This window comes from Lentzea sp. NPDC042327 (genome assembly GCF_040647275.1).
Classification (GTDB): Bacteria; Actinomycetota; Actinomycetes; order Mycobacteriales; family Pseudonocardiaceae; genus Lentzea.
Genome location: NZ_JBEZBX010000015.1, coordinates 56,379 through 111,509 on the forward strand (window position 1 = coordinate 56,379; position 55,131 = coordinate 111,509).

The following is a 55,131-nucleotide window of genomic DNA, read 5'->3' on the forward strand; positions in this document are numbered from 1 at the left end:
GCGCGGGCCGGGCAGCCCGCGGATCGCCCGGACCGTCCGGACGCAGGGGTCGCACAAGGTGTCGTTGTGGTGGGCGCGCAGCCGGGCATCGCACCGTCTGCACTGTGACTGACCCTGCACGGACCCGACCCTCATCAGCCTTCGCGCCACGCGGTCGACGGCGCGTACGGAAGCGTAGCGAGCAATCCCCGCACGTGTGAGTTAGTTCACCTTTCCGGGTGTATTGCCGGTGATCGGCAATGGGTTCCCGCCCAGGGATACGTGTGAATCCGAATCCTTTTCGCGCTTTATTCGGAAGTGCATATCGGCGTGGATGGTGTCGATTGGCCGGCTGGACCACCGTGTCGGGTCATGATCGCCAACGCCGCCGGCACGCCGTGTCCCGGCCGATGTGGCAGTGCGCGCGGTGCCCAGGTCACCGGGCCGAACCGTGTGCACCTCACGCGCGTCGGCGAAGCAGGTCGTCCGGTCCGGAGGCCGCGCGGCGAGCCCGACGGCATCCCTTGCGTGTCACCGGCCCGCACGACGCCGCCCAGGTCGCTGGCGGCTCCCGCCCATCCCACCCGGCCGCGGTGGGCGTCGTCCACCGCGGCCGGCTGCACCCCGGAGGACCCTCTGGTGACCGATTTCCCGGCCGCCGTGCAGCGGCTGGCCAGCCAGCACGACCTGATCCCCGGTGAGCAGCTGAGCGTGGGGGTGACCGCGGCGCTGCTCGGCGGCCCGGACGCGCTCACCCAGGCCGAGGCCGCACTGGCCGCCCAGGTCGCGGCCGGGCTGCTCGTCCCGGCCGCGACCGGTGCGGACGATCCGGCGTTGCCCGGCGCGCCGGCACCCCGGTTCCACCGAGTCCGCCCGGTGCTGCTCGACGCCGGGCACCCGCGCGACGAACCCCAGCAGGAGGCAGTGGACCGGGTGCTGAAGCACCTGCTGCTGCACGCCACCGGCGCGGCGGAGGTCCTGGGGCCGGGCAAGCACAGGCCGTACGGCGACGAGGTCGGCCCGCTGCCGCGGTTCGACGGCGAGACCGCCGCGCTGAGGTGGTTCGCCCTCGAAGGCGACACCGTGCTCGCCGCGCAACGCCGCGCGTGGCAGCTGGGCATGATGGCCCAGGTGGCGCAGGTCGGACCCGCCTGCTGGCCCTGGCTGCGGATCGCGCGGCGCTACGAGGACCAGCTCGCCGCGCAGCGCCTGGCGGCCGAGGCCGCGGACTCGCTCGACCACGTCGCCGCCAGTGCCGCACACTCCCGGGTGGCGTGGTCGCTCAACGCGCTGGACCGGCCCGAGGACGCTCTCGGTGTCCTGGCGCGGGCGCTGGAGGTGGCCGACCGGCACGACGACGACTGGTCCCGCGCCACCGCGCTGGCCACCCGCGGCCGCAGCCACCGCGCCCTGGACCGCGTCGACGAGGCGCTGGCCGACCTCTACACCGCGCTGGACATCGACAAGCAGCGACTGGTCCTCACCCCCAGCGGCACCGAGTCCGTCCCGTACACCGCGATCGGGCTGCGGTGGACGGAGATCGCCGAGACCCACCTCCACCCCCGCGTCGGCGACGGGATCGAGGCGCTGCGCGCCGCCGACCACGCGCTCGCGGCGCTGACCCGCGACCCGCACCGGCGGCGGGAGACGCTGCGCGCGCACCTGGTGCGGGGCCGCGCGCTCACGGCCGCCGGCAGGCCCGGCGACGCGGTCGAGGCGCTGCGCGCCGCCGAGGAGCTGGTCGACCCGGCCACGGACATCTACTACCTGGCCGCGATCACGCACCACCGGGGCGACGCCCTCGCGCTGACGGGCGAGGCCGAACAGGCCGCGGCCGACCACCGGGCCGCGGTGGAGCTGTACCGCGACGCCGGCCGGCACGACCTCGCCGAGCAACTGCAACAAGGCCTGCACTGATCCGCCCCTGCGCACCAGGAGATCTCGATGAACACCGCAGTGCCCGACCGCCCCGGCCCAGTCCGGCTGGACCCCGCTCGCACCGGTCGTCGCCCGGACCGCGCGACCGCACGCCGCGCGATGGCACGCCACGCGTGGGCGGGCGTGGCGCTCGGGACGACGTCCCTGGTCGGCGTCGCCGCTCTGGCGATGCTGTGCTGGAGCGTCGAGGCGGCGGCGGCGCTGCCCGCCCGGCTGCTCGGCGGTGCACCGTGGCCGGTGCCCGGGTCGCTGGCGGCGCTGATGGGGGTGCTGGCCGTGGTGCACCTGCGCGGGCTGAGCGGCGGAAGGTGGGTGTGGTGGTCACGGCTGTCGTGGACGGTGATCGTGACGGCCGCGGCTGTCGAGCTCGTCCTGCGCGGATGGCACCTCCTGGGCGCCCTCGCCGCGGCGGGGATCGCGGTCGCGGCGATCCCCGCCGCCGCTCTGGCCGTCCACCCCAAGCTGCTGGGCCACCACCTCGCGCGGCTGCGCGCCAGGGCGATCGGCTCGTCGCCGCCGCGCGACGCGACCTCCCAGGCAGTGCCGTAGCGCCGTTCCTGCAAGGTCCACCTGCCCACACCGATTCCAGCGAGGAAAAACCGTTGCGCACCAACCCCCGCCGCGTGCTGGCAGCGCTGGCCGAGGACCCGGCCCGGGAGCTGTACGGGCTGGAGATCACCGAGGCCACCGGCGGCTTCGACACCGGCGGCCTGCTGCCCGGGACGACGTACCCCATCCTGATCCGCTTCCGCCGCAAGGGATGGATCACCGGCCGCGCTGTCGCCGGGCCCGATCCGGCCGCACCGCGCCGCTACTACTGGCGCATCACCGCGGACGGGCTGACCAAGGCGTCCCGGGTCCTGCAGGCCGACGCCGCACGCCGCCGGGTGCCGCGCCTGCTGCCGGTCCCCGCCCGCGCGGTCTCGGCCGTGCGGGCCGGCAGGGCGGGAGCGTCGCGGTGAGCGCCGGTGCCGCCCGGTTGTGTGAAAGGTGATCAGCACGCAGTGACGTCGTCCAACGTTCCCGCTCTGCGCCGCGGCCTGGCGATACTCATCGCCCTCGCCCGCAGACCTGAGCCGGTATCCGCGATGTGCCTCGCGACGGCGACCGGCCTTCCCCGCTCAACCACCTACCACTCGCTCAACGAACTGCTGGGAGCCGGGTTCGTCATGCCCTGCACGGAGAATCGCTACGGATTGGGACCGGCGGCACTGGAGGTCGGTGTGCAGCACCTGCGGCACACCGGGCACAGCGTTCAGGTCCTCGTGACCTCCGGCAGCGACGGCGCCTATGACGTCCTGTGCGCAACGGCGGAGAAGAACCACCTGGCACGGAAGGACGCTGCTGACCTGCTCACCGCCGAACTCGGGCGGCACTGGCGGGCGAAAACGAACCCCGCTGGTGCCACCGTCCTCGACCTGGTCCGAGCGTGGCGACATGAACCTCGAAACAAGTGGCTGTGCGACGTCCTCGGCCACATTCCGAACGACGCGGAAGCGGAGCTGGTCGACGGCCACGCCTACGCGCTCGGCCAGCTGCTCGGCTACCTGCGCACGGGGGAGCTGCGGCTGGTGCGTGCCGAGCTGGCGGGCTCCGCCACCGGGCGGCGACCGAGCCCGTACGCGCTGCGCGGTGTGCGCCCAAGAGACTGCAAGGTGCACGTCGCCGCCGACAAGACCGCGTTCGTGCGGTTCGAGCCGGGTTCCAACCGTTACACGACGCAGCGGTTGTGGTCGGTGGAGCCTGAGCAACCACGTGCGTTGACGACTCCGTCGATGATTCCGCTGGCATGTGGGCCGATCAGCCCGATGACGACGCTTGAGCACATCTGGACGCAGACGGCTGTGGCCCGCTGGGTCGAAGGCTCTGCGGAGCTGGTGGTCCCAGTGACGCATCCGCCGGGCGCGATCCTGCAGCAGCAGCACGCGACACAGCTGATCGAGCTGCTACAGCCCGCTTCTGGGGTGCTGTGAGCACGGGAGGCGAGGCGGTGCAGCCGCCGGCACTGCCGGGGGTGGACACGTCGATCCCCAGCGCTGCCAGGGTCTACGACTACCTGCTCGGCGGAGGCCACAACTTCGCCGTCGACCGCCTATTGGCGGAAACGATCAAGAAAGTGCAGCCGGACGTGGCCGAGATCGCCAAGGAGAACCGGGCGTTCATGCGACGGGCGGTGCTGTTCATGATCGAGGCCGGGGTCCGGCAGTTCCTCGACCTGGGCTCGGGCATCCCGACCGTGGGCAACGTCCACGAGATCGCCCAGACCGCGGCTCCGGACGCACGAGTGGTCTACGTCGACTACGAGCCCGTCGCCGTCGCGCACAGCCGGCTGCTGCTGGCCGGCAACCCCCACGCCGACATCGTGGCCGCCGACGTCACCCGCATCGAGGATGTGCTCGACGCCGAGCCGACCCGCCGGCTGCTCGACTTCGACCAGCCGGTCGGACTGCTGGCCATCACCATCGGCCACTACATCGCCCCCGAAGCCAATCCTCAGGGCGTGTTCGCCCGCTACCGCGAGGCGCTGCCCGCGGGCAGCTTCCTCGCCCTGAGCCACCTCACGTCCGACTTCGACGTCGTCCGCGATGAGGAGATCGTCAGCGTGATGAAGACCAGCCGCGACCACGTGTACCCGCGGACCCGTGACGAAGTGCTGGCCCTGTTCGACGGCTACGAGCTGGTCGAGCCAGGCCTGGTCACCACCTCACGCTGGCGACCCGAGGGTGAACCGCGCAGCGCGCAGGGCACCAGGCCGGACATCGAGCAGGACGCCCTGTACGCCGGTGTCGGGCGGCAACGTCCATGACCGACACTCCACGACCGCTGCGAGGCGCCGAGCGCCACAGGATCGCTGCCCGGCTGGCCACGCGGTTCGCGCAGGACAACCGCTCCATCCGCGAGCTCGCCGCCGAGATCGGCCGCCGGCCGTGCACAGTGCGGAACCTGCTGATCGATGCCGGTGTCGAGGCCTACACCACCACCGCGTGCATCGGACCCTCACAGACCGCGGTCGCCGCCGAACTCGCCCGGCGCTACCAGACCGGCTTCGGCGTCGAGGTGCTGAGCGACGACACCGGCATCGACCCCCGGCGGGTACGGGCCCTGCTGCGGCAGGCAGGTCTGACCCTGCCCCGGCGCCGCACCAGCCCGGTCGACCGCACGCCCGACATCGTCCAGGCCTACAGCGACGGCGCCAGCGTGCGCCAGATCGCCGCCGACCTCGGCGTCAGCTATAGCGCCATCCGCAAGATCCTGCAGCGCGCGAACCGGCTTCGCGCACGGGGTGCACCTCGACGCGAACCTCGCCCCGCCAGCGAGCCGACGTCCATCGGCGCCGTGGCTCAGACGGGAACGGCATGAGGTGGTGCACGGCGGCGGTGGCGCAGGCCAGCGTCAGCAGGCCGGGACGAAGTGCTTGCCCTGTTCACCGGCTACGAGCTTGTCGAGCCAGGCCTGGTCACCATCTCAACCTGGCGGCCGAACGAAGACCCGATCAGCGAACACGACACCAGGCGAGACGGCCTGTACGCCGGTGTCGGACGGAACGGATAGCAGCCGTCGACCATCCCGCGCACCGCCGCCACCACCACCACCACCACCACATCGTTCGAGACAGTCGGAGACATCCCGTGACCAGCACCAACAACATGAGGCTCGCGACACGCACCTCGGTTTCCTGCCCGGCCGCGTCCGGCGCTCCGGAGCGTCACCATGACCACCCCTGAGCGCTCGCAGCTGGCCCGCGAACGGCTTTCGCGTGAACTACGCCGGTTGCGCACCGAGGCGAAGATGACCTGCACGGCCACCGCCCGTGCCACCGGGATGAGCCAGTCCAAGCTGTCGAAGATAGAGAACGGCATGCTGCTCCCGTCCGTCACCGACGTGGAGCGCCTCGCCGCGGAGCTCGCCGCGACGAGGGAGACGCGGGTCGAACTGGTCGAACTCGCCCAGTCGCTGCACGCGGAGGCGGAGACCCGCCGCGTCGTGCTGCACCGGGGTGCGCACCGCCACCAGCAGACGATCAGCCGGGTCGAGGCCCGCGCGGCGACGTCGAGGTTCTTCCAGCTGAACCTCGTGCCGTCGCTGCTGCAGTCCGAGGCCTACCTGCGCACCGTGCTGGCGACGATGCCGCCGTCCGAACAGGAGGCGGCCGTCGCGGCGCTGCGGGTGCGGCGGTCCCGGATGGACGACCTGGCGAAGCAGTTCGTGTTCGTGCTCACCGAGAGCGCGCTGCGCTGGCGGATGGGGTCGTCGGAGCTGATGGCGGAGCAGGTCGAGCACCTGGCCGCGATCCAGCGCCGGCCCAACGTCCGGCTCGGCGTCGTGCCCTGGTCGGCGGACACGAACGTGGTGGCGCTGCACGGTTTCCACATCTACGACGAGCGCGTCGTCACGGTCAGCGTGCTGACCGGCAACGCCACCATCACCGACCCGCTGGACGTGCGCGAGTACCTCGCGCTGTTCGGCCGGCTGGACCGGCTGGCCGTGCGCGGACAGGAACTGGAGGACCTGCTGCAGCGGATCTCCGGCGAACACCGCCAGCTCGACCTGACTCAGTGCGGCTGATCACGCCGAGCGGGTCCTGTGCCCGCGGGCGCATCGCGTGGCGGCATTTCCCCCGGCTGACACCACCACCTCCGCGTATCCCAACCGAAAGGCAGGTTTCGATGGCTGACCTCAAGAGGGGCGCCCGCATCACCGGCGCCAACCGCGACAAGATCGCCGCCGAGCTGAAGACGCAGTACGAGAAGGGAGCCAGCATCCGCGCCCTGGCCGAGTCGACCGGCCGGTCCTACGGCTTCGTGCACCGCATCCTCGGCGAGTCCGGTGTGGTGTTTCGCGACCGCGGCGGGCACAACCGGTGGGCCACGACGACTCCCTGAACAGGACCTCGTCGGCGACCAGGCCGAGGATGCGCACATGAGCGTGGCCGAGTTCCTCGCATCGCTGCGGTACAACCTCACGCCGGCGGCCGACGAGCTCGACGAGCTCCCGGTCTAGGACGAAGACCTGTACGAGCGAGGAAAGCAGCCCACTAACGGGTGATCGGGGACGAGGCGTAGGCGTGCGGCAGGGGACCGGTTGCCTACGCTTCTCGCATGCGTCCCTGGGACCACTTCCGCGTCGGCTTCGGCGCCAACTACGAGACCACCTGCAGCCAGTTCGGCGACGGCCTGCCATCCGCGGTCACCCAGCTCCGGCAGCACAACTCCGGATCCTGACGGGACAGGGGCGATGGCGACATCACGAGGCCAGAAGGGCCGCATCGGTACCTCGATGGGTGGGTCGATCGTGCGGATCCCGCGCACCGGCCCGTTGCAGCGCAACAACAAGTTGTGCCCGGTGTGCTGCTCGGTCGCCGGTCAGCCGTGCTGGCAGGTGCTGTCCAAGCCCGGGGCGGCCGTGCTGAAGCTGGGCAAGCCGATCCCGACGATGCACCGCGCCCGCTCGGGCAAGCTCAAGCCGGACACGGCCCAGCAGCCCCGGCAACACCGGACCCCCGCACGCAGGCGCACCCCGGAACCGGTGCCGATCGAGCGCCTGCATCCCGACCGGGCAGGGTTCGTGCCGAAGAACCAGCGCGACGACCCGCTGGCGACGGGGCGGAGCCGCAACAACTCCGATGCCCTTCCGCGCGCCACGAAGCCCTGACGATCACCGCGCCGAGGCGCGGCAGCGACCAGTCGACATGCTCGCCTCGGGCGTGCGCGCAGGCGTTGGTCGAGTTCAGCGGTCGCCGCCGCGGACCCGGCCGATCATCAGGGCTTAGTCCTCTGCGGTGTAGTCCGGGACGGGAACGCGGGGGCCGGTGACGAAGACCTGGCCGCCGGAATTCAGCTGCGCGGCCGGCCAGCGTTGCCCGGCCAGGACGGCGCGCAGCAGGTCGTTCATCTTGCCTACGTGGTAGTCGGCCAGCGCGGTGCCGACCTGGATGGTGGTCGCGCGGGCCACCGTCCAGGTCAGCACGGCAGACCCATCGGGGTGGACGGTCATGTGCGGGCCGCCGCGTTGGTAGCGGCGCCCACTGCCTGAGCCGTGCGGATCGAGGCTGAACCCGGCGCCGACGATCGCGCCCACCAGCTCGGGCAACCACGCGGGCCGTTCGGTGCCGCAGGGGAGATGGACCCGGCCGAGCTGCTCTGAGGTGCACATCGCGGTCGACGACACGATGTTCCGGTGCGTCCGGACCAGGCTGACCGCGCCGGTGCGGCAGTTGTGGGCGCCGGTGCCCGCCACCAGGTCGCTCGCGACGCCGTCGACGATCACGCTGCTGCTCGGTTCCGTGCCCGCGGCCGCTGTGCTGGACGCCCTGCGCGCGAGCACCGCCGTGGCCCGTTGGCCCGCCGGCCAGCGCACGCTGTCGGTTCTGCTCACCCACCCCGGCGGCCAGAACCTACACGTCATCTACCCGTGAAAGCACCGCCAGGAGCACGAGCGGACAACGGTGTCGACACCGAGCTCAACCACGTCGACCAGGACGACGCCGTCGACAGCGGCTGGTGGCCCTTCACCGACGCGGCCACCCCCTCGCCCCGCGAAATCGAGCCGGGCCGGTGCTCTCTCGCCCCGCCACCGGCAGCGACGACGGTCTCGCCCATCACTTAGGAGGTGGCCGGGCGAGACCGTCGGCGCGTGCGTGGCTACGCGGCCACGTCCCGCTGGCGCCACTCGTCTTCCAGGGCGCTGGCGGTGTGTTCGTCATGTGCGAGGCGGTAGTACTCGACCGCCCGGCGCAGATCCTGGTCGGCGACAGCGCGGTCGTCGGCGCGGCTCGCGTACGCGAGGTGCCGGTAGATGTCGGCGAGGTACCTGGGGCAACCGGCCTCCTGCTGCTCCATGATCTCCAGCGCGCGGCCGAGTACCTCGATGGCCTTCTGCCGCTGACCGGATACGACGTGCAGCGCGCCGGTCGAGGTGAGCACTCGCGCTTGCGCGATCCGGTTCCCGCCCTCGACGGCGTAGATGGCCGCCTCGTGCAGCAGGAGGCCAGCTTGGTCGTAGTCGCCCATGTCGGCCAGGACCTCGCCGCGGCGGCGCAGGCTCAGCGCCATCAGCCTGAGGTCGCCGCGATAGGAGTCGATGACCTGCGCTGCACGCAGTTGCCGTTCCGCTTCGGACAGGTCTCCTGTGGCGTGATGTACCCGGCCTCGACTGCGGCACACGGCTGCCAGCACCCTACTGCTGTCCGCGTCACGGCCGCGACGCTCCGCTTCACCGAGCGCCCTCAGCGCCGCGCCGAAGTCGCGCAGGTTCGTCTGCACCGACGCCATCATCAGCTGGAACCTGGCCACCCGCACGTGGTGCGCGCGCACCGCGGTGTCCTCCTCGTCCCGCTCGTCGACCAGCCCGAACCAGTAGTCCTGCAACGAGTCCAGCGCGCGCAGCGCTTCCTCGACCGCGTACACCTGGTTCCGGTGGTGACCGAGGTGGCCCGCGAGGCCGAAAACCGCTTCGGCCAGCTTGACCACGAGTTCGTGGCAGTGCAGACGGCTCAGGTCGATCAGCAGGTCGGTGTACCACTTGTGGTGAGCCTCGTACCAGCTCAGCGCGTCCGCCGGAGTGCAGAACATCGGCGTGATCGCGTCGTAATCGGGGGAGATCCTCCTCGCGTGTCGATCGCGAGCCTGCTCCGCGGGCAGGAGCCGCTCGTTGATGAACCAGGTGGCCGCGGCTTCGATCGCGTCGGGATCTGGGCGGTCCCTGGGCGTGGGGGCCGTGACGGCGTCGGCGAGTGTGTACGTGCCGTCCGAGCCGGCGTCGACGATGCCGTGCCTGGTCAGCTCGTCGAGCACGTGCGTCGTGGTCTCGTCGTCGGTGTCGAGCACGGCCTGGACCAGCTTCGCGCTGAACGCGGGAGGCGCGATCGGGAGACTCGCCAACGTGTGGGTGACGGTGCGGGCGAGGGGGGACACGGTGTCGGGCATGGTCGTCTCCTAGCTCGGTGAAGGTGCCCTGACTGGAGGAGCAGCTGAGGCTCGGCTTCCGGGGCGAGCAGCATCCGGATGCAGGAAGTTCGCCACTAGGAGGTCCGGCCGGCGGTGATGGCGGCCAGGACCTCCCGCAGCGCGGTGCTCATCGAGTCCGGCACCAGGCCGGTGACGGCGCCGGCGAACCGCTGGAAGTACGGCGCGCGCAATGCCAGTGCCGGGTGGCCGACGAAGAACCGGGCTTCGTCGCCGCTCGCGCGTGCGCGGTCGAGCAGCGCGTGGAACGCGACGATCTTGTCGGCCGTGGAGACATACAGCACGAGCATGTCGCTGGTGTCGATCTCGGGGTCGCCGGCGGTGAGCGTCGCGCGCTCGGCGCGCAGCGCGCGCACGATCCGCGGAACAGGGTGGCCGTAGTTCATGGCCAGGTGCGTGTCGAGGGCGATGGCGTCCGCGAAGATGGAGGAGGCGTGCAGCAGCGCGGCGATGGCGACCCCGACCGACAGGTCGACGAGGTGTTCGTCAAGGCATCGGGCGACGCGAACGGCGTACTCGAACGCCGGTAGCCCGTCGATCACGTGACCCTCGCACCACACGCGAGCCTGCTGCAAGGCGCTGACCAAGCGTGGATCACGCGGATCCGCGAACACAGACATGTCGTGTTTCTCCAGTTCAAAGCCAGGCGAACAGGGGAGGGCAGGCCAGAAGTAGCCGCTCGGCCGGGCGGGGCCGACCACCGTGCGCACGGGCGCTCGTCGGTGGGTCAGCGGCTTGGTGCTCGGCGGACTGGCTTTCTGCCGCACGGCGCGTGATCGAGCAGCGCCACGTCCGTCTTTTCCAGCAGCAGCGTCTGCACGGTCGACGCCCACTCGATAGACAGGCAGAAGTGCAGCGCCAAGACCCGCACCGTCGGGAGCATGACGCGACCTTGCTCCTCACAGGCAGCGAGCAGGGCATCCTCGACCTCGGCGCAGTAGCGAGCCTTGGCGACGGCGTCCATCACCATCACCTCCGCGGGCGTGAGCTTCCGAGGCGGTGCGGGCAGGCGCAGCTCAGGGCGTGACACCAGATCAAGCCGATCCAGCACGTCCATGGCGATCCTGTACTTCTTGATGTGGGGGAGCAGCTCGACGAACCCGGCGGCACGGAGCGTGCTCAGAGCCCCGGAGATCTTCACCAGCTCAAGGTCGAGCCTGGCGGCGATCTGTTTCGGGCTGGCTGGCGCGCCCCCATCCAGCAGCAGCCTCAACACGGCCACGCCCTCCTCCAGGTCGCACTGCGCGCTATCGGCCACGAGACGTTCTCCAGTTCAGGGTTGAGCGAAGGGTGCATATCGCGATCTGGTCCGCTGGCCGGACCCACGGTCACCACTCGACGTCGCCGCGCACGGGAAGCACCTCCCGCCTGAACTGCCACGTCGCCGCCCGGACCACCGAGCTGAGGCTCGATGCGCCGTGACGCGCAACGGCGGATGCAGAAGAGGTCACGGCGCCTCGCCGCCCTCACCCGAGCGGCACTGATCAGTGCGTCGGTGAAGGTCGAGGTGGTCGGTCGACACCACGATGTCCGGGCGTGCCGCGCACATCAGGGCTGCCAGCGCGTCAACCATGACGACGCTGAGCCGCTGCCCGTCTTCGCAGAAGACCGCCACGCGGACCTCGTCCTCGGGTCGCCGCGCGGTGTTGTGCAGCTGCAGCACGATCGCTGCGACCAGCACATCGAGCATTGCTTGCGCGAGGCTCTGATCGAGCACGTACCGCACGACGCGGTCGTCCAGACCGGACAGCGAGCGCAGCTCGTCGACGTCGGCCGGATCGGCCAAGGCCTGCACGTCGAAAGTCACGTTCGCCCTGGGCTGGAGCCGATGCCGCCGACCGAAGCTGGTCAACGCCACCCAGGCCGTCACGAAGTGGTCCCGGCGGGGAGACTCACGCCGTAGCGCTCGTGCAACGCCGCGGACATGAGCGTGGCCTGCTCCATTGTGAACGCCTTGAAGTGCGCGGCGATCGCGGACGGTTCCGGCAGGACCGCGCCGACCTGGTGCTGGCAGGCGCGCGCGAGCGCGTCGTAGACGTCGAGCGCGTAGCGCTGTAGCTGCTGCGCCCGGAGCCAGCCAGACAGCCGCGGCGGCAACCCGGTCGGCGGCGCCGGAGGCAGCACGAGCGTCTTCGGCCTGGTCACGATTGCTCACCACCTGTGTGCTCGGTGTCGTTGCCGGGTTGGGGATGTGCGGTCACGTAGAGGTGATCGAGCTGGTGGAGATGCCCGGTGTCGGCGAGGGCGGTCCGCATCCGCAGTGCGGTGTCCCGGTTGATTCCGAACCGACCGCACAGCCGCTCCAGCGACGGGAAGTCCAGGCCTTCGGGCTGATCGAGGATCGCGGCCGCGATCGACTGCAATACCTGCCGCTGGTACTCCCAGGCAGAGACCGTTGCGAGCGGGCCGCTGGAGGGCAGGATCAACTGACTCATGAGGCCGGCACCTCCGAAGCACGGGGCGTGCCGGTCACATAGAGGTGGCCGATCTTGTGCAGCAGGCCAGCATTCGCCCAGGTCGCCGTCAGCACCAGAGCCCACCGCCGCTCGGCCTGGTAGTGCTCCGCGAGCTCACGTGCCGGCGGAAGCGCGCGGCCGCGGCCCTGTGCGTCGATCGCGAACACCAGTGCGCCCTCGACCTGGGCCAGGTAGGCCAGCCACGGCCCGTCCAGTGTGCGCGGTGGGACCGGTGCCGGCGGGTCAGGCAGTTCGAGCCTCTCCGGCGCGACCAGTCGCTGGAACTGCTCGCCGTCGAGATTCGTGATGTGCCACAGCCCCAGCCCAGGACCGCATCGGTAGAGATGCAGCTGCCCATCCCCGTCGTTGACCAGGCCACCCAGTTGCCGACCGAACTCCGGCACGCGGCCGCCGTTGAGGGTCGCCCTCGCTCCTCGTCCGTCATTCCAGCCGCGGCGCAGGCACACCGGGCAGTCGGGCAAACGGGCGCTCATGCGCACACCCTGAGTTCGACGCCGAGCGCGGGCAATGCCGTATACGCCTTCCTGTTGAAGGCGATGGGTTCGTCCAGAACGTGCTGCATCGCGGCGTTGTTCTCTCGTCAGGTCTGCGCAGGCACGGATGGGATGGTGGTGACGTAGTTGTCGCCGTCCAGGCGTAGAACGCCTTTCACCTGCAGCCAGAGGCGCAGGTTCGTCGCCAGGGACCTTCGGATGCCGTAGCGCGAGGCAACGACGGGATTCCGAGGCCACCGAAGGCCAGGGCCTTGTTGTTGAATGGCTTTGAGCACCACCGCCTGCATCGCCTCGAAGTAGGCGTTCATCGCTGGGGCGTCGGGGGCAGGGACCGGTACCCACGGGCGCGGCGGGAGCCGCAGCTCCGCCGCTACGAGCTCGGGGTCCTGCACGTGGAACAAGCCCTTGCTGTTGCACCGGCGGGCGGCAAGCTCCGAGATCATGCGGCCTAGTTCGGTCGCCCGTTGACGACGGGCCTGGTCGGCCTTGCTCCACTCGTCCCAGCCGAGCCGGCCGCACAGCGCACACGTCATCGCCGGCGCTGGTTGGGATCCGGTCCGGCGCCTGTTGGCCATCACCTCAATACCTCTGGAGCTGACGACGTGCACCGGCGACGGCGGCCGGTGTTCCGATCTCGGACCTCGGCGTCGGTCTTGTCGCAGCCGCGCCGGATGCACCTCGCGACGACCTGGCTGCCCGACCTGTCCCAGACGAACAGGTGGCCAGAGTCGTCGGCGAAGCACACCGGGCAGTCCGGAGTCGAAGCGGACGCCGCTGACTCGTCGGGGCACGCCGCCATGTCGCAGACGGCGAATGCGAACCAGCTGCCGGCGTTGCCGTGCAAGCCCTCAGGGTCATGCAGTTGCCACACCTTGGCCGTCGAGCTGAACCGGTGCCACATGGGCAAGATCCATCCCAAGCCGCGGCGCACGACCGTCTTCTGGTCTCGACCAGACGGGACTGGAAGGAGCCGCGTGGTCTGCTCGTTGGGACTCTCCGTCGGCACGAGCGGTTCGAACACGCCTCGTCCCTGGGCCGGATCGCTCGGATGGTGCCCGGTGTTGTAGGCCACGGCGGTCATGAGGACTTCCCCAGCGCGATCTGCTCGCCCCACGCCGTGCTGCATTTCCCGCACGTCGGGCAGAAGCCGACAGCGAGAACCTCCGACACCGATGCAACCGACTCTCCGCACAACGTCTCGCTGGCTTCGCCAGCCGCCAGGTCACGCTCAATCGCGTGACGCTCGCCCGCGTGCGCATACCAGCGATAGAGCCGAGGAGCGCGCGTGCCGCTCTCGATGGTGTTCACCGCGTACCTCCGACGGGCAGCCAGGCGACGCGATCAAGTTCGGGACGCGCGGCGCGGCCTGCTACCGGCAACGCGTCGTTTGACGGGTGCCGGTTCGGGAGGATCGCCGTGAGCGTCTGCTGTGTCTGCGCCATCCAGCTCGGATCAGGGGCAAGTTGGATGGCGGACGACTTCTGCGGCGAGTCCATGTGCGGCTCCGGCTAGCGGTGGTGACAGCGGCCCCGGCCGGTGTCGGGGATCAAGTCGGGGCCGCTGCGATCTGGTGAGCGCAGCGATCCGGCTGGAGGGCCAGGGGGTGAACCTCCAGCCGAACCGCTGCCCTCGGGAGGGGTGACCGGGACGCGGCAGCGCCGCCCGCCAAGGGGGAGGAGGCGGGCGGTGCCGCATCCCGGTCTTGGCAGCTCCGCCTATCCCAAGGGGGAGGGACCCAGCGGACCTGCTATCTATAAAATAGACCTGCTCTCTATAACATAGACAGCAGGCTGATGTGGTCTTTTCGGGTGAGATGCGAGGATGATCGTCGCTACTGTCAGTGTCAGCGGGTCCCAACAGGAGGACAGCAGCGTGGAAGTGCGCTTCAGTCGTGAGACCGCGCGCCAGATCATCCGCTACCAGCTAATCCACTGCCGCGAGGTCGCGGGCGTTACACAGCAGGAGGCTGCGGATCACCTGGGGATCAAGCAACCCCACTACGCACAGTTCCTCTACCAGCCGACGCACAAGAACTACCAGGCGCCAAAGGAGAACCAGCTCGAAGAGCTGCTCATCTTCTTCGGCGCCCACGACCGCTTCCCGATCCTCAGGCAGGTGCTGGAGATCGCCCGCACCGGCGCGGCCGGGACGATGCACTCGGTCGGAGTCATCAGCGATCTGGACATGTACCTGGCCCTGGAGTTCTTCGCGGAAAGCATCACCAACTACGAGCCGAGGCTCATCCACACGCTGTTGCAGACTCCGCAGTACTCGCGAGCGCTCGCGGAGTTCAACAAGCTCGGAAACCCGGAGCTCGACGTGGTGGCCGAGGTCAACAAGCGCACCGGGCGCCAGGTGCCTCTCACGCGCCGGCCGACGCCGATGCGCTTCACCGCCTTCATCGAAGAGCGTGCTCTTCGCGGCATCGTGCACCCGGACCCGGTGATCAACGCAGAGATCATGACCGAGCAGCGCGAACACATCCGGCACGTCGTCCGGAACTACGACAACGTTGTTGGCCGCGTGCTGCTCGATGACTTCCATCTCCGAGCTTGCGGCAACAGGCAGCTCTCGCTGGTCACCTTCGCCGACAAGTGGCGGTTGGCCTACTCCGAGTCGGCGCTCAGCGCCCACTACTTCGACGCCAAAAACTCTGTCGTCGAAGCTGCGATCATGTTCAAGCGCCTCGATGAGCAGGCGCTACCAGAGGAGGCGTCGAGGCAGTTCCTGGAAACTGTCGCCGCGTGACACAAGTTGGGAGCACGATCCACATGATCAATAACTGGCGCACGAGCAGCTACACCGAGCCGAACGGCTCGTGCGTCCGCATCGGGTTCACCAAGGACGGAGCCGGCATCGGCGACACCAAGGACCCAGACGGCCCGATCATCCGGCCCGGCCTCCACGCGTTCCTCGACTTCGTCGAGAAGGTGAAGGACGGCAGGATCAGCGAGCCCGCGTGAGCTCGGCTCGAACGAAACGGTGCCCCGGCCATGCGAACTGGCCGGGGCACCGCCTGTTCGGAGGGAATCGAGCCCACCCGATGTGGGACCGTACCGCGCGAAAGCGCCTCCATCAGCGCGTACGCAGCGTCCGCTCTTGACGATTCAACGCGGCGGAGCTGACGGCCGGCCAGCGGTCCTGGTCACCACGGCTCATCGAACTCCCCGTCCTTCGCGCCCGCGACGAACGCGTGCCACTCGTCCATGGTGAACACCAGCGCTGGGTCGTTGGGCTTCGTCGACATGCGCATCGCCGCGTACATCTCGCCGTCGGTGTGCCTGACAAACGCCACTTCGACATGCTCCTCGCTCGGATCGCCGCCACCGGACTGCCACTGAGCGCCGGAGAGGTCGAGCATTCCGCGGACGTGAGCCTTGTCGTCGTTAGTGGCCGCACCATCGGTCATGAGCGCGAACCTACGGCAGCTCGCCAGGCTACGCGGGCCTGGGCCGCACCCTCGTGCGGGCGGGCCTGGCGGCCGCCAACACCGACGGCCCCCTCCCCCGAGCTACTGCGGGCCGTGCTGCGTCCCCGCGAGAGTGTCCACGCCGAACTCGACGCCGAACAGCACTTCCTGACCTTCTCGATGGACCCCGCCCCGGTCCGGCAGCTGTGGAGCCCCGTGCCGAGCACGCGCTCCCTCAGCACGCCGTCCACGGTCCCGCTGCTGCTCGGCACCGTCACGCCCGCCGCCGTGCTCGGAGCGCTCCGCGCCGCGACCGCCGTCGCGCGCTGGCCCGCCGGACACCGCATCCTGTCGGTGCTTCTCACCCGTCCGGGAGGCATGGTTCTGACCACTAACTACCCACAGACAGGACGTGAGTGACCGCACTCACATCGACTCAAAGCTGATGCTGTAAAGCGCTCTTTCGGGCCGAGATGGAAACACGATCAAGGTTGCGTTGTGCACAACAACCTCCCCGCAGCCCGGCGAACGCCGTTCGCTGGAGCGGGTCCTGTCGTAGTTGCTACAAGAGCAGACCTGAGGTCCGGTCAACCGGCGACCTGTCGCCCACGTGCCGGGCGCCACAGCAGCACGGCTGGAGCCAAACCCGCAGGTCCTCCGTGTCATGCGGCAACCGGACTGCTCGCCTCTAAAGTCAATCCCGAAATACATTCTGCGCTGCGGCTCGTAAATGCAATTGGTGTAGACATCTCGGCTGGAATTAACTTCGGTTAAGTAAGCCGAGACAACTGACCCTGTCTTGATGTCTGTCCAACAGTATGTGGACCGACATTGACTTGGCGCGACTACGTTACGACAAGAGTTCCGCCTAATCTTGCCAGGTTAGGCCCTACTATGGTTGACCTGCGCAAACTAATTCCGCTGTGTTCCACGGCACTCGCGAGATGCTACTAGTCTCTACTGCTCGCTACTGGTCGCCGCTGCTCGTACCAGCCTGTCGGCCGGTGCCCAGGTTCCATTCCTCCGTTGGGCCCCTCAAACCCCACTATCCGTAGGGGTGGTTTGGTGGCGGAGGTACCCCGGTATAGGCTCCCCGCACAGCGTTCGCTCCGCGTACACGCAATCGGTCTTCTGCTCCACCACGGCGTCACCCCCAGCCCGGTACCGGTTGGGGGCGACGGGGTCCCGCCGGGGCCCACCCCACCGGGGAATGGCAGGACGATCGGCCGTTGGACCGCGAAGACAACACTGAGGGTGCACCTGAATCGTGGTGGTCCCGAGAACGAGCTGCTCAGGCATGTGAGCACCTGGCTGTGGGTCTGGAGACCGCGTCCCTCATGGGACCGGTCCTGACCGGCGGAAGCCCGGTGATCTACATGACCACCGGGCTTCTCGGCCTCGGTCTCCACTTCGCCGCCGGCAAGCTGCGTAAGCGGTAGGTGACCCGTCGCGGCCGGGACGGTCGCCGCACCAGGTGCTGCAACACCTGGACCACGCGGCGGTCTCCCGGCCGTTCTACGTTCCGGACGCACTATGTACATGATGCACCCGTTGCGGAACGACCCGAAGGCTAGCCGATTCAACTCGGAGCGCCATATCCAGGACGACGCTGCGCACCACTTCCCGAACGTGGTCGAGGCAGCCTCGCCGTTCCCGCCACCGCAGTCTAAGCGCCTCTGACCAGCATGAACAGGGCTGATGAGTCGCGTTTGGCTGCAGTGCGATCAACCGCCGATCAGTGTTCGGATCAACGATCGGCGGTTGATCCGAACGTTGATCTCGTCACTGATCGCGCCGGCGGCGTCAAGTCACGACAGCCTCCTCGGCGCGCAGCCTGAGGGCCGCCTGCTGTCCGGGGACTGGCGCCTCGCGAGCTCCCGCTCGATCCCGTCACCACCTGTTCGGCCCGCGATCGGCACGCCGAGTTCGGTCATGATCGAGATCATGAGCATCCCGAGCGCGAGCTACGTGGGCGAGATCGAACGCGCTCTGCCGGATCGGTGAGCCGCCCGCAGTCCGCGTGCACGCTGTACTCGACCGCCAGCATCGCCCGAAGGTTTCATCCACGCCAGTGGTCGCGTATCGGCCCGGCAGGTCCCAAGGCGGTGGCCCGACCGCCGGTGCGCACGGTGTCGAGGCGATCGTGGACGAGTACCTGGAGGAGCTGAACCGGGTTCTCGACCCGGTCGGGGCTGTACATCGAGGACGTCGACGCGGAGCTCGACGACGTGTTCTTCCGCGTCGACCTGACGGCCATCGCCGCGCTGAACTCGTACCCGCCTCACCGTTCCAGTTGGTGTTCCAGTTGACGTTCCGCCTGGCCGGGCATGGTGGTGCCGCGGGTCGCAGGGACACAGAGGCGTTAGTGCAGAAGGAGATGCGGATGGACGTGCTGATGGCGCTGCTGAACTACCGCGACGGAGGCCTGGGCGCGAGCGGTTACGACTTCGAGCCGCTGTGTGCGGCGATGGAGGCGTTGCCCGAGGCTCCCGCGGTGATCGTGATCTGCGAGGGCAACCGGTGGCACTACGACGGCAGCGCCGGTCTGCTGGGGGCGTGTGCGGCGCTGGACGAGCGGCTCGGCCGGCCCTACGTCGGGCGTACCGGCTGGCATCCCAGCGGCCCCTACGGTCCGGCGATCCTCTGGGACCCCCAGGTGCTGAGCCTGCGGTCATGGACAGGTGACCCACACGAGACCAACGCCGTGCACGAGCGCAACACCGCGCGGTTCGTCCGGCGCGGCCGGCCGGACGTCGAGCTGGAGGTGCTGACGAGGCACTATGCGTTCGCGCACGCGCCGGACCGGCAGCGCTGCGCCGACGAGGACGCCGAGTGGGCCGACGGGCCGGTCCCTAGGCTGCTGGCCGGCGACCTGAACGAACAGGCCTCCGGTGCGTGGCTGCCCGCCCGCGACTTCAGCGCGGGGGCGCCAGGGAAGCGACGACACAAGGGCGTCCTGACCGCCACAGGCTGGACCGGGGCGTCCGGGGCGCTGGACACGCTGATCGGCATCGCGACCGAGCAGCACCTGCGGCGCCGCGACGGCGCCGGGTGGCGCGCGCTGTGTGAGGTCGCGGCCGCCGCCGGAGTCCCGGCCGAGCAGGCGTTCCGGCCAACCACCAACCACGCGCGGGACCCGCTGATCATCGACTGGATCCTCGCCAACCCGGCCGCGCTGGAGCTGCTCGATCCCACCGGCTACGGCGTCGTTCTCCCGCCGCCGGACCGCGCCTTCCCCGCAACGTGGCCGCTGGACCACCGCGCCGTGCGCGCCCTGCTCACGCTGTGACCGGCGTCGAGGTTCTGAGCTACGGCCGCAAGTACCGGCCCTGCCCGGCCGGCGTGGCTGCACCACGAGTTCGCACAGCTCACCGTCAACACCATCCACCTCGACCTCCGCAGCGGAGGTTGAAGCCCAGGTCGGTTCGGAAGCCGACATGCTGACCGCGTCCACCAGCTGTCCCCGGCCGCGCAGCCGGGGGCGCCGACCAGCGTCACGCGCACATCTTGGGCTGTCAGCGAGCCGACAGCAATAGTGCTGTACTCTGCTACAGCAGAGCCGCTGTACTCGTCTGAAGCAGCCAGAGGAGGAGCGACCCGTGTCCAGCAACGGCTCGGCCTCGACGCCCACGACCGCCTACCAGCTGTGCACCACGCTACTGGAGAAGCCGGCCTGCGCCGCCGCGGACATCTCCCAGGGCGACCTGTGCGCCAACAACTCCTGCCGCCGCAACGGCGTCACCGGCGGCGCCTGCAACGGCGACTCCGGAGGCCCGATCTACCTGCGGAAGTCCGGTCGCGACCTGCTCGTCGGCGTGGTCAGCCGCGGCGGCAGCGCGGAATGCGGCGCAAGCCCCGACGCGGCCACCAGAACGGCCTCCATCGCGCCGTGGATCACCGCGGTGCGCACGGGCCGGATCGACACCACCGTGCCGCTCACCGCAGCGCAGGGTGGCCCGATCCCGCACCACAGCATCACCTTCACCACCACCCCGCCGCTCACGCGCGCAGGCGTGGCGCTGGCCGGCTGAGATTCCGCCACACGGGTAGGTGAGCTGGTCACCGGGCGCGGCGACCGGCTCGAAACGGCTCGTCGCATCACTCGTCGCTCGACGGGTGATGTGACGAGCTCGTCTTTGCCGGATAGGGCCTGGGCCTGCGCCGGGACAGCAAGTCCAGCGCCTCATTGTCTCAGCGGGAGGTCGAGGTGCGGTCCTGCTGCGCGAGCCCACCACCCTCCTACCCCGCACAGTTCGTTGGATGCGCCGGCGGGAAGCGCGGGACGGTCGCGATCCCCGCGGGCCGCGCCTACGATGCGACCCCACCCGCACACCCACCTCGGGAGGGTCGATGTACGTCGTGCGCGACAACGCCTGCGGCGGGGTCGCCGTGTCCTGGGGGACCGACCGGGAACGCCTCGACCGGATCGCCGCCATCGACCCGGACCTGGAGGTGTGGCCGGACCTCACCGGCCCGGCCTGCTACTGGTGGGTGCAGCGTGAGGGCATGGCGTGGACGCACCCGTACGACCTGGACGCGCAGCACGCGGAGATCGTCTGACCCGCATGTCACCCTCGCATAAACCCTAGGGTTGATAGAATCTCAACCCTAGGGTTTACTTGTTGTGCCGGGAGGCGGCACAGCAGATCACGGAGGACGAGATGACCACCACCACGCAGCTGCTCGGCTGGGGCGGCTACACCCTGCGCGCCTCGGTCGAGGACACCGTGATCGACTTCGTCAACGAGTTCGCCGACGACTACGACCTCGACGGCCTGGCCCACGGCTTCCGCGCCGCGATCAACGAGCGCCTCGGCGGCACCGGCATCAGCCTGCGCGGCAACGAGTTCTCCTCGACCTACCCGGCCCGCGAGGACGCCGGCGAGCTGATCCAGGCCGCGATCGAGGACGTCGACCTGGGCGCCCTGGCCGCCGAGCACGACACCACCGCCCAGTGACCGCGCACGACCCGCTCGGCGCCCTGGGCGAGCCCCTGCCGACGCCGTCGCCGTGGGAGTCCCTCGCCCGGCACGCGCGGTGGCTCGCTGAGTACGCCGAGAAGGCCGCCGCGACCGACCCCATCGTCCTGGCGCCCATCGACGACCGCGACTTCCTTGCCGAGCTGGACGAACGCGCGCTCGCGATCCGCGGCATCGCCGCGGCGTGCCGGCGGCACACCTACCAGACCCTGCGCGAGCAAGGCGTTCCCGTCGCCGGCATCGCGCAGGCGTGGGGCGTGTCGGCCCAAGCCGTCTACAAGGTCCTCAGCGGCCCGAAGAAGTAGCCGGCGATTCGCTGTTCTGATGACGTCCTGCGTCGTGATCTTCCGTGAGGAGTAGTTCCGTGGTGTCCGCCGGTGTTCGCAAGGTCCCACGCCCGTACCAGGCGACCGCGGTCGCGGACACCGCCGCGCACCTGCGCCACGGCGGGCACGCCCAGGCGCACATGGCGTGCGGGGCGGGCAAGACCCTGGTCGCGTTGTGGGTCGGTGAGCGCACCACCCCCGGCGACGCTGTGATCGTGGTGCTGGTGCCCACGATCGCACTGGTGGCCCAGCTGCTCGCCGAGTGGAGAACCAACGCCACGCTCGCGTTCTCGGCGCTCGCGGTCTGCAGCGACGACACCGTTGTCGACGCGCCCGTGCACGTGCAGGACCTGCACGTCGACAGCACCACCGACCCCGAGAGGGTGGCAGCGTGGCTGGGCGCCACGCCCGGCCGCCGGTGCGTGTTCGGCACCTACGCCTCCGCGCACGTCGTGCACGCCGCGCTGACCGAACACCGGATGCGGGCCGACCTGTTGGTCTGCGACGAGGCGCACCACCTCACCGGAGCAGTCGAGGCCTCGACCCGGCGCGTGCTCGACCCCGGATTCCTGCCCGCGGCCCGGCGGCTGTTCGCGACCGCCACACCCCGGTTCGACATGCGGATCACCTCCACCGTGGACAAGATCGGCATGGACGACGAGGCCGTGTTCGGCCCGCGCACCGCCTACTACCCGTTCCACCAGGCCATCGCCGACGGGCACCTCAAGGACTACCGGGTCGCGGTGATCGGGGTGAGCGAGGCGGAGATGCGGACCCTGCTCACCGACAGCTCCACCCGCTACCTGGAGGGCTACGGCGCGGCCGAGCTGCGCACGCTGGCCACCCAGGTCGCGCTGGCCAAGGCCAAGACCATGTTCGGGTTCCGCCGGGTGATCAGCTTCCACCACCGCGTCGCCGAGGCCGCGGAGTTCGCGCGCACGCTGGAGGGCACCCTGCGGCGGTTGCCGGCCGAGCAGCGCCCGGGTGGGGAGCTGTACGCCGGGCACGTGCACGGCGAGCAGACCGTGACGCAGCGCAACCTCGTGCTCAAGCACCTGCACCACCCACCGGATGACGGCTGGACCGTGGTGTCCAACGCCCGCTGCCTGGGCGAGGGCGTGGACGTGCCCGCCGTCGACGCCATCGCGTTCGGCCACCCCAAAAGCTCCCCGGTCGACATCGTGCAGGCCGCCGGCCGCGCGTTGCGCCGTCACGACGACGGCACGGCGGCCCCGCAGGGCACGGCCACCATCGTGGTGCCCATCATCGTTCCCCACGACCAGGGCGAGGTCACCGAGCTCGACCCGCGCGAGTACAGCGTGCTGTGGAACGTCGTGCGTGCCCTGCGCGCCCACGACGACGAGCTGGGCATCGCGCTCGACCGCCACCGTGCCGGGCTGCTCGCGCCCGAGGACGAGCGCCGGCTACGGGACAAGATCACCGTGGTGCTGCCACCGGGAACCGCCGACCACGTTCTCACCCGGCTGTCGGTGCTTCTGGTGCGGCAGACCACCTCCCCGTGGTGGGAGAGCTACGGGGCGGCGGTGCGGTTCCACGCCGCGCACGGACACCTGATGCCGCCTCGGTCCTGGCGTGATCGGCACAGCTCGACCCCGCTGAGCCAGTGGCTCGGACAGCAACGCGTGGCCGAACGCCGCGGGGACCTGCGGCCCGACCGGCGCGCGCTGCTCGACCGGCTCGACATGGTGTGGGACCCAGGCCAGGAACAGTGGGCCGATCCGCTCGCGGCGGCCACGGCGTTCCGCGACGAGCACAACCATCTGCGCGTCCCCAAGGACTACATCACCCCCGCCGATCACCCGGTGCCCGGCTTCCCGCTCGGCCAGCGCCTGCAAGGGTGGATTCACCGTCACCGCTACGGCCTGCTCGGCGAGCACGCCAGCGCCGCGCTGGAGGCGCTGGGGATCGAGTGGAACGACCACATCACCGACCCGTTCGAACACGCCCTGGCCCACGCACACCGCTACCACGCCAAGTACGGGGACCTTCGGGTTCCCCAGGACTACGTCACCAGCGACGGCTTTCGTCTCGGAAGCTGGCTGAGCAGGCAGCGGGGCAAGCGCACGCGAGGGCAGCTGTCCTGCGAGCAGATCGCCGCGCTCGACGAGCTGGGCATCGTGTGGGAGCCGGAGCTGGAGCGCTGGCACCGCGGCCTGACCGCGGCCGGCCTGTACCGGGCCGAACACGGCCACCTGCGCGTCCCCAAGGACTACCTCACCCCCGCCGACCACCCGGTGCCCGGCTTCCCGCTGGGAGCGTGGCTGGGCAGCCGCCGCGTCGAGCACGGCAAAGGCACCCTGGAACCCGACCATGCCGCCGCCCTCGACGCCCTGGGCATGGTCTGGAACATCCGGGACGCGGCGTGGGAGGACAACTTCGCGGTCGCGGAACGCTTCTACCACGACCACGGCCATCTCGATGTTCCCCACCGGTACCGCGATCCGGTCACCGGCGCTCTGCTGGGGTCGTGGCTCTTGCACCAGCGGCAGCTCCGCAACGGTGTCAAGCCCGGAGGCCTCAGCCCCGACAAGATCGACCGGCTCGACAAGATCGGCATGGTCTGGGCCAACAAGAAACGCCGTGCGAGAAGAACGCCGTGATCCATGCCGGTGCGTCGTCCTCGTAGGCGGGGGACGTGATGGGTGCTGGTGAGAGGTGTCAGGTGGTTAGGTCACCCCCGCACCCCGCCCGTCGTGGAGCAGTACCGCGACCGCCGGACGCTGCTCGACCAGGAGGCGCCGCGGGGGCGGGCGGCACCCAGGCGCACCTCGAAGAACTCCTCGCGGGCCTGGCCGCGTCAGGACCACGGGCGGGTCGACGGCGGGGGCCGCGACGAGTGCCGGTCCACCAGCCCGGGACACTTCATGGAAACTAAGTTACCGGGCCGGTTGTGTAGCTCGGTCGTTAGCGGTAACTTAGTTTCCATGACGACCGACGCGCTCACGGTGACCATCCGGAACCTCGACGAGACCAACCCCACCGTCCTCTACCGTCACTACCAGGGCGAGCTGTACGTCCAGTCCTGTCACCTTGAGCTCGACCTCCGCGACGGCGAGCTGTCCGCCGACTACGACGGCGAGATCGGCAACGCGATCCCGATGTCGGTGCACCACGGGATCGTCCGCCGCTGGGGCATCCCCTGCGTCACCGCCAAGTCCGCGAACGAGCTCATGCGCGACATCGCGCCGCTCGCGCAGCGCGTCCTCGACGGGGCGACCATCGAGTGGGACGGCAACAACAACGTCGGCGTGCTCACCGACGACGCGGCCGACGCCGAAGAGGAGATCATCGGCCGCCTCCAGGGCGACCTCGATGGCCTGACGCTGATCGGGGAGATGGACGCGGCCGACTGGTGGGCTGAGGGCGACCTGCCGGAGGACCTCACGGCGGACACGACCGACAAGGAACTCGAAGCCATCGTCGAACGGGAAGAAGAGGACGCCACCGTAGCGGGCAACGACGGCTACACCGTGCTGGTGGACGCCGACGACTACCTCACCGCCCGGCGCGAGGAGATGCGCGACAAGGTTCGCGAGGAGCTCGAAGAAGTCGCCGAGCAGCACGGCGAGCTGGAGAACCGGCGCAACGACTTGATCCGCCGGCTCACGACGTTCGGCGACAGCAGCCGCTACATCGGCGAACTCGCCGGGCTTACCCACCCGGCCGTACTGAAGATCGCGAAGAAGAAGTCGGTTGAGCAGGCCGATTAGGGCCTCAGCACGGCAACGGCCCGGACCACCGCACGTACCCAGCGGGCGGCGCACAGAGCGACCGACCTCGGCATTATCTGCTACAGCGGCACTGCTGTACTGTATTACAGCAGTGCCGCTGTACTTGTCTGTAGCGGCCAGAGGGAGGAGCAGCTCGTGTCCAGCGACTGGCAGCCGGTTGCGAATGGCGTCCGCACCGATCACCCCATTCCGAACCTGCCCTTCATCGACGACAGCCACATCCCCATCGAAGACCCGGCGAAGATCGAGGCTCTGGGCCGGCACAGCGGCACCAACATGTGGGGCCGCTACGACACCGACCAGACCGGACACCAGTGGGCCGCGTACACCACGGACCCGCAGGACCACTGTTTCGCCTGGGTGGTGCGCTTTCACCCCGACCACGGCCGCTCCGTCACCGTCTACCGGAACGAGGACGGAGCGTCCGCGTATCAGGAGTGGTTCCGCGAGCGGGCGTTGCTGACCCGGCTGGGCGGGCACTGGTGGGACGGCACCACCTGGTACCGGCCCCGGCAGGTGATCAGCTACGCCAGCGAGGGCTACATGCGCCGGAAGGTGCGGCAAGCCACGACGATCACCGCCGAGGACCTGCTCGACAACAGCTGCAAGCCCGACCTGGGCGAGGTCGGCAAGATCCTGCACTTCGACCCCGACACCGGCCCGATCCCCATGCAGCAGTGGCGCCACGACCTCGCGGCCTGGTCGGTACGCCGGCGCGAGCGCCCCGACGCCCTGCCGCTGAACCGCTGCGTGGTGACGCTCAACGCCCCGGAGCTCGTCGACGCGGTCCTGCTCGGCGTCGACGAGTTCGCGGCCGAGGTCGGCATCGCCGCCTCCACCCTGCGCGCCTACCTCTCGCGCGACGAGGGCGACCTGCCCGCGCCCCAGTTCGTCGACGGCAACCGCCGACGCTGGTCGCTGCCAGTGGTGCGGGACTGGAACGAACAGCGCCGCCGGGACCCCTCCGCCGTCGCCTCGGTGCTCACCGGCGACGCCGAGAGCAGCCTGTCCCCCGGACTGCTGGGCCTGTGGAAGCGGCTGACGAACAACCTGTTCTCCCAGCTGTGGGACCAGCCCGCCATGCGCCGGCGGTGGTCACGGCCGCATCGCAACGAGGCCGCCGTACGCGACGTCGCGGAGCGTGGAGCCTGGACCGCGGCACTGCACCTGGACCAGGTCGTGCCGTTCGACGACGTGGCGTGGGCGATCGAGAGGGCCGTGCTGCACGACCTCGCCACCGGCAAGGACTTCGCGCTCAAAGTCGGCTACACGAGCTTCAACGTGCCGACCGAGCGGGTGCTGAGCTGGTTCGTCGAGTACAAGCCGTCCCGCGTGCCCGCCCTGTTCGGCCACATCGTGCGCGAGGCCGAGACCAAGCTCGGCATTCCCCCCAAGGCCACCAAGGAATCTCTGCGACGGGGCGTGGAGATCGGGAGCAACTCCGACGCGGACGAGAAGCGGCTACGCGAGTTCCTCGCCGTCGTGATCCCGCCCGACAAGTAGCAGCTCGACCAGAACGTGAGGAGAAGGCGAAGGCCGGCGTCGAGCACCGGGTCGAGCATGGCGGGCACGGCGGCTGTCGCCGGAGGAGCGCTCCCCGTGCTGGTACGCGTTCGCGGCGGACGGCAGTCGCCCGCACCGGGAGCTCTACCGGGTCGTGCCGCTGCGCGTGCACGGTGACAACCACCCCGAGTCTTAGCGGGCCGGCTGGCACGGCATGGTGTCTCGATCGGGTGATGCCCCCGGTCGACACCATGTCGCCATGACCTCTACGACCACGGCCGAGCTCAGCCCGCTGAGCGACTACCTGCCTGACCAGGCTCGTTCGCTCGAATTCCTGGTGGTAGTCCACGGTGATCGTCTCGCGGACTTCACCGTCGAGACCCACCTCGATCTGCTGCCCGGCGACGTCGCCGACGATCTTCGCGAGAAGCGCGAGGCAGCCCACGAGGTCGACTACACGGCGGTCGAGCGTGACCTGGAGACCGTCGTCCACACCCGGCTGCGCAGCGTCGGCGTCGACCTGGTCGACGGGCAGCCGGTCGGCCGGGTCCCCCTCTCCCGTGACGAGCTGCGCCCGGTGATCCTGCGGATCATCCAGAAGACCGACATCGGCACCCTGTTCGACCTGAACACGAGGCTGGTGTGAGCGGCCGGTTGCTGGGCGCGCTGGCCGCCCGTCACGACCTCGGCGAGGCCACCACCCTGCAGGAGGCGGTGCTCGCGCACCTCGGCCCGACCGCCGGCGCCCACGACGTCGAGGCGATCGTGAACGAGTACCTGGAGGCGTTGAACGAGCTGCTCGACCCGAGCGGGCTGTACATCGAGGACGACGAGGTCTTCGCGGACGGGTGGGTCGACGTCGAGGACGTGAACGCGGAGATCGACGACGCGTTCTTCCGTCTCGACCTGGCGGGCATCGCCGCGAGGCACCGGCGCTGACCGGCATGTCCGTGCCCGACCACCGCGAGGATCTGGCGCTGCGGCTGCGCGCGGCACTGACGTCGAGCGATGAACCCGCGCGGGTGGTTCGTCCTGCCCGTTTCGGCGCCGCCGTCGGTCAGCGTGGCGCGGCGGGCGGTCCGGCGGCGGCTGGGACCGGGCTTGATGACCAAGGACGCGGAGGGCCGTTGACCTACGCGGGGACCGGGTCATCCGATCGTGTCAGGCCGCCGGTGAGCAGGATGCGCGTCATGACGACACAGACGGAGGCCGGCGGACGCGCGGACTGGTTGACCATCGCGGGGGCCTGCGTGGTCGAGCTGGGTTCGGCGGTGGTGTCGGTGTACGTGATCGGCGCGCTGGACGAACGGATCGGACTGCACCCGCTGGTGTCGTGGGTGCCCTACGGCATCGCGCTCAGCCTGCACCTGGCCGCCGTACTCGATACGCGATTCGGCGCCCGCGCGTCCGATGTTCGGGCGCTGATGATGGCGCGGCACCGGCTGAAGGTCGTGACGGCCGCGCTGATGCTGCTGGGCGGGCTGGCCGCCCTCGACCGCGCCGGCGCGGACCTGACTGCAGTCTTCTACGTCGGCGCGGTGTGCGGACTCGGGCCTCTGCTGATGCTGCTCGTGTTTCTCGGGCGCCGTCAGGCCGTGACGACTTCGTCGGCGGGCAGCGCGGGGACGTCGTCGACCAGGACCAGCTGAGCCGCGGGCACCGTGAGCGGGCCCAGCGGACTTTCCGGGCGGGACAGGTTGCGCAGCGTGTACCGCGCGCCCCAGTAGCCCGGCCCTTCCGATGAACCGCAGTCAAGCGGGTAACCGGGCTCGACCTGGTCGACCTCGTAGACGTCCGGCACCGACGCCATCCCGCCGGACGGGCGCAGCACCCAGCCGGCCGGGGTCTCGAACGGCTCCAGGTCGCCGGGGCGCAGGTCCCCGCTGCGAGACGGCGCCTGGCTGACCTGGGAAACGACATGAGGTGTCAGTAGGTAGGCGACAGCTGGTGTCAGTAGATCGGGGTTCGGCGAAGATCGAGGGCATGAAGCCGCACGATCAGGTCGACGTGGAGACTGAGCTGAAGACCCTGCGCGACATCGCCGTGCACCGTCCGGAGATCGAGCAGGCCAAGGGAATGGTTCGGCTGCTGCTGTCGTTCGATGACGAGACGGCGTTCACCGTGCTGCGAGAGATTTCCCAGCGCAGCAACATCAAGCTCTACGACGTCGCCGCGATCATGGTGGCCGTCGGCAGCGGAGGCAGCCCGGATCGCAACGAGGCCGTGGTGGCGGCGGTGCTCACGGAGGTTCGCGCGCACGGGCTCGGCGGCCCGTTCGCTGGCGCCGAGACCGCGTCGACGGACCGGTCCTAGCGCGTCGCTGCGGTTCCCAGGCGCTGCTGGAAGACCCGATAGGCCTTGCGGTCGGCTGAGGTCGCGCTCTCAGAGCCCAGCGCGGCCGCGGCGGCGAGCAGCGCCTGGTGCACCTGTGTGGCAGACACGATGTGAACCTCCCAGCCCACCCGCGCACGGGAACGACCTCGTCAGGAAGATCCAACATCGGGAACGACGCCTCAGCGGCTCTCGTCACCACATCGAGTGAGTACCAGCAAGCCGGAACTACCGGAGCTACCCAGCAAGCTCACCGGTCATGACCAGGGCGAATCCCTGCCAGCTCAAGCGGTGGTCACTGACACTGAGATGTCGCCGTTGCACTGACATCCTCGTGTCGTCTCACAACTATGATCAGCTGCTGGCCTCGTTCTTCTTGGCCTCGCGGCGGGCGATCTCCGCGTTCCACTCCTCGTCTGTGGGAGTCGGGCAACTCGGGCTGAGCACCTTCCAGATCTCCTCGTGGCCCCCGAGGTCGATAGCGGTGACCTCCCAGTCGTAGCCCTCAGCACAGACGGCGGGAATCACCCTGGTGTCGGGGCCGAGCTTCGCCTCGCGATCATGCGGTGATGTGGCCGCGACCTCGTCCCCGTTCTCGTCGAGGAAGTAGTACTGCTGTTCCTGCAGGAGCCACGCGGCGATAGGCATCACCTCGCGCGGGCTGCTGGGGAAGATGCTCAGCAGTCGCCAGCCCGGAGCAGCGGGTTGGACCGAGGTCGTTCGCCAGCAGCGGTGCAGTTTGGCCTGATGATCCGTCATCGGGCGAGTGTGACAGCGTCTATCAGGCCGCCGTCACCCCGTCATCCCTACCGCGCGAGCAACCTCCTGCGGCGTGCCGACATCGGCTCCGAGCGGGAGCGCGCGGAACTGTCGGTGCCGCCTGCCATGCTGCCCGGCATGACGACCACGTTCCTCACCGCCGCTGAGCTCGACGAGCTCCTCGGGCCCGGCGCGGCTGACTGGCCCGGCCTGGGCCTGACCGTCGTGCGCGGCACGCCAGCCGAGCCGGAGTCGCTGTCCGAGGTCACCGTCCGCAAGGGCGAGGAGATCGTCGGATTCACCGAGCAGTCGACCGCGTACAAGGGCCTGCGGATCTACCAGGCCCTGATCACCACGGGGCACCGCGGAGTGCCGTTCCCTGCCGGGTTCCTGCCGCCGGACCCGCTGCGCGCCCGGCACAACGAGCGTCTGCGCTGGCTGCCCGAGGACCATCCCGACCGGCCTGCCGAGGGCACCGTCCGCCAAAACGCCCACATTGAGGCTTGATTCGCAGACGCGGCGTCGAGGAGCACCGAGGCGATGCCAGCGTTCCAGGCGACGATAGCTTCCTGCGCGCGGGCGTGCGAACACTGCGGCGTTCAGCAAGCCCGGCGGGTTCGACGTCGCCTGCGCCACCGTCTGCCACACCTGCAACGGCCGCTCGTTCCTGCACATGCTCAGCCAGCGCAAGATGAACGCCGCGTTCGCCCGCCACGCCGAGCATGCGGCCGCCGGCGAGCAGGCGGCCCGGTCGTGATGGACCCGAGCTGGTGGCTGATCGGGTCGGTCGTGCTGGTGACGTTCGTCCTCGGCGCTGTTGTCTCGCGCTGGCAGGAACGACGCCACCGCACGCCCGAGCAGGCCGCCGAGCGCACGGTGATCCATGCCTTGTGGCGCTTAGCGAAACGAGCACCGGCCGGGCAGGTGCTGCGTGACCCCGTGACCGGGCAGTACCTCGGCGTCGACCGTCATCACGGACTGCTCGGACTGCTCGGACTGCTCGTCAGCGACGTCGACTTCGCCGCGGTGGGGTCGTCGGCGGACGCGGTGGTGACCGCACCGATTCTGCGCCAGCACCAGCCCGCGACCCCGAGCGGCTGACGGACCGGACCTGGGGGAAGCCCGCGAGCTGCTGAGCTTCAACTACCAGACCGGGGCGATGGGCACCTCGACCAATGAAGTGCGCCTCCTGCACGGCCAGCTCGAACGCGCCCTGCCCAACAGGTGAACGACCGGGCGCGACGTGATCGGCGCGCCGCGGTCCGCACGGCATGATCGAATGACGACGACCAGCACACGAAGGAGCCCAGACGTGACCGACCGCGCGTAACGTCGCCGTCGCCAGGTGCTAGCCGAGGACGCGGGCGCACGCACACGGGTGCTCGACGTGCCGGTGCACCAGGTGATGGACGGCGACCGGCGGCTGGGCTCGTTCCGCCTGCAGGTCTACACCGGTGACGGGCTGCGGCCGGTCGTGATCGCCACCCAGGACGCCACCAGCGAGGGATGTTCACTGGTCAACGGGGCGGAACGGTACGCCGCCAGCGTCTGGCGCACCCACTTCCCTGAGCGCGACGAGCCGCCGTTATGGGTGCAGAACATGCACGCCCACCACTCGACCATGCTCGCGCTGGTCGCCTTCGACGCCGGCCCCGACTACACGTTGACCGCGGCCAACTGGGACGTCGTCAACCCCGTCCACCTGCACCGGCTCGTCGGCTCCGAGGTCGACCTGGGGCGTGGCGAACGTCCCGCTCCGGCTCCGAAGCCGGTCCACCGCACGAAGTTCGTCATCACGCCCGTCACCTCACTGCCGCCGGACAAGCCGTTCCGCGCCGAGAAGTGCATGCCGCCCGTGCGGCTACGCCGGTGGCGGCACCTGCTGGCCCGGCTGCGCCCGGCACCAGCGCCGTCGACGTGCTGCTGGTACCACCGCGGCGACTGGCGAGCCGCCAACGCCACGGCGCTGCGGCTGCTCGCCACCACCCCAGCGATCAGCACGGACCCTGACGAGTGGCAGTTCGAGCTGGCCGAGGCCGCGCACGCCGAAGGTCTCACCGGCTGGCAGTTGGAGGCGGTGCAGAGCCTGTTCCTCGCCCCGATCGTCCTGCAGCACGACGAGAACGAGGGCGCGACCTGGTACGACAACGGCCAGCACCGCGGCCGCGCGATGCGCGACGCCGGCGTCGCCCGTACCGTCACCGCCGTCGACGAGCTCGTGGAGCCTGGACAGCTCGACAACTGCAAGTAGCAGATGATCAGGGCAACGCGCGCCCCGAGGCAACCGCGCCAGGGGGTCCGGCTAGTCCGGGACGCCCGGCGAGCCGCACTCCCTCAGCAGTACTTCCAGCGCGGCCAGGTCCACGGCGATGGCCCACATCGGCGCTACCTCGTGCACCGAGCCGGCCTGGCGTAGGGGCCGCGCCAGCCGGTGAACAGGGTGAAGGCCGCGTTGAGCACCGCGTGGTCGCGGCGCAACGCCTGCAGGGCCGTGCGGGCCTGGCGGCCGCGCCGCCGTGGTCCACGGTCATGACATCTCAGCCCCTGCTTCAGCTCCTCCAATTCATCGAATAATTGATAATGATACTCATTGTTATTTGATTGTTGTTGCAAAGCAGACAAGAAACTAGAAACCATGTACCAATGCATCCACGATGTCTGGGATCATGATCGGCATGCTTCGGATCACCCAGATTTCGGTCGGCGCGGCAGGTGTCAGGTACCTGCTGCGGGCCGCTGGGTGTGCGGAACACGACCACGCCAAGCACTCGCGCGACGCGCAGCAGTCGGGCGCGGAGTACCTGCTGGCGGGTGCCGGGCACGGCGAGCCGGCCGGGGTGTGGCAGGGCCGCGGTTTGGAGATGGTCGGCCTGTCCGCCGGCGCACAGGTGACCGAGGAGCAGATGCTCGCCGTCTACGGGCGGCTGGAGCACTGGGAGACCGGCGAGCCGCTGGGTTCGCGGCCGCGCGAGTACGCCAGCGAGGCCGCACGCGTCGTCGCGGAACTCGTCACGGCGTCCGGCCTGCCGGTCGAGCAGGTGGCCGAGCTCTCGCTCCTGGTCAGGGGCGCGGTGGACAACGCGGTCGCGCAGAAGATCGCCGCCGAAGGCGGCTCGGTGACCACTCGGCGCCGGGCGCAGATTGTCGCGAAGGTCCACAAGGCGCCGCCGTTGCGGCTCGCCACGGTCATCGCTGCCGCGTCGGGCGTGACCGAGGAGTCGATCGAGGCCGCGATCCGGCGGGCGAAGACTGCCAGGCGTGTGGCCCGCGCCTACTCGGACTTCACGTATTCCCCGGTCAAGAGCGTGAGCGTGTATCACGCTGCGCTGGTCGCCGCCGGTGATCCGCGTGCCGAACTGGTTCTGGAGGCGCACCGGCAGGCCGTGCGCGAGGCGATGGAGTTCCTGGAGGACAACGTCGACTCCGCCCGCGTCGGCAAGCACACCACCGTGACCCTCGATGACGGATCGCGCCGCACGATCGGTGAGTACGCGCTGATCAAGGGCTTCGTGAATACGTACTGGGAGCACTCCAGTTCGCGTGAGGGCGATCCGCACATCCACACGCACGTCGCGATGCTCAACCGCTGCGAGACGCTCGACGGGCGGATCGTCGCGGTGGACAGCCAGCAGTTCGAGGCGCTCAAGGGTGCGGCCGCGATGCTGTACGAGCGTCGGACGGAGGAGCTGGTCAGCGAGTGGACCGGTGCCCGATTCGCGTGGCGCCCGGACGGCAAGGCGCGGGAGATCCTGGGTGTGTCGCGGGCGTTGTGCGACGAGTCGTCGTCGCGGGCACGCCAGATGCAGGAACGCCTCGACGTACTGGTCGGCAAGTACCGCGACCAGCACGGATGCGAGCCTGACTTCGAGGCGATGAAGGGTATGCGCCGGGAGGCGTGGGCGAGCTCGCGGAAAGCGAAGTCGATGCTCTCGCCCGAGGCGATCGCGGAACGGTACCGCGTGCGCGCTGGCGAGAAGGTGCTCAAGGACCAGGTCCGCCTGGTCGACGAGGCCGCCGCCCGATACGAGACGGAGGGTGTTCCCGCTGGTGAGCGGCATTTCGCAGACGAGGACGCGCTGCTGAAGGAAGCGGTCCGGCGCACCCAGGAGAAGTACGCGAGCTGGAACCGCACCGCGCTGACTCTGGAGCTCAACACCCTGATCGGCGAGGTCCGCTGGGGCGCGAACACCGCGGCGGAGATCACCCGCCTGGCAGACCGCGCGACGAGCCCCGACGGCCCTGCTGATGTGCTCATGTTGGCTGGTCAGGAGCGTGTGAAAGTCCCTGCCGCGTTGCGTGAGGGACTCCAGGCTGACAGCCGGTCGATCTACCGCGCCTCGGGTGCGGCGCGGTTCGTGACGCGCGAGCACCTCTCGGCGGAGCAGCAGTTGGTCGCCGAGGCGCATCTGCAGGGCGCTCCGCAGCTGCACGAGTCCGAGAGGGAGCCGCTGGCGGCCGCGCTGCGTGAGGCGGGCCTGGGCGAGGACCAGCTCACCGCGGTCGTCGGGATCATGACCAGCGGGAAGGCCGCTGACACGCTGATCGGACCGGCTGGTGCCGGTAAGTCCAGGACCGTCGGTGAACTCAACTTGGCGTGGCAGTCGATCTTCGGCGCGCCAGTGCTCGGTTTGGCGACGTCACAACGCGCGACGGAGGTGCTGCGCGACGACGGCCTGGAAGCGCTGAACGTGGCGGCGTTCCTAGCCCGGTACATGCCCGAGGACGAGCGGGCGGGTCAGCAGCTGCCGCGCGGCACGATGATCGTGGTTGACGAGGCCGGCATGGCGGACACCGACAAGCTCGCGCGGATCGCGACGCTGGTCCGCAAGGCGGGCGGCAAGCTGCTGTACACCGGCGACCAGGAACAACTCTCCGCCGTGGGCTCTGGTGGGTTGCTGCGGCTGATGGCGTTGGACGCCGCGCCGTTCGTGCTCACCGAGATCCACCGGTTCAAGACCGGGCCGCAGGGTGAGAAATCCTGGGAGGCCGATGCGTCGATCCTGCTGCGCGCCGGCGACGTCGAGGGCTTGCGCGAGTACGAGCGCCGGGGCCGTCTGCGAGGCGGCACGAAGGCAGAGGTGAACGCCGCCGCTGTGCGCGGCTACCTCGCTGACCTGCTGCAAGAGCGTGAAACGGTGCTGGTCGCCGCGACGAACGCCGACGCCGCGGACCTGTCGCGGATGGTGCGCGATGAACTCGTCGCGCTGGGGGTCGTCGGGGAGGAGGTGCTCGCCGAGCTGCGCGACGGCACGGTATGCGGTGCCGGTGACGTTCTGCAGGCCCGCAAGATCGACCGGCGGCAGGAGGCCGAGAACGGCCAGATGGTCGTGAACCGGGAGCTGCTGACCGCGATCCGCACTAACGATGCTGGTCAGCTCGTGGCACGGCGGCATTCCGACGGCACGCTGGTGTACCTGTCTCCCGAGTACGTCGACGAGCATCTGACGCTCGGCTACGCCGGCACCGTGCACGCGGTGCAGGGCCGCACGGTGGACGCGTCGCACTCCATCGTGGAGCTGGGCATGTCCCGCAACGGCGTCTACGTCGAGGCCACCCGGGGCCGCTACGCCAACCACCTGTACGCGGTGACCGAGAAGGAGGGCGACGAGCACGACCAGGAGTCCTACAGCATCGCTACCAGCGACGTTATGCGGCAGGTTCTCGCCACCGACGGAGGCGCGATCTCTGCGGTCGAGTCCTACCGGGCGGAACTGGAGAGCGCGGACTCGCTGCGCGAGCTCGGCGCGCTGTGGCAGCTGGTGGCCCGGGACGTGATGACCGACCGGCACCACGACCTGCTGCTGGCACAGCTCGGCTCAGATCAGCTGCAGAACCTGGTCGACGACTCGGCGCACGACCGGCTCATGACGACCCTGCGGCACGCGGAAATGACTGGTCACGATATCGAGCGGCTCATCGCCGACGCGCTGGCGAGCCCGCGTTCGTTGCGGGACGCGAGTTCGGCGGCCGCGGTGCTGCGCGGCCGGGTTCAGAAGCAGATCCGGGCGGCGGAGGGCGTGGTCGCGCCGACGGCGTGGACGGATCGGGTGTCGTCCTACGCCGGCGTGGTGTCGGAGTTCGCCCGCGAGGTCGCGGAGCTGATGGATCAGCGGGTGGAGATGATCGCGCGAGCCGCGGTGATGGCCCCGCCGGACTGGGCGCTGTTCGACATCGGTCCGTTGCCGGACAACGACGACGCCGAGGCCCGGCAGGAGTGGGCGCGCAAGGTCGGCGTGGTGGGCGCCTACCGCGAGATGTACGCGGTCGACCTGGATGTCATGGGCATCGGTTTGGCACCGTCGCGTGATCAGGACGCGGTCAAGCACGTCGCGTGGACGGCGGCGTGGGAGGCGATGGGCTGCCCTGAGGAGGTCGCTGACCAGGCGGAACTGTCCGACGAGCAGCTGCGGGAGCAGGTGCGGCGGTGGGAGTGCGAACTCGCGTGGGCGCCGGTGATGGTCGAGACCGAGCTGGAGAAGACGCTGACGCTGCGGGAGGAGTTCCAGCGGGAGTCGATGCTGCGTCACGCCGAGGCGCAGGCGCAACTGGAGCAGGATGGCGGGGTGGTGACCAGCAGCGTTCTCGCGCTGCGGGAGAAGGCGCAGCGCGCGGACCGGATGGTGCAGCGGTTCGCCGAGCAGGCGGCGCGCTACGAGAGGCTCGACGCGGCGCGCACCACGTGGGTGCACCAGACGCGCGACGTCGCCGAGTCGGCCAAGGCCGCGGCCGTGGAGCTGGAGAACCGGCACCCGGTCAAGGCGCGGCAGCTGGAGCTGTTCGCCGACAAAGACCTGGTCGTCGACGAGCGCCAAGCGGTGCGCGACGACACCGCAGCCGCCCAGCCGCAGGCCGCTGAGCAGGCCGGACGGCGCGACACTGGCTCCGCAGCGACCACCGAGGCCGGCACCGTCGACACGGACGCGGAGGCGGTGCGCGGGGATCACGGCACGAGCTACCGGCTCGACGAGGTCGCCGAGGCGGACGTGCACTACCCGGCGCCGGAGGTCGACGAGGATCAGCTGATGCTGTTCACCGTCGACGATCCGTCGGTGGAGCTGCGGGTGGACCTGGGCAAGGTCCGCGACGACTCCGAGATGACGATGCGGGAGGCCGAGCGGCGCGCAGGCTTGTCGGCGAGCCGTCAGGCGATCGAGGTCGAGAAGCGGTTGCGCGAGGCTGAAGCGGCTCAGGAGGAGCGTCGTCGGCAGCGGGAACGCGCTGATGAGGAGGCCTCGATCGCGGAGGCCGTCCTGCTTCGGGAGGCCGAGGAGGCCCGTGAGCGGGCCGAGCGCGATAGCCAGCCGGAAGTGTTCCTGTAGTCAGGCTCGGGGCGTTTCAGGCGGTCTCAGGGCCTCGGCGCGCGGTCTCCGCGGCGTGCAGGGCGAGAATCGCCGCGGCCGTTTCGGGGGTGTCGACGACGCCATCGCTGGTACGGCGGGCTTGGGTGAGGCCGGCTTCGCGGCGTAGGCGGCGCTGCTGCACGAAATACGCGCTGACGGTGGCCTCGGCCTCGGCCAGGCTCTTCACCCGTTGGCCGCAGATACGGCGGGCGTTCTCCATCTCGTTGCCACCGAACCGGGTGCCGTCCGGGAGCAGCCCGGCGGGCATGATCATGGGCGGACCAGGCCAGTTGCGCCATGGGCCATCGCCGGAGAGCTCTTCGTCGCGGGCGATTGTGTCGTAGGCCGGCGGTGCGAGCCGCGGTCCGGCCAGGTCCCCGACTTCGGGGGACTGGTCGTCGAACCCGATGCTGATCGCCATGCAGACCAGGATAGGGCGGCCGTTCAACCCCCGTGTGGCCTGCGGTGATACGACGGCGGCCCCGCCGGTGAGGGCGGGGCCGCCGAGTGTCACAGGTCAGGCCGCCGGCGCTGGTGAACGGGCCGCGAGGTCCGCCTCGCGGGCTTTGACGAACTGCGGCCACCACAGGTCTCGCCGGGCGAGCATCAGCTCGGCGGAGATCACCGCGCCCTGTGGGCCGTTCGCACCGCTGGCCGCGCCCAGCGGTGGCAGGCCGACGCCCTGGTGAGCAGGGTTGGGGCCGATCGGGGGCAGCGATTCGCCGAAGTGCGTACCGGGTTCGTCGGGTGCGGAGGTGTTCACGCCACACCGCACGTACGCCTGCGCCTCGGCCTCGCGGACGATCGCCGCCTTCACCCCGGTCAGCGCATGTCCGCGCCAGCGCGTGTGCCACTCGGCCGCCGCCACCGCTCCGGCCGTGGGCAGGTAGGCGTGACGCCAGCTCGTCCATAGCCACGTCACTTCCTCGACCGCGCCGGGATGCAGCGGCCAGCAGTCCGGCAGGCCCTCGCGGTTGGCGAAGTACCGGCCGACCAGGATGTCGTTCACCCACTCGCCGAGACCGTTCCAGGCGGCTTCTGCCTGGTCAGCGTCGAGTTCGAACCAGCAGACCGGCGGGTGGCGCGGCTGCCGGGGCATCTCCTCCAGCAGCAGGTCGATGCTCCGGGTGTGCTCGTCCAGCGTGCCGACGTGGTCCTGGACTAGCGGTCCGATCTCGGAGATGAAGGTCCCCTGGTCGCCCAGCTCGGCCTTGACCCGCTCCAGCTCGGGCATTACCTCGCCGCGCAGCCCCTGGAGCTCCGCGGCGAGGTCGGTGATCGGGTCGCTCACGCGGCACCCCGGCGTTCGTCCAGGTCGACGACCTCGCCCCACGCCGTGCCGGCCAACACGCGCGGCCGCGTCTGCGTTGGCGTGGTTTCGGTGGTCGGCAGGGGGCGGCGCAATTGCTCCAGTTCCTTCTTGGCACGGACCTGGCCCTTGGTGAACTTGATCATCACGGGCTTGGCGTTGCCGATGACCGCGATCGCGTGCATGTCCGGGATCTGGGCGATCTCGTCGGCCTTGAGCAGCTGCTCCTCCTTCGGTGCCTTGCTGCGCGACCGCGAGGTGCCCGAGGCGGACTCAGACTCACCAGTGCTGACCAGGGTGAACTCGCGTCGGCCGAGGAGCTTGACGAGGTCGTCGAGGTCGTCGGGGTCTTGGACTCCGCCGAACACGACCTTGCTGAACAGGTTCATGATCGTCTTGACGGTGTTGGCTCCCCACCGCTCGACCAAAGCGGAAAACGCCTGGCAGCAGATCGTGATGTAGATACCGAAAGCGCGAGCGTCCGCTGCCCACTTGTGGACTGGCACGGGCGTGATCTTCGTGACCTCGTCCAAGAAGAACCCGAACGACGGGTCGAGGCGCCCATCGATGCCCGTGAGCAGTGCGGCCTTCTTCACCTCCTCGTAGATGTAGCTGGTCAGCGCGCTCAGCAGAGGAGCGATGGTCTCGTCGCGGTCATCGCCGAGCAAGTACAGGGTGCCGCCGTTGGCGATGAACTCCTGCGCGTCGAACGCGTCGTCGGCGCCGGCCGAGCAGGACTGCGCGATGACCGGGTTGGCCATGAACGCCACGGCGCCGCGGGCGAGGCTCCAGATGGAGGCCTTCATGCGGTCCGCGTCCGACTTCATCTCCGCGTGCAGCGACTCCGCCCAGCCCACAGGCACGCTGGCCTGCGGGTTGTTGCGGTTGCGCTGCAGGATGAGGACGGCTTCCTCGTCAGAGTTGTGCGAGAGCCAGTGCACGACCCTGTGCAGGTCGTAGCCGCCCAGGCGAGCGGCCATGAGGTACTTCGACAGAATCTCGACGCACTTCTCGCCCCAGGACGCTTCCTGCATCGCGGTGATCATCTTACAGCCGCTGACCAGGTCCGATGCCCGGTCCACGGCGGTCTGGTAGTGCTCGCAGCCGATCAACGGGTTGAACTTCAGCGTGGACTTGAGACCGGCCATCCCCTGCGGGTTGAACAGAGCGATCGGCCCCTTCCGCGCTCGCAGCTCGCTGGTGAGCCACCACAGGTCAGGCTTCGTCGACGCGACCAGCGCCGCGCCGGGGGCGTCGAGCAGCTGGTGGATCATCATGGCGGTCTTGCCTTTGCCCGGTGGGGCCACAAAGAGCAAGCACCGCTCGAACGAGGCGAAGACCTTACGGCGCCGCGCCCGCCACCGGCCGGTCACACTGCGGCCGAGGAACTGGCCGTAGTCAGAATCTTGACCAGGTGCGATGTGTCGATCGATGAAGTCCAACGGCCTGTTGAGGCGAAGGAAGTTCATGACCTCGTTCGCGAGGAGCTTCTCGATCACCGGGTCGATCCGGCGGCCGTACAGGCGCGGGCGCACCTGTCGGCGAAGCAGTCCGGGCCCGTACTTGCCCAGCGCGAGCCGGTAGTCCTGAGCGCCTGCCCACCTGCCGGTGTGGTAAGCCCGGTTCCACTCGCGACGCCGCTCACCAGGGCCGGTATTCCACCAGTAGTAGCCCGCTGCCAGCGCGAGGCCGGCGCCACCGAACGTTTCGCCCATCGAGAGCATCGCGTCCACCGCGCCGCCCTCGGAGATCGCCGCCGAGCTGTCCAAGGCGATGCTGCCGCCGAGCAATGCGCTGCCGTACAGCGCCGCGTCGAACGTGCGCCGGTGTTCGTCATAGCGTTGACCAGGGCCGTTGTTCCACCAGAAACGCCCAGCCGTCACCGCCACACCGACCGCGCCGATCGTCTGGCCGACACCGAGCACGTCATCGATCAGGCCGCTGTCGGCGATGGCGTCCCAGCTGTCCAGCCCGATGGACGCAGCGAGCAGACCAGCGCTGAAGAGACCTGTTTTCCGTTCCGCCCTAATCCTAAGATCCTTAAGGCTGGCCATTGGAGTTGCACCTCCGTGGTCGCCGCCCGAGACAGCGCGAACTGGGCGCTGCCTCGGGCACCTTGAGTTTGGTCCGGATGGACCCGGCACCGCCCGCACCCCGGTGGGGCGCGGGCAGCACCGCGAGCATCCGGAGCCTCAGTTGATCGACGAGCTGACCAGCACTTTCATTGCGTTGCGGATTCGCATTCCGCGGACTTTCGCCACCGAAGTACGGGGGCATTCCGGCCGTCAGAACGCCGCGGTCATCGCTGCGCCGGCCACTCAGGGATGATCACGTCAAGGGCACGCTGAGCTGCCCTTATGAGGCGGAGGCCGTGCGCTCTCGGCGGCGGCCCATCATGAGCCGCAGCTGCTCAGCGCCCCTGCGGCCGCCACGGGAGATGCCGTTCAGCTCCATCCACTTCTGCAGAGCATGAATCGACGGCAGGCCGTCACTGTTCTCGCTGCGAGAAGGCTCCAACCGCTGCAAGTCCCCCACGGGCAGAGCCATGCACGCCAGCGCCTCATCGGCGTCGGCCAGCAGTTTCAGTGTGTCCGTGTCGAGCACCGCGATCGCGTTGTCGCGCTGCCACTGCTCGGTGGCCCGCAACCGCTCCTGCAGCGCCTCCTGCTCCGCACGGCGGCGCTGATCCTCGGCCCTGACCTTCTCGGTCTCGGCGACCTCGGCGAATGTACGAGCCAGATGCACGAGCAGGGCAGCCGTGACACCGAAGGCGGGGATACCGAAGAACCACGCTGAGCTGCCGTAACTGTCCATCGACAACCGCGGCGCCACCAGCAGGGTCACCGAGACAGTCACGGTGAACACCTCGAACGGCAGCAGCAACCAGAAGTTGACCTTGTGTCCCCGGCGTGCCCGGCGAGTTGTGATGTGCATGAACGTCACGAGCATCGACGTGAACACCGCGTCCAGACCGTAGGAAGCCACGATCGCTTCCCAGTTCAGACCCGGAAACCTCTCCGTGACGCCCGTCTTCGTGAACGCGGCCACCATCAGCATCGACATTACGAGCGCACCCATGATCACCAAGTCCGCCGTGCTCATGGTCTTGGCCCATGCCGCCCGCTCGGCCATCGGGGAGTTGCGGCGCTCGTCGTCGAACTTGACATACTCGATCCACCGCTCCCGATCAGCACGCTGAGCAGCGAGTTTCTGCTCGTGCTTGACCGCGTCTCGACGGCGGCGGTGTGCACCGGCGTCCTCGATCCCCTCGGTCCTGGCCATTCGCCTCAGGCTGGCCTTCAACACGGGGATCCTGGCCCTCTTGTGGACAGAGAGCTCAGCTGCCCGCGTCAGGGCGTCGAGCTCCAGTTCATGCTCCCGCTTCCTGCCGCGTTTCGTCGCCGCGGTGCCACGGGCGGCCGTGTAGTCGTTGTGCGTCCAGCTGTCCACGACAGCGGGGTCTTCTTGGAGCTCAACCTGCTTGCGGGCCTTCTTGACGAGGGCGTCGGTGAGCTCGAACTCCTTCTCGGAAGAAGCGCACAGGGCTTGCCCAACTCGGTCGTCGGTGGAATCTCCGAGGAGCAGCGTTTCCGCCGAGCCGCTGTCGGTGCCAGAAGGGCCGGGCGGCTCGCTCATGTGGGTGATGGTCACTCGCCCTCCTCAGTAGTGTTCGTGCTGCGTGGCGTGTGTGCTGGAGTGCTGCTGGCGAGCTGGAAGCACCCGGCCGGCCTGCGGTGTTCGAGCGGCGCCGGCCACTGGCTGTGCACGGTCGTGGGCTTCCGGGTCTGCATGCGGCAGGCCACGACCCCGTGTTCGACGCTCATGCGGCACCGCCGACGATGTCTTGTGGCCGCGCGCCCGCAGGTACTGCGCAGACAGCTCGACGCCTCCAGCGGTGCACGCGACCGCAGTCGTTCCTGTCCAAGTAGCGAACGCCTTGGCAGTAGTCAGCGAGCTTGCGAACGAGGTCGTCAGAGAGCGCCTGACCAGGTTGCAGCGTTCGCAGCTGCCGCTCTATCCGGATGTCGAGCGAGATGATCTCGCCGCGCAGAACGGCGATGTTGACCGTGCTCCCGGTGGTGATGCAGCTGGAGTGATGCGTCATGATTTTCATGGATCCGCTCCTTCGGGTCCTGGCCCTGGTCGGTGTCGCTAGCACCGGCCAGGGCCGTCTTTGTCCTCCATGTGGTACGAGCTCAACAGCATGATCCATCTTTGTGTAGCAACTCCGGAGTTGTCAACAACTCCGGAGTTGCTGCACAGTAACGGTAGTGATCGACAAGGAGAGACCAGCCATGGCCAAGCTGCCCCCCAGGGTCATTGCCGCTGAGCTGCAAAAACGCGCACAGGCAGGCGAACTTCCTGCGGGGATGAAGCTCCCGAAGGCAGAAGACCTAGGGGCATGGCTGCGCGACCAACTCGGCGACCGGACGATCGAGGTCAGCGCCTCCGCCGCGACTCGAACCTACGAACATCTCAAGAGCCTCGGTGTCGTCGAGACTGCTCGCGGCCACGGAACCTACATCCGTGACCTATCCGATCGGGAAAGGTTCAGCCTGCAACTCGTAGTCGAGCGCGACGACGACCTCGGCTACCGCCTTCGCGCGAGCGATCCGCAGGGCGCCGAGGTGCATTTCGACCATCTCGAACACTCCGACGTGCGGCCCCTTCCAACTCCGCCAGATATCGCATACCTGCTCAGCGTGCCTGCCATGGCCACCTCGGCGGTTCGTGAGGGGATCTTGGGCTGGAAGCGCGGCCGATCCGAAAGCCCGCACCGAAGCCAGAAGCTGGCTTCGTACATCTCCTACCGGCCGGCCTGGCTAGGCAACGAGTTGCCGGTCATTGCTGAGCCCGGCCTAGGACTTGCCGGTGCCCGTCGGCTGATCGAGGAGCACCTGGGACGACCAGTTCGATGGACAGTCAAGATCACGACAGAGACCGCCAACGACGAAGCCGCCGAGAAGCTCGCACTATCACGGACGGCCGAACTGCTTCGCCTGCGGCTCATTGCCATCGACCACCACGGACGTGTCGTCGAGGTCCTCGACCAACGCTATGACGGCAGCAAGTTCGAAGCCGCATCCGACGTTCCCAGCAATTCAAATCCGCGGTGAACATCGGCTCGCACGCACGTCGAGCTGGACGAATGCGCATTCAACTGGGCAACCACTATCCAATGTATTCAGCCGCAGCTGAGGACGAAACGGCCAACAACATGTCGCGCCAGGCGACAGTATGCAGACGCGTCCGTTTCAGGCGGCGGAGCGCACTCGTCACGCTTCAGGTGGGTTCGGGTGGCAAGTCCCCGCACTTGGGGCTTGCCACCCGAACCCACCTGAAGCAGAGTGCAGCGCCCCGCCACCTGAAACGGATGATCTACACCAGCACACGTTCATCGACTCACGTTCCCAGCGCCGAAGACCTCGTACTGCTACGCGGCGTCATCGCGTCGAACAAGCGCACACGATGGTCACCGGACCGGTCCTTGCGCCACTGCTCCTAGGTAGCGAGCTTCATCTGACAGTCCCAGTACGGATGCCGCAGAAACCCGGCTGAACCTGCATCTGCGGCCAGGTAGGTGTCGGGCGTAACGAAGCTGGTTTTGCCGATGCCCGCGTCACGCTGTACGCGAAACACGTGACGTATCCCGTGTTATGGGGTGACGCCCTGTTACTGCTAGCCTCCCGATCATGACTTCCTGTGTTCAGATGAACACGGGATCTGTCCCGGGTTTGCGTGTTGGAATACCAGTACAAGGAGGTGCGCCGCGAGCTGGCCGCGCGCGCCGACACGGTCATCTGGCTCGACCACCCGTTCGCGACGGTGATGACCCGGCTCGTGCGCCGGACGGTCCGGCGGCGGGCGGGGCGGGTGGAGTTGTGGAACGGTAACCAGGAGTCGTCGCTGTGGTCGGTGTTCACGGACCCCGAGCACATCCTGCGGTGGGGCTGGAAGTCCTACGGGCGCAACCGGGCCAGGGTGCGGGCGCTGGTGGGCCAGGTCGTCGTGGTGCGGTTGAGCGGGCAGGGGCAGGTGGAGCGGTGGCTGACCGGGCCGCTGGCCGCCGTCGGTGAGGAGCGTGCGCGGTGAGGACGGCACTGGTGCTCGGCGGCAGCGGGATGCTGGCCGGCTGCGCGGGACGGCTGGTGGCACGCGGGTGGCAGGTGGTGCTGCCGTGCCGCACCCGGCCGCTGGCCGCCGACGACGGTCCCGGCCGCGCCGCGCGGGCGTCGGTGTCGCGCGGGCACCGGCCGACGTGGGTCAAGGCGGACTGGGCCAAACCGGCGGAGCTGGCCTCCGAGGTCGGGTACGAGCTGGCCGGCCGCCCGGTGAACCTGCTGGTGGCGTGGGTGCACGCGAGCTACCGGACCGCCGTGCTCACCGCCGTCGCACCGCTGTTGGCCGAGCACGCGCCGGTCGTGGAGGTGCACACGTCCGCACCGGTGCCCGACGCCGTGCTGAGCGCGCACCCCACCCAGCAGGTCCTGCTCGGCCGCTTCGCGCACGACGCCGCCCGGCACGTCGGCCAGGCCGTGCTGGACGCCGTCGTGCGGGCGCTGGAGGGCAAGCCGCCCTCGCTGCACCAGGCCGGTTCCTGAGCGCGGTCAGGAACGGCGGGCCTGTCCCAGCCCCCGCACCAGGAGCATGACCGACTCCCGCACCTCCGCCCGCGACCGCTCCGGCTGGAACACCTGCCAGTCCAGGGCGATCACGAGCAGCGTGCCGAACAACGCCGCCGACGCGGTGCCGACCTCCACGCCCTCCGGCAGACGGCCCGCGTCGGCCAGGCGCTTCATCTGACCGCGCACGATCGACACGATGTCGTCGCGCAGCAACGACAACGTCCCGTGCCACTGGCCCGGCGTCCGCCACAGCTCCGACACCAGCAGCTGGCCGAACGCCGGGTACTCGGCCCAGAAGCCGAGCATCTGGTCGACCAGCGCCTCCAGCGAGTCCTCGGACGACCCGGCCGCCTCCGCCGACCGCAGCCGGCCGGCGAGGATCTCCACCCCGTGGTGCAGCAGCGCCTCGACCAGCGCGTCCTTCGAGGCGAAGTTGTAGTAGATCGTGCCCTTGGCGACACCCGCCTCGGCGGCGATCTCGTCGACCGTCACCGAGGCCGCACCCCGTTCGCCGACCAGCTTCAACGCCGCGTCGAAGAGCTTCTGCTTCGTCGCCGTCGTCCGCGCGCTCACAGCACGAGCTCCGGCTTCAGCTTCGAGGGTGTCCACACCCGCTGCTTGTAGGCCGCCACGGACGACAAGGCTAGGGCCCCGACCAGCCAGGCGAGAAGGATCAGCGCGTCCTGTCCGACGCTGCCCAGGTCACCGCCGTACATCAGGTGCCGCAGGCCGTCGACCGCGTAGCCCATCGGCAAGCCGTAGTGCAGCGGGTAGAGCGGCACCGGGATCGTCTGCCACGGGAACGTGCCGCCCGCGCTGACCAGCTGCAGGATCAGCAGGATCAGGCCGAGGAACTTGCCCACGGCGCCGAACGCGGCGTTGAGGGCGTGCAGGATCGCGACGAACGTGAGTGACATCAGCACGAGGAACGCGAACGTGCCGAAGGGGTTCGACGGCTCGATGTCGACCACGAACCGCACGACCGAGAACATCACGAGCACCTGCACGACACCGAGCAACGCACCGGGCAACCATCCGCCCAACGCGACCCGCAACGCCGACTGGCCGGCGGCCAGCGCACGGCGTGACAGCGGGCGCAGCAGCAGGAAGAGCACGAACGCGCCGATCCACGTCGCAAGGCCGAGGAAGAACGGGGCCAGACCGGCGCCGTAGGTGGCCGCCTTCGTCTGGGACAGGCCCTTCACCGCCACCGGGTCGCCGATGGCCTTCGCGATCGCCTCGCGCGTGGGGTCGTCGGTGTCGGGGATCTTGCCCACGCCGCCGGTCAGGCCGTCGCGCAGCTGGGCGGAACCGTCCGCGAGCTGCGCGGCGCCGTCCCTGAGCTGCGGGGTGCCGGTGGCCGCCTTCTGCAGGCCGTCGCGGAGCTGGGCGTTGCCGTCGGCGAGCTTGGTGGCGCCGTCGTCGAGCCGGCCGACACCGCTGACGAGCCCCGGCATCTTCGACGAGAGCTGGGCGGCGCCGTCGGCGACCTGGTCCGCGCCGGTCGCGAGCTTGCGCAGGTTGCCCGCGGCGCCCTGGACCTTGCCGTTGGCGTTGTCGAGGGGCTGGCGGGCCTGGGTGAGGGCGGTCATGACCCGCTGCACCTGCTCCTCGGTGAACCCGAGTGCGCGCAACCGGGTCGCGACGTCGCCGTTGGCCTGGTCGAGCGCGCCGACGAGGGACTGGGCCAGCCGCGCGTACGCCTCGGCCTCGGTCGCGGCGGTCTCGTTGCCGTCCGCGACCTGGCGCGCGCCGTCGGCGATCTTCTGCGCGCCCGCGGGCAGGGCCTGGGTCTGCGACCGGAGCTCGTGCAGGCCGTCGCGCAGCTGGACGGCGCCGGCCGCGGCGGTCACCGAGCCGGTGGACAGCTGCTGCACACCGCCGTCGAGCTCGGTGAGCTTGTCGCGCAGGGTGGCGCTGCCGTCGGCGAGCTTCGCCGCGCCGTCCGCCGCCTTCGTGGTCTCCTGGCGGATCGTGGAGAAGCCCAGCAGCAGCCGGTCGGCGGCCTCGGTGGAGACCTTCTCGGTGACGGCGCGGCGCACCTCGGTGACGACCTGGGTCGCGATCGTGCTGCCGAGGTAGTTGTTGGCGTCGTTGGTCGTGAGCGTCAGCACGCCCTGGCGCGGCTTCATGTCCGCGGGCGAGGTGAGCGCCTCGGAGAAGTCCTCAGGCAGCGTGAGCGCGAAGATGTACTTGCCCTTGCGCACGCCCTCGTCGGCCTCCTCGCCGCTGCCGACGACCTGCCACTTGAACTTCCTGCCGTTGAGCAGCTCGTCGGCGACGTCCTTGCCGGCGTTGAGGTCCTTCGTCCCGCGGTCCTGCACGACGAGCGCGGCCGGGACGTTGTTCAGGTTCGAGTACGGGTCCTTGTTGGCGTACAGGTAGAGCGACGCGTACAGCAGCGGCACCAGTGCCAGTGCGAGGACGGCGAGCCGGGGGAGCGTGCCGGAGGTGATCCGGCGCAGCTCGTTGAAGGCCATGCGAAGGGCGCTCATGCGGAGGTCTCCATCTTGGTGTCGTTGTCCTCACCAAGGCGCGCGTGCGGGAGGTCGAGGATCTGGGCGGAGGAGTTCGAGCACAGGACGACGACGGACCGCTCGGGGGTCACGTGGTCGTGGGCCAGTGCGAACCACTCGCGCGGGTCGGGGTGGTAGCGGTCGGGGCAGTCGAGGACCAGCGCCGTCACGCCGGGGCGGGCGGCGGCCAGGTCGAGCAGCACCGCGCAGCGCGTCCGCGGCGGCACGTGCTCGAAGCGGCTGGCCGCGTGCTCGTCGGCCGCGTGCTCGACGAGCCAGTCGTGCACCGCCTTCTTCCCGGAGGCCATGCCGTTCATCGCGAGCTCCTCGCCGACGACGGCGGCCAGCGTCAGCGCCTCCTCCGGCTCGTTCACCTCGGGGGCGTCGACCAGGACGACGTGCTTGCGCAGCGTCTTCAGCTCGGGCGACACCGTGCCGGTGGAGGGCTTCATGCGACCGGACAGCAGCAGGCCCAGCGCCGTGTGGCCGGTGCCGGGGTCGCCGGCGACGAGGGTCAGCTCGCCCGGCCGCACGGTCAGCGAGGTCGGCCGGAGCAGGGGACCATGGGCCCCGGTGACGCCGGCGCGCTGGGCGTGGATCTCCACGGCTTTACCTTCCGTTTAAACTGACCGGTCAGTGCAAATTCTCGCGCAGACCGGTGCGCGTGGCAACTCGGACATAGGTCACCTGAGGGCGGACGCGGGGCGTACTTCCCAGACGGTCCACAGCGGCCGGTAGCCCTGACGCGGCCAGAAGACGCTGCTCAGCGGGTTCGGCGGGTTGTAGTAGAGGTAGGTGCCGACCGTGCCCAGGCGGTGCAGCTCCTGGTGGACGTGGGCGACGAGCTGCTGGCCGATGCCCGTTCCGCGGGCGCCGGGCAGCACCGAAACGCAGTTCACGTAGCCCCAGCGGCCGCGGGGCAGGCGCTGGGCCGCGGCCGTGCCCGGTTCGGACGCCACGACCGCGCACTCGGCGAGCGCCACCGCGACGCCGTCGCGTTCGGCGAGCCAGATCGGGCTCGCGTTGTTCAGGCGTTCGGCGAGTGCGCGGCGCTTGAGGGCCGGTGCCTCCGGTCGCACGATCGTGGAGCCCACCAGCGACGAGTACCGCAGCTCCGCGAGCGACAGCTCCACGACGCCGTCGAGGTCGCCCGGGGTGGCGCGGCGGATCGCGACCGTGCGCGGGAAGTGCGGGTGCGGGGTGCGCAGCCGGACGCCGAGGACGGACAGCGGCACCATGCCGTGGTCGAGGAACGCGCGCGCCGCGACCGTGTCCCGGCTCGGCCAGTGCACCACGCACGCCGTGTCCTCGCCGATGTCGACCTCGTCGAGGTACCGGCGGAACCGGGTGAGCAGCGCGTCCATCCCCTGCGCGGTGCCGACGAGCGGCACCAGCTCCCAGACCTCGGCCGCCGACCACAGCCGGGTCGTGGAGTGCGGCTCGAACGAGTCGTGGCAGACCACGCCGGCCACGCGGGTGCCGTCGGGCAGCGCGGCGGTGAGGACGTGGCCGTCGCGGGGGAGCTCGGCGGCAGGGGGCAGCAGCGGGTCCAGTGCGGCGAAGCGGGCTGACTGGGCCGCCACGAGTCCGCGTGCCGAGCTCATGGACCGGAGACTACGACGTGAGCCGGGTCCGGAAGATCGCGGTGCCGGGGAAGAGCCTGCCCCGCAGCGGGCTCCACTGCCCCCAGTTGCGGGTGTGCCCCTTCGGCCACTCCGGTTCGACCAGGTCCTCCAGCGCGAAGCCGGTCGCCGTGAGCGCGCGGACGTAGTCGCCGAGCGTGCGGTGGTGCTCGACGTAGGTGGCCCGGCCCTCGGCGTCCACCTCCACGTACGGGGTGCGGTCGAAGTACGACTGGGTGACGGTGAGTCCCATCGGGCCGGGGTCGTCGGGGAAGATCCACCTCATCGGGTGGTTCACCGCGAACACCCACCTCGCGCCGGGCTTGAGGACGCGGGCGACCTCGCTGAAGACCTGCTCGACGTCGGCCACGAACGGCACCGCGCCGAACGCCGAGCAGGCCGCGTCGAAGGTGCCGGACCGGAACGGCAGCTGGTCCGCGCTGGCCTGCACCAGAGGCACGTCGACACCGGTCTCGGCGTTGTGCTCACGCGCGTGGCGGAGCATGCCCTCCGAGATGTCGAGCGCGGTCACGTCGGCACCCCGCACCTTCAGCCAACGGGCGCACGGGGCACTGCCGCTGCCGACCTCCAGGATGCGTTGACCTGCGACTTCACCCAGGAAACCGGCGTCCTCCTCGCGCAGGCCCTCCGGGCACCAGACGAAGTCGGCCGCGCCCAGGAAGTCGCCGTGCGCGTCGTGGTAGGAGTCCGCGTCGGCGTCCCACCAGATGCGGTTCGCCACGCGCGACTCGGCGGCGTCCGCCCCGCGCTTGACGATGCCGGCCGTGCCGAGCGCGTGCTCCGCGCTCGTGTGCTGGTTGGACACACTGCTCCTTCACGTGGGGGCTGGTTTGCTTGCGCGTCTGGCAGCCGCGTACGATATCGCGTGCGTAGTGGGTTAGTGCTGCCCATGATCCAGACGGTCGGGGATTCCAGGTCGCTGCGATGCTGCGCGCGCACCACTACCACTCATTAATGCCAATCCGTACCGGAGCCACCTACCTAATGTCCACCGACACCACCACCGCCCCCGTTGCCGCTGCGCCCAAGCAGGTCGCGATCAACGACATCGGGACGGAGGAGGACTTCCTCGCAGCTATCGACGCGACGATCAAGTACTTCAACGATGGCGACATCGTTGAAGGCACGATCGTCAAGGTCGACCGGGACGAGGTCCTGCTCGACATCGGCTACAAGACCGAGGGTGTCATCCCCTCGCGCGAACTGTCGATCAAGCACGACGTCGACCCCAACGAGGTCGTCAAGGTCGGTGACGAGGTCGAGGCGCTTGTTCTCCAGAAGGAGGACAAGGAAGGCCGTCTGATCCTCTCCAAGAAGCGCGCCCAGTACGAGCGCGCGTGGGGCACCATCGAGGCCCTCAAGGAGAAGGACGAGCCCGTCAAGGGCACCGTCATCGAGGTCGTCAAGGGTGGTCTCATCCTCGACATCGGTCTCCGCGGCTTCCTCCCCGCCTCCCTCGTCGAGATGCGTCGCGTCCGCGACCTGCAGCCGTACGTCGGCCGCGAGCTCGAAGCGAAGATCATCGAGCTGGACAAGAACCGCAACAACGTGGTCCTGTCCCGCCGCGCGTGGCTGGAGCAGACCCAGTCCGAGGTCCGCAGCGAGTTCCTCAACCAGCTGCAGAAGGGCCAGGTCCGCAAGGGCGTCGTGTCCTCGATCGTCAACTTCGGTGCCTTCGTGGACCTGGGTGGCGTCGACGGTCTCGTCCACGTCTCGGAGCTGTCCTGGAAGCACATCGACCACCCGTCCGAGGTCGTCGAGGTCGGCCAGGAGGTCACGGTCGAGGTCCTCGACGTCGACATGGAGCGCGAGCGCGTCTCCCTGTCGCTGAAGGCGACCCAGGAAGACCCGTGGCGCCAGTTCGCCCGCACCCACGCGATCGGCCAGATCGTGCCGGGCAAGGTCACGAAGCTGGTTCCGTTCGGTGCGTTCGTCCGCGTGGACGAGGGCATCGAGGGCCTGGTCCACATCTCCGAGCTGGCCGAGCGCCACGTCGAGATCCCGGAGCAGGTCGTGCAGGTCGGCGACGACGTCATGGTCAAGGTCATCGACATCGACCTGGACCGCCGCCGCATCTCGCTGTCGCTCAAGCAGGCCAACGAGGGCTTCACGGTCGACACCGAGTTCGACCCGACCCAGTACGGCATGGCCGCCGAGTACGACGACCAGGGCAACTACATCTACCCCGAGGGCTTCGACCCGGAGACCCAGGAGTGGCAGGACGGCTTCGACAAGCAGCGTGAGGAGTGGGAGCGCCAGTACGCCGAGGCGCACACTCGTTACGAGGCCCACATGAAGCAGATCCGCAAGGCCGCCGAGGCCGAGGAAGAGGCTTCGGCCGAGGGTGCGGGCAACTACACCTCCGGTGGCGACGCCCCGTCCACCTCCGTCGGCGCGCCGGCCCAGTCCGGCGGCACGCTGGCCTCCGACGAGCAGCTCGCGGCGCTCCGCGAGAAGCTGTCGGGCGGCATGTGAGCCACCCCGGCACCTTCGGGTAGCTGACTGACGAAGGCCCCCGCACCTCACGGTGCGGGGGCCTTCGCCGTTGTTGCCGCCGGCATCTGCAAGTACTGCCAACTCAAGATCAACAGGCACCTGACTGCAACCAACTGCTCGACTTGTCCACAGATGGGCGCGGGCGCCTCCGCGACACGGCTCACCTGTACAGGCTGAACTCCGTGGACGAGTGGATCGACGAGGTCATCGAGCACGACGGTTTGGACGCTGTGTGGGCGGCGGACGACGCGATCCGCCGCGAGCTCGTGACCAGGGAGGAGATCGCGGAATCGTTGGCATCGCGCCCAGGCGGTCGTGGCGATGGCGTTGCGAAGCTGCGGCTGGCGGAAGCGGATGGTCGTGCCGAGTCGATGCTGGAGACCGCCGGGCGGCTCGCGTTGAACGACGGCGGCGTTCCGTTGCCGGTTCTGCTGTGCGGCGTGGCCTCAGGGGGACGGACCGGTTGGGTGCAGTTGGAGGCGGGGCGAGGGCGAGTTGGTAGTACTCGCAGATGCCACAAAGACGGGCGGGGCGCCACTCGTTCACTCTGTGGTGAAGGGCTGAGTCCGTTGTGTAGGTTGAGAAACCTATGCGTGGGATACGTTTCTTCATGGCACTCGGCGCGGCGGCGCTCACCGCCGCCTGCTCGTCCGCGGCCCCGCAGTCCTCGGCGCCGCCGCCGCAGATCCCGAAGATCACCCCGCCGACCACGCAGTCGAAGGCACTGGCGATGGTCGACCGGCCCGCGCTGCCCGACGACTGCGACCTCGTGGTCGACGTGGACACGATGAACGCGATCCTCGGCCAGGAGCTGCCGGGGGAGCCGCAGATCATCATCGGCGTCAAGGAGCCGGGCATCGGCCGCACCGGCAAGATCGACTGCTACTACGGCATCCCGCCCAAGCAGGGGCTGCCGGCCGCGAAGATCATCATCGGCCTGTCGACCTACACCGACGAGCTCACCGCCCGCACCCGCGTCGCGGAGAGCGTCGAGGCGGAGCGGCAGGACGGGGCGAAGATCACCGAGGTCGACGTCGGCAAGCAGAAGGGCACGCTCATCGAGGGCAAGGACGAGCAGCTGCTCATCGGGTCGCTGGGCAAGTCGACGTTCGTGGTGCGCTCGCGCAACGGCTTCGTGCCGCCGCAGAACCTCACGAAGATCCTGCCGCCGCTGGCGCAGCAGGCGATGACACCGCCGGTCTAGCGTCGCGGTCCTGCTCGCCCCCGCGACCCGGCTAACCTGACCGGCATGCTCAGGGTGGGATTGACCGGCGGGATCGGGTCGGGCAAGTCGACGGTCGCGCGGCTGCTCGAAGAACGCGGCGCGACGATCATCGACGCCGACAAGCTGGCGCGCGAGGTGCTGGAACCGGGCACCGACGGCCTCGCGGAGGTCGTGCAGGCGTTCGGTGACGACGTGCTCAACGCCGACGGCACGCTGAACCGGGCCGCGCTGGCGGCCAAGGCGTTCGCGACCGAGGAGGCGCGGCAGACGCTCAACGGCATCACGCACCCCCGCATCGGGCAGCTCACCGCGGAGCGGATGGCGGCGGCGGACGGCATCGTGGTGCACGACATCCCGTTGCTCGTGGAGCGCGATCTGGCTGCCGCCTACCACCTGGTCATCGTCGTGCACGCGGACGCGCAGACCCGGCTGCACCGCCTCGTCACCAGCCGCGGGATGGCCGAGGACGACGCGCGGAACCGGATCGCCGCGCAGGCCACCGAGGAGCAGCGCCGGGCGGCCGCGGACGTGTGGCTCGACAACTCCGGCGAGGTCCCGGACGTGACGGGGCTGTGGGACCGGCTCGTCCGGTTCGAGGAGAACGTGCGGACGCGGACGTACGCGTCGGGGCAGCCGGTCGTGGTGCCCTACGACGAGACGTGGCCGGCGCAGGCCGCGCGGGTCGCGCGGCGGATCGCCCTGGCCGCGGGCGGGCGGCACGTCGAGCACATCGGGTCGACGAGCGTTCCCGGGCTCGCGGCGAAGGACGTGCTGGACTTCCAGCTCGCCGTCGAGGACATGGAGACCGCCGACGGGCTGCGGGAAGTGCTGGCGCAGGCCGGTTTCCCGTACGTGGGACCGTACGAGGACACGCCACGCGGTGAGAACGGCGGCTGGGACAAGCGGCTGCACGCGGGTGCGGATCCGGGGCGGCGGGTGAACCTGCACCTGCGGGTCGAGGGCGCGGCCAACTGGCGGTGGGCGGTCGACTTCCGCGACTGGCTGCGGCACGACGCGCGGGCCCGCGAGGAGTACGAGAACGTGAAACTCGAACTGTCACAACGGTTTGCGGGCCACGACAGCGGGTTCGCCTACGGTGACGCGAAGGAGCCGTTCATGGTCGCCGCGGTGGAGCGGATCAAGGCCTACAGGGGCGGCCAGGCGTCGTAGATGCCGTGCCACGTCAGCCACGAGGTGAGGTTGTGGTTGACGTTGCTGAGCTCTTCGAGGGTGCGGTGGACCGTGCGCAGCGCCTGGTCGGCGTCGCCCGGCTGCAGCACGCGGCCCGCGACGGCGGCGGCGAACTCCTCGCTGCGCACGATGCGGGCCGTGGTGCCGCCGGGGACGGCCAGGCCCAGCAGCAGGTCCGTGGTCTGCCAGTGGCGGTGGTCGCGCTCGACGCGCACGGCCGTCAGCACGCTCGGGCCGCTGCGCGCGTGCCGCGACCGCGGGTGGAACGTGGTGAGCCGCACGCCGACGTCGGGCAGCAGCCACGTCACCTCGGAGTCGGAGAACGGGTCCTCCGGTGTGGGGTGCTCGATCCGCAGACCCCAGCGCTCCACGTGGCACGAGCTGAGGTGCCGCATGCCCTCGGATGAATAGCTCCGGACGCCCGAAATGGTGTCGACGGTGTCGACCAGCTGAGGTGTAGTGACCGCTCCCACGACGCCGAGGGTAGTCAAATATGTGCTCGCAGTTACACGGCGGATCGATTTGTTACGTCACGGTCAGATGACGACCACACTCTGTGTATCAACGCCAGGTCGTAGGACAACCCGAATAGGTGAGCCACCGAACCACGTCGTGACCGTGTGCTGAAATTCCGGACAGCGCCGCATAGGTGGTTTCCAATGCCCATTGCGCGCGTTCCGCGGTGATGAAGTTGTGCTGGAGCGCGCTCAGCAGCTCGTCGGTGTCGAGGACCGTGGTGCTGCGGCCCGTCCGGACGAGGAGGTCGAGGTAGAGGTCGGTCGTGCGCCACACGCTGCCGATCGCCGAGATCTCCACGACGTCGACGTAGAAGTCGAAGTCCTGCTCGTGGCCGCGGTGCCAGGACTGGCGGGTG

Annotated in this window: 66 protein-coding genes (2 of these 66 running past the window's edge); 38 read left to right on the top strand and 28 right to left on the bottom strand. The window is 69.5% G+C overall.

Annotated features, from left to right (window positions below; all coding sequences use genetic code 11):
- Positions 1–57, bottom strand: the start of a protein-coding gene (locus AB0A63_RS31470) for a helix-turn-helix transcriptional regulator (RefSeq protein WP_360397569.1). The gene continues 1,347 nt to the left of window position 1, outside the view; 57 of the gene's 1,404 nt are visible here — the first part of the coding sequence; its start codon is at positions 55–57; its stop codon lies beyond the left edge, outside the window.
- A 561-nt stretch (positions 58–618) separates the two neighbouring features.
- Here AB0A63_RS31470 and AB0A63_RS31475 point away from each other — a divergent pair.
- From AB0A63_RS31475 to AB0A63_RS31525, 11 genes are all read left to right on the top strand, one after another.
- On the top strand, positions 619–1,896 hold the full coding sequence (locus AB0A63_RS31475) for a tetratricopeptide repeat protein (RefSeq protein ID WP_360397571.1): 1,278 nt from the start codon (positions 619–621) through the stop codon (positions 1,894–1,896).
- A 27-nt stretch (positions 1,897–1,923) separates the two neighbouring features.
- Positions 1,924–2,466, top strand: a complete 543-nt coding sequence (locus tag AB0A63_RS31480) for a hypothetical protein (protein ID WP_360397573.1) — start codon at positions 1,924–1,926, stop codon at positions 2,464–2,466.
- A gap of 53 nt (positions 2,467–2,519) precedes the next feature.
- Complete coding sequence (locus AB0A63_RS31485; RefSeq protein ID WP_360397575.1) at positions 2,520–2,879, top strand: helix-turn-helix transcriptional regulator; 360 nt, start codon at positions 2,520–2,522, stop codon at positions 2,877–2,879.
- 6 nt (positions 2,880–2,885) lie between these two features.
- Complete coding sequence (locus AB0A63_RS31490; RefSeq protein ID WP_360397577.1) at positions 2,886–3,890, top strand: helix-turn-helix domain-containing protein; 1,005 nt, start codon at positions 2,886–2,888, stop codon at positions 3,888–3,890.
- Positions 3,887–4,723 carry an SAM-dependent methyltransferase gene (locus tag AB0A63_RS31495; protein ID WP_360397579.1) on the top strand — a complete coding sequence of 279 codons (837 nt, stop codon included), beginning with the start codon at positions 3,887–3,889 and terminating at the stop codon, positions 4,721–4,723. The genes AB0A63_RS31490 and AB0A63_RS31495 overlap by 4 nt, the downstream gene beginning before the upstream one ends.
- Positions 4,720–5,277: a helix-turn-helix domain-containing protein gene (locus AB0A63_RS31500; protein WP_360397581.1), complete on the top strand. Its 558-nt coding sequence runs from the start codon at positions 4,720–4,722 to the stop codon at positions 5,275–5,277. The genes AB0A63_RS31495 and AB0A63_RS31500 overlap by 4 nt, the downstream gene beginning before the upstream one ends.
- 51 nt (positions 5,278–5,328) lie before the next feature.
- Positions 5,329–5,469, top strand: a complete 141-nt coding sequence (locus AB0A63_RS31505) for an SAM-dependent methyltransferase (protein WP_360397583.1) — start codon at positions 5,329–5,331, stop codon at positions 5,467–5,469.
- Between the two features lie 159 nt (positions 5,470–5,628).
- On the top strand, positions 5,629–6,483 hold the full coding sequence (locus AB0A63_RS31510) for a helix-turn-helix transcriptional regulator (RefSeq protein ID WP_360397585.1): 855 nt from the start codon (positions 5,629–5,631) through the stop codon (positions 6,481–6,483).
- A gap of 101 nt (positions 6,484–6,584) precedes the next feature.
- A complete protein-coding gene (locus tag AB0A63_RS31515) occupies positions 6,585–6,800 on the top strand; it encodes a helix-turn-helix domain-containing protein (RefSeq protein WP_360397587.1) in 216 nt (71 codons plus the stop codon).
- 216 nt (positions 6,801–7,016) lie between these two features.
- Complete coding sequence (locus AB0A63_RS31520) at positions 7,017–7,139, top strand: hypothetical protein (RefSeq protein WP_360397589.1); 123 nt, start codon at positions 7,017–7,019, stop codon at positions 7,137–7,139.
- A gap of 13 nt (positions 7,140–7,152) precedes the next feature.
- Positions 7,153–7,569: a hypothetical protein gene (locus AB0A63_RS31525; RefSeq protein ID WP_360397591.1), complete on the top strand. Its 417-nt coding sequence runs from the start codon at positions 7,153–7,155 to the stop codon at positions 7,567–7,569.
- Positions 7,570–7,683: 114 nt separating this feature from the next.
- Here AB0A63_RS31525 and AB0A63_RS31530 read toward each other — a convergent pair whose 3' ends face one another.
- The gene (locus AB0A63_RS31530) at positions 7,684–8,070 is read right to left on the bottom strand and encodes a hypothetical protein (RefSeq protein WP_360397593.1); all 387 of its coding nucleotides are present in this window, start codon (positions 8,068–8,070) and stop codon (positions 7,684–7,686) included.
- Between AB0A63_RS31530 and AB0A63_RS31535 the strand changes: the two genes are divergently transcribed.
- Positions 8,063–8,332: a hypothetical protein gene (locus AB0A63_RS31535; RefSeq protein WP_360397595.1), complete on the top strand. Its 270-nt coding sequence runs from the start codon at positions 8,063–8,065 to the stop codon at positions 8,330–8,332. The genes AB0A63_RS31530 and AB0A63_RS31535 overlap by 8 nt on opposite strands.
- Before the next feature lie 226 nt (positions 8,333–8,558).
- Here the strand turns inward: AB0A63_RS31535 and AB0A63_RS31540 are convergent, their stop codons facing one another.
- From AB0A63_RS31540 to AB0A63_RS31585, 10 genes are all read right to left on the bottom strand, one after another.
- Positions 8,559–9,842, bottom strand: coding sequence for a tetratricopeptide repeat protein (locus tag AB0A63_RS31540; RefSeq protein WP_360397597.1), 1,284 nt, complete (start codon positions 9,840–9,842; stop codon positions 8,559–8,561).
- Between the two features lie 95 nt (positions 9,843–9,937).
- Complete coding sequence (locus tag AB0A63_RS31545) at positions 9,938–10,591, bottom strand: hypothetical protein (protein WP_360397599.1); 654 nt, start codon at positions 10,589–10,591, stop codon at positions 9,938–9,940.
- 17 nt (positions 10,592–10,608) lie between these two features.
- Positions 10,609–11,139, bottom strand: coding sequence for a hypothetical protein (locus tag AB0A63_RS31550; protein WP_360397601.1), 531 nt, complete (start codon positions 11,137–11,139; stop codon positions 10,609–10,611).
- Positions 11,140–11,328: 189 nt separating this feature from the next.
- Positions 11,329–11,751 (bottom strand): RNase adapter RapZ, encoded by a 423-nt coding sequence (locus AB0A63_RS31555; RefSeq protein ID WP_360397603.1) that lies wholly within the window; start codon positions 11,749–11,751, stop codon positions 11,329–11,331.
- A complete protein-coding gene (locus tag AB0A63_RS31560) occupies positions 11,748–12,026 on the bottom strand; it encodes a hypothetical protein (RefSeq protein ID WP_360397605.1) in 279 nt (92 codons plus the stop codon). The genes AB0A63_RS31555 and AB0A63_RS31560 overlap by 4 nt, the downstream gene beginning before the upstream one ends.
- On the bottom strand, positions 12,023–12,316 hold the full coding sequence (locus tag AB0A63_RS31565) for a hypothetical protein (RefSeq protein WP_360397607.1): 294 nt from the start codon (positions 12,314–12,316) through the stop codon (positions 12,023–12,025). Before AB0A63_RS31565 ends, AB0A63_RS31560 begins: the two co-directional genes overlap by 4 nt.
- Positions 12,313–12,831, bottom strand: coding sequence for a hypothetical protein (locus AB0A63_RS31570; RefSeq protein WP_360397609.1), 519 nt, complete (start codon positions 12,829–12,831; stop codon positions 12,313–12,315). Before AB0A63_RS31570 ends, AB0A63_RS31565 begins: the two co-directional genes overlap by 4 nt.
- 107 nt (positions 12,832–12,938) lie before the next feature.
- A complete protein-coding gene (locus AB0A63_RS31575; protein WP_360397611.1) occupies positions 12,939–13,430 on the bottom strand; it encodes a hypothetical protein in 492 nt (163 codons plus the stop codon).
- The gene (locus AB0A63_RS31580) at positions 13,427–13,933 is read right to left on the bottom strand and encodes a hypothetical protein (protein ID WP_360397613.1); all 507 of its coding nucleotides are present in this window, start codon (positions 13,931–13,933) and stop codon (positions 13,427–13,429) included. Before AB0A63_RS31580 ends, AB0A63_RS31575 begins: the two co-directional genes overlap by 4 nt.
- A complete protein-coding gene (locus tag AB0A63_RS31585) occupies positions 13,930–14,160 on the bottom strand; it encodes a zinc finger protein (protein WP_360397615.1) in 231 nt (76 codons plus the stop codon). The genes AB0A63_RS31580 and AB0A63_RS31585 overlap by 4 nt, the downstream gene beginning before the upstream one ends.
- 513 nt (positions 14,161–14,673) lie before the next feature.
- On the opposite strand from AB0A63_RS31585, the gene AB0A63_RS31590 reads away from it, so the two are divergent.
- Positions 14,674–15,600 (top strand): DUF5753 domain-containing protein, encoded by a 927-nt coding sequence (locus AB0A63_RS31590; protein ID WP_360397617.1) that lies wholly within the window; start codon positions 14,674–14,676, stop codon positions 15,598–15,600.
- A gap of 23 nt (positions 15,601–15,623) precedes the next feature.
- Positions 15,624–15,815: a DUF397 domain-containing protein gene (locus tag AB0A63_RS31595; protein ID WP_360397619.1), complete on the top strand. Its 192-nt coding sequence runs from the start codon at positions 15,624–15,626 to the stop codon at positions 15,813–15,815.
- A 182-nt stretch (positions 15,816–15,997) separates the two neighbouring features.
- Here AB0A63_RS31595 and AB0A63_RS31600 read toward each other — a convergent pair whose 3' ends face one another.
- A complete protein-coding gene (locus AB0A63_RS31600) occupies positions 15,998–16,261 on the bottom strand; it encodes a DUF397 domain-containing protein (protein WP_360397621.1) in 264 nt (87 codons plus the stop codon).
- A 114-nt stretch (positions 16,262–16,375) separates the two neighbouring features.
- Between AB0A63_RS31600 and AB0A63_RS31605 the strand changes: the two genes are divergently transcribed.
- From AB0A63_RS31605 to AB0A63_RS31665, 13 genes are all read left to right on the top strand, one after another.
- Complete coding sequence (locus AB0A63_RS31605) at positions 16,376–16,681, top strand: hypothetical protein (protein WP_360397623.1); 306 nt, start codon at positions 16,376–16,378, stop codon at positions 16,679–16,681.
- Between the two features lie 1,341 nt (positions 16,682–18,022).
- Positions 18,023–18,265, top strand: a complete 243-nt coding sequence (locus AB0A63_RS31610) for a hypothetical protein (RefSeq protein ID WP_360397625.1) — start codon at positions 18,023–18,025, stop codon at positions 18,263–18,265.
- A gap of 379 nt (positions 18,266–18,644) precedes the next feature.
- Entirely contained in the window at positions 18,645–19,550 is a 906-nt protein-coding gene (locus AB0A63_RS31615) for a hypothetical protein (RefSeq protein WP_360397627.1), read from the top strand.
- 310 nt (positions 19,551–19,860) lie between these two features.
- The gene (locus AB0A63_RS31620) at positions 19,861–20,292 is read left to right on the top strand and encodes a trypsin-like serine protease (protein WP_360397629.1); all 432 of its coding nucleotides are present in this window, start codon (positions 19,861–19,863) and stop codon (positions 20,290–20,292) included.
- A 319-nt stretch (positions 20,293–20,611) separates the two neighbouring features.
- A complete protein-coding gene (locus AB0A63_RS31625) occupies positions 20,612–20,821 on the top strand; it encodes a hypothetical protein (protein ID WP_360397631.1) in 210 nt (69 codons plus the stop codon).
- A 101-nt stretch (positions 20,822–20,922) separates the two neighbouring features.
- Positions 20,923–21,219, top strand: a complete 297-nt coding sequence (locus tag AB0A63_RS31630; RefSeq protein ID WP_360397633.1) for a hypothetical protein — start codon at positions 20,923–20,925, stop codon at positions 21,217–21,219.
- Positions 21,216–21,545 (top strand): hypothetical protein, encoded by a 330-nt coding sequence (locus tag AB0A63_RS31635; RefSeq protein ID WP_360397635.1) that lies wholly within the window; start codon positions 21,216–21,218, stop codon positions 21,543–21,545. Before AB0A63_RS31630 ends, AB0A63_RS31635 begins: the two co-directional genes overlap by 4 nt.
- A 62-nt stretch (positions 21,546–21,607) precedes the next feature.
- Positions 21,608–24,187 carry a Helicase associated domain protein gene (locus AB0A63_RS31640; protein WP_360397637.1) on the top strand — a complete coding sequence of 860 codons (2,580 nt, stop codon included), beginning with the start codon at positions 21,608–21,610 and terminating at the stop codon, positions 24,185–24,187.
- 324 nt (positions 24,188–24,511) lie between these two features.
- Positions 24,512–25,297, top strand: a complete 786-nt coding sequence (locus AB0A63_RS31645; RefSeq protein ID WP_360397639.1) for a hypothetical protein — start codon at positions 24,512–24,514, stop codon at positions 25,295–25,297.
- A gap of 156 nt (positions 25,298–25,453) precedes the next feature.
- Entirely contained in the window at positions 25,454–26,821 is a 1,368-nt protein-coding gene (locus AB0A63_RS31650) for a hypothetical protein (protein ID WP_360397641.1), read from the top strand.
- A 259-nt stretch (positions 26,822–27,080) separates the two neighbouring features.
- Complete coding sequence (locus tag AB0A63_RS31655; protein ID WP_360397643.1) at positions 27,081–27,467, top strand: hypothetical protein; 387 nt, start codon at positions 27,081–27,083, stop codon at positions 27,465–27,467.
- Positions 27,464–27,760 (top strand): hypothetical protein, encoded by a 297-nt coding sequence (locus tag AB0A63_RS31660; RefSeq protein WP_360397645.1) that lies wholly within the window; start codon positions 27,464–27,466, stop codon positions 27,758–27,760. The genes AB0A63_RS31655 and AB0A63_RS31660 overlap by 4 nt, the downstream gene beginning before the upstream one ends.
- A 5-nt stretch (positions 27,761–27,765) precedes the next feature.
- Positions 27,766–28,470, top strand: a complete 705-nt coding sequence (locus AB0A63_RS31665; protein WP_360397647.1) for a hypothetical protein — start codon at positions 27,766–27,768, stop codon at positions 28,468–28,470.
- On the opposite strand, the gene AB0A63_RS31670 is transcribed toward AB0A63_RS31665, so the two are convergent.
- Positions 28,410–28,652, bottom strand: coding sequence for a hypothetical protein (locus AB0A63_RS31670; RefSeq protein ID WP_360397649.1), 243 nt, complete (start codon positions 28,650–28,652; stop codon positions 28,410–28,412). The genes AB0A63_RS31665 and AB0A63_RS31670 overlap by 61 nt on opposite strands.
- Positions 28,653–28,804: 152 nt before the next feature.
- Between AB0A63_RS31670 and AB0A63_RS31675 the strand changes: the two genes are divergently transcribed.
- A complete protein-coding gene (locus AB0A63_RS31675; protein ID WP_360397651.1) occupies positions 28,805–29,134 on the top strand; it encodes an ANTAR domain-containing protein in 330 nt (109 codons plus the stop codon).
- Here AB0A63_RS31675 and AB0A63_RS31680 read toward each other — a convergent pair.
- Together AB0A63_RS31680 and AB0A63_RS31685 are read right to left on the bottom strand one after the other, a co-directional pair.
- Positions 29,131–29,262 carry a hypothetical protein gene (locus AB0A63_RS31680; protein WP_360397653.1) on the bottom strand — a complete coding sequence of 44 codons (132 nt, stop codon included), beginning with the start codon at positions 29,260–29,262 and terminating at the stop codon, positions 29,131–29,133. The two genes, AB0A63_RS31675 and AB0A63_RS31680, sit on opposite strands and share 4 nt — an antisense overlap.
- Before the next feature lie 244 nt (positions 29,263–29,506).
- On the bottom strand, positions 29,507–29,911 hold the full coding sequence (locus AB0A63_RS31685) for a hypothetical protein (RefSeq protein ID WP_360397655.1): 405 nt from the start codon (positions 29,909–29,911) through the stop codon (positions 29,507–29,509).
- A gap of 138 nt (positions 29,912–30,049) precedes the next feature.
- Between AB0A63_RS31685 and AB0A63_RS31690 the strand changes: the two genes are divergently transcribed.
- The 4 genes from AB0A63_RS31690 (at position 30,050) to mobF (ending at position 37,230) form a co-directional block, all read left to right on the top strand.
- Positions 30,050–30,418, top strand: coding sequence for a hypothetical protein (locus tag AB0A63_RS31690; RefSeq protein ID WP_360397657.1), 369 nt, complete (start codon positions 30,050–30,052; stop codon positions 30,416–30,418).
- Between the two features lie 246 nt (positions 30,419–30,664).
- Complete coding sequence (locus tag AB0A63_RS31695; protein ID WP_360397659.1) at positions 30,665–31,012, top strand: hypothetical protein; 348 nt, start codon at positions 30,665–30,667, stop codon at positions 31,010–31,012.
- A 244-nt stretch (positions 31,013–31,256) separates the two neighbouring features.
- On the top strand, positions 31,257–32,162 hold the full coding sequence (locus tag AB0A63_RS31700; protein ID WP_360397661.1) for a hypothetical protein: 906 nt from the start codon (positions 31,257–31,259) through the stop codon (positions 32,160–32,162).
- 424 nt (positions 32,163–32,586) lie between these two features.
- Complete coding sequence (gene mobF / locus AB0A63_RS31705) at positions 32,587–37,230, top strand: MobF family relaxase (protein ID WP_360397663.1); 4,644 nt, start codon at positions 32,587–32,589, stop codon at positions 37,228–37,230.
- Between the two features lie 16 nt (positions 37,231–37,246).
- Here the strand turns inward: mobF and AB0A63_RS31710 are convergent, their stop codons facing one another.
- From AB0A63_RS31710 to AB0A63_RS31730, 5 genes are all read right to left on the bottom strand, one after another.
- Entirely contained in the window at positions 37,247–37,672 is a 426-nt protein-coding gene (locus AB0A63_RS31710; protein ID WP_360397665.1) for a hypothetical protein, read from the bottom strand.
- A gap of 96 nt (positions 37,673–37,768) precedes the next feature.
- Positions 37,769–38,542 (bottom strand): hypothetical protein, encoded by a 774-nt coding sequence (locus tag AB0A63_RS31715; RefSeq protein ID WP_360397667.1) that lies wholly within the window; start codon positions 38,540–38,542, stop codon positions 37,769–37,771.
- A complete protein-coding gene (locus tag AB0A63_RS31720) occupies positions 38,539–40,614 on the bottom strand; it encodes a type IV secretory system conjugative DNA transfer family protein (RefSeq protein ID WP_360397669.1) in 2,076 nt (691 codons plus the stop codon). Before AB0A63_RS31720 ends, AB0A63_RS31715 begins: the two co-directional genes overlap by 4 nt.
- A gap of 301 nt (positions 40,615–40,915) precedes the next feature.
- Positions 40,916–42,211 carry a hypothetical protein gene (locus AB0A63_RS31725; protein ID WP_360397671.1) on the bottom strand — a complete coding sequence of 432 codons (1,296 nt, stop codon included), beginning with the start codon at positions 42,209–42,211 and terminating at the stop codon, positions 40,916–40,918.
- Between the two features lie 169 nt (positions 42,212–42,380).
- The gene (locus AB0A63_RS31730; RefSeq protein ID WP_360397673.1) at positions 42,381–42,674 is read right to left on the bottom strand and encodes a hypothetical protein; all 294 of its coding nucleotides are present in this window, start codon (positions 42,672–42,674) and stop codon (positions 42,381–42,383) included.
- A 157-nt stretch (positions 42,675–42,831) separates the two neighbouring features.
- Here AB0A63_RS31730 and AB0A63_RS31735 point away from each other — a divergent pair, with 157 nt between their 5' ends.
- The 3 genes from AB0A63_RS31735 (at position 42,832) to AB0A63_RS31745 (ending at position 45,162) form a co-directional block, all read left to right on the top strand.
- Positions 42,832–43,677 carry a UTRA domain-containing protein gene (locus AB0A63_RS31735; RefSeq protein ID WP_360397675.1) on the top strand — a complete coding sequence of 282 codons (846 nt, stop codon included), beginning with the start codon at positions 42,832–42,834 and terminating at the stop codon, positions 43,675–43,677.
- A 625-nt stretch (positions 43,678–44,302) separates the two neighbouring features.
- Entirely contained in the window at positions 44,303–44,653 is a 351-nt protein-coding gene (locus tag AB0A63_RS31740; protein ID WP_360397677.1) for a hypothetical protein, read from the top strand.
- Positions 44,650–45,162, top strand: a complete 513-nt coding sequence (locus AB0A63_RS31745) for a hypothetical protein (RefSeq protein ID WP_360397679.1) — start codon at positions 44,650–44,652, stop codon at positions 45,160–45,162. Before AB0A63_RS31740 ends, AB0A63_RS31745 begins: the two co-directional genes overlap by 4 nt.
- A gap of 6 nt (positions 45,163–45,168) precedes the next feature.
- Here AB0A63_RS31745 and AB0A63_RS31750 read toward each other — a convergent pair whose 3' ends face one another.
- The 5 genes from AB0A63_RS31750 to AB0A63_RS31770 all read right to left on the bottom strand — a co-directional run bounded on the left by AB0A63_RS31750 (position 45,169) and on the right by AB0A63_RS31770 (position 50,150).
- The gene (locus AB0A63_RS31750; protein ID WP_360397681.1) at positions 45,169–45,759 is read right to left on the bottom strand and encodes a TetR/AcrR family transcriptional regulator; all 591 of its coding nucleotides are present in this window, start codon (positions 45,757–45,759) and stop codon (positions 45,169–45,171) included.
- Positions 45,756–47,681 (bottom strand): YhgE/Pip domain-containing protein, encoded by a 1,926-nt coding sequence (locus AB0A63_RS31755; protein WP_360397683.1) that lies wholly within the window; start codon positions 47,679–47,681, stop codon positions 45,756–45,758. The genes AB0A63_RS31750 and AB0A63_RS31755 overlap by 4 nt, the downstream gene beginning before the upstream one ends.
- Positions 47,678–48,307 (bottom strand): ABC transporter ATP-binding protein, encoded by a 630-nt coding sequence (locus tag AB0A63_RS31760; protein ID WP_360397685.1) that lies wholly within the window; start codon positions 48,305–48,307, stop codon positions 47,678–47,680. The genes AB0A63_RS31755 and AB0A63_RS31760 overlap by 4 nt, the downstream gene beginning before the upstream one ends.
- A 78-nt stretch (positions 48,308–48,385) precedes the next feature.
- A complete protein-coding gene (locus AB0A63_RS31765) occupies positions 48,386–49,306 on the bottom strand; it encodes a GNAT family N-acetyltransferase (protein WP_360397687.1) in 921 nt (306 codons plus the stop codon).
- Between the two features lie 10 nt (positions 49,307–49,316).
- The gene (locus tag AB0A63_RS31770; protein WP_360397689.1) at positions 49,317–50,150 is read right to left on the bottom strand and encodes a class I SAM-dependent methyltransferase; all 834 of its coding nucleotides are present in this window, start codon (positions 50,148–50,150) and stop codon (positions 49,317–49,319) included.
- A gap of 179 nt (positions 50,151–50,329) precedes the next feature.
- Between AB0A63_RS31770 and rpsA the strand changes: the two genes are divergently transcribed.
- The 3 genes from rpsA to coaE all read left to right on the top strand — a co-directional run bounded on the left by rpsA (position 50,330) and on the right by coaE (position 54,236).
- Positions 50,330–51,820 (top strand): 30S ribosomal protein S1, encoded by a 1,491-nt coding sequence (rpsA, locus tag AB0A63_RS31775; protein ID WP_360397691.1) that lies wholly within the window; start codon positions 50,330–50,332, stop codon positions 51,818–51,820.
- 610 nt (positions 51,821–52,430) lie between these two features.
- Positions 52,431–53,045, top strand: coding sequence for a hypothetical protein (locus tag AB0A63_RS31780; protein WP_360397693.1), 615 nt, complete (start codon positions 52,431–52,433; stop codon positions 53,043–53,045).
- A gap of 45 nt (positions 53,046–53,090) precedes the next feature.
- Positions 53,091–54,236, top strand: a complete 1,146-nt coding sequence (coaE, locus tag AB0A63_RS31785) for a dephospho-CoA kinase (protein ID WP_360397695.1) — start codon at positions 53,091–53,093, stop codon at positions 54,234–54,236.
- Here coaE and AB0A63_RS31790 read toward each other — a convergent pair.
- Positions 54,212–54,730, bottom strand: a complete 519-nt coding sequence (locus AB0A63_RS31790; RefSeq protein WP_360397697.1) for a hypothetical protein — start codon at positions 54,728–54,730, stop codon at positions 54,212–54,214. The genes coaE and AB0A63_RS31790 overlap by 25 nt on opposite strands.
- A gap of 88 nt (positions 54,731–54,818) precedes the next feature.
- On the bottom strand, positions 54,819–55,131 hold the 3' portion of the coding sequence (locus AB0A63_RS31795; RefSeq protein WP_360397699.1) for a DUF402 domain-containing protein. It continues 197 nt past the right edge of the window; the window shows 313 of its 510 coding nt (coding positions 198–510); its start codon lies beyond the right edge, outside the window — the gene reads right to left on this strand; it ends in the stop codon at positions 54,819–54,821.

Coding starts and splice junctions, on each gene's coding strand:
- AB0A63_RS31480 (WP_360397573.1), top strand. CDS start 1,924: ATGAACACCGCAGTGCCCGACCGCCCCGGCCCAGTCCGGCTGGACCCC.
- AB0A63_RS31500 (WP_360397581.1), top strand. CDS start 4,720: ATGACCGACACTCCACGACCGCTGCGAGGCGCCGAGCGCCACAGGATC.
- AB0A63_RS31510 (WP_360397585.1), top strand. CDS start 5,629: ATGACCACCCCTGAGCGCTCGCAGCTGGCCCGCGAACGGCTTTCGCGT.
- AB0A63_RS31515 (WP_360397587.1), top strand. CDS start 6,585: ATGGCTGACCTCAAGAGGGGCGCCCGCATCACCGGCGCCAACCGCGAC.
- AB0A63_RS31520 (WP_360397589.1), top strand. CDS start 7,017: ATGCGTCCCTGGGACCACTTCCGCGTCGGCTTCGGCGCCAACTACGAG.
- AB0A63_RS31525 (WP_360397591.1), top strand. CDS start 7,153: ATGGCGACATCACGAGGCCAGAAGGGCCGCATCGGTACCTCGATGGGT.
- AB0A63_RS31530 (WP_360397593.1), bottom strand. CDS start 8,070: ATGTGCACCTCAGAGCAGCTCGGCCGGGTCCATCTCCCCTGCGGCACC.
- AB0A63_RS31540 (WP_360397597.1), bottom strand. CDS start 9,842: ATGCCCGACACCGTGTCCCCCCTCGCCCGCACCGTCACCCACACGTTG.
- AB0A63_RS31565 (WP_360397607.1), bottom strand. CDS start 12,316: ATGAGTCAGTTGATCCTGCCCTCCAGCGGCCCGCTCGCAACGGTCTCT.
- AB0A63_RS31570 (WP_360397609.1), bottom strand. CDS start 12,831: ATGAGCGCCCGTTTGCCCGACTGCCCGGTGTGCCTGCGCCGCGGCTGG.
- AB0A63_RS31580 (WP_360397613.1), bottom strand. CDS start 13,933: ATGACCGCCGTGGCCTACAACACCGGGCACCATCCGAGCGATCCGGCC.
- AB0A63_RS31590 (WP_360397617.1), top strand. CDS start 14,674: ATGATCGTCGCTACTGTCAGTGTCAGCGGGTCCCAACAGGAGGACAGC.
- AB0A63_RS31595 (WP_360397619.1), top strand. CDS start 15,624: ATGATCAATAACTGGCGCACGAGCAGCTACACCGAGCCGAACGGCTCG.
- AB0A63_RS31600 (WP_360397621.1), bottom strand. CDS start 16,261: ATGACCGATGGTGCGGCCACTAACGACGACAAGGCTCACGTCCGCGGA.
- AB0A63_RS31615 (WP_360397627.1), top strand. CDS start 18,645: ATGGACGTGCTGATGGCGCTGCTGAACTACCGCGACGGAGGCCTGGGC.
- AB0A63_RS31625 (WP_360397631.1), top strand. CDS start 20,612: ATGTACGTCGTGCGCGACAACGCCTGCGGCGGGGTCGCCGTGTCCTGG.
- AB0A63_RS31630 (WP_360397633.1), top strand. CDS start 20,923: ATGACCACCACCACGCAGCTGCTCGGCTGGGGCGGCTACACCCTGCGC.
- AB0A63_RS31645 (WP_360397639.1), top strand. CDS start 24,512: ATGACGACCGACGCGCTCACGGTGACCATCCGGAACCTCGACGAGACC.
- AB0A63_RS31655 (WP_360397643.1), top strand. CDS start 27,081: ATGACCTCTACGACCACGGCCGAGCTCAGCCCGCTGAGCGACTACCTG.
- AB0A63_RS31665 (WP_360397647.1), top strand. CDS start 27,766: ATGTCCGTGCCCGACCACCGCGAGGATCTGGCGCTGCGGCTGCGCGCG.
- AB0A63_RS31675 (WP_360397651.1), top strand. CDS start 28,805: ATGAAGCCGCACGATCAGGTCGACGTGGAGACTGAGCTGAAGACCCTG.
- AB0A63_RS31685 (WP_360397655.1), bottom strand. CDS start 29,911: ATGACGGATCATCAGGCCAAACTGCACCGCTGCTGGCGAACGACCTCG.
- AB0A63_RS31690 (WP_360397657.1), top strand. CDS start 30,050: ATGACGACCACGTTCCTCACCGCCGCTGAGCTCGACGAGCTCCTCGGG.
- mobF (WP_360397663.1), top strand. CDS start 32,587: ATGCTTCGGATCACCCAGATTTCGGTCGGCGCGGCAGGTGTCAGGTAC.
- AB0A63_RS31710 (WP_360397665.1), bottom strand. CDS start 37,672: ATGGCGATCAGCATCGGGTTCGACGACCAGTCCCCCGAAGTCGGGGAC.
- AB0A63_RS31720 (WP_360397669.1), bottom strand. CDS start 40,614: ATGGCCAGCCTTAAGGATCTTAGGATTAGGGCGGAACGGAAAACAGGT.
- AB0A63_RS31730 (WP_360397673.1), bottom strand. CDS start 42,674: ATGAAAATCATGACGCATCACTCCAGCTGCATCACCACCGGGAGCACG.
- AB0A63_RS31755 (WP_360397683.1), bottom strand. CDS start 47,681: ATGAGCGCCCTTCGCATGGCCTTCAACGAGCTGCGCCGGATCACCTCC.
- AB0A63_RS31765 (WP_360397687.1), bottom strand. CDS start 49,306: ATGAGCTCGGCACGCGGACTCGTGGCGGCCCAGTCAGCCCGCTTCGCC.
- rpsA (WP_360397691.1), top strand. CDS start 50,330: ATGTCCACCGACACCACCACCGCCCCCGTTGCCGCTGCGCCCAAGCAG.
- AB0A63_RS31780 (WP_360397693.1), top strand. CDS start 52,431: ATGCGTGGGATACGTTTCTTCATGGCACTCGGCGCGGCGGCGCTCACC.
- coaE (WP_360397695.1), top strand. CDS start 53,091: ATGCTCAGGGTGGGATTGACCGGCGGGATCGGGTCGGGCAAGTCGACG.